Annotated in this window: 50 protein-coding genes; 20 read left to right on the top strand and 30 right to left on the bottom strand. The window is 69.1% G+C overall.

Annotated elements, in window-relative coordinates; translation table 11 throughout:
- The first annotated feature begins 78 nt into the window (after nucleotides 1-78).
- On the top strand, nucleotides 79-1,449 hold the full coding sequence (creD, locus tag LMJ29_RS14390) for a cell envelope integrity protein CreD (protein WP_229606204.1): 1,371 nt from the start codon (nucleotides 79-81) through the stop codon (nucleotides 1,447-1,449).
- A 45-nt stretch (nucleotides 1,450-1,494) separates the two neighbouring features.
- Entirely contained in the window at nucleotides 1,495-1,797 is a 303-nt protein-coding gene (locus LMJ29_RS14385; RefSeq protein WP_229606203.1) for a hypothetical protein, read from the top strand.
- A gap of 107 nt (nucleotides 1,798-1,904) precedes the next feature.
- On the opposite strand, the gene LMJ29_RS14380 is transcribed toward LMJ29_RS14385, so the two are convergent.
- The 3 genes from LMJ29_RS14380 to LMJ29_RS14370 form a co-directional block, all read right to left on the bottom strand.
- Nucleotides 1,905-2,165 (bottom strand): outer membrane protein assembly factor BamE, encoded by a 261-nt coding sequence (locus LMJ29_RS14380; protein ID WP_229606202.1) that lies wholly within the window; start codon nucleotides 2,163-2,165, stop codon nucleotides 1,905-1,907.
- Nucleotides 2,166-2,236: 71 nt separating this feature from the next.
- Nucleotides 2,237-2,839: a DUF924 family protein gene (locus LMJ29_RS14375; RefSeq protein ID WP_229606201.1), complete on the bottom strand. Its 603-nt coding sequence runs from the start codon at nucleotides 2,837-2,839 to the stop codon at nucleotides 2,237-2,239.
- A 2-nt stretch (nucleotides 2,840-2,841) separates the two neighbouring features.
- Nucleotides 2,842-3,849 (bottom strand): class 1 fructose-bisphosphatase, encoded by a 1,008-nt coding sequence (locus tag LMJ29_RS14370; RefSeq protein WP_229606200.1) that lies wholly within the window; start codon nucleotides 3,847-3,849, stop codon nucleotides 2,842-2,844.
- 193 nt (nucleotides 3,850-4,042) lie between these two features.
- Between LMJ29_RS14370 and LMJ29_RS14365 the strand changes: the two genes are divergently transcribed.
- Nucleotides 4,043-4,453, top strand: coding sequence for a YkgJ family cysteine cluster protein (locus tag LMJ29_RS14365; protein WP_229606199.1), 411 nt, complete (start codon nucleotides 4,043-4,045; stop codon nucleotides 4,451-4,453).
- Nucleotides 4,454-4,726: 273 nt separating this feature from the next.
- Here the strand turns inward: LMJ29_RS14365 and hpaD are convergent, their stop codons facing one another.
- From hpaD to thiI, 9 genes are all read right to left on the bottom strand, one after another.
- The gene (gene hpaD, locus LMJ29_RS14360) at nucleotides 4,727-5,578 is read right to left on the bottom strand and encodes a 3,4-dihydroxyphenylacetate 2,3-dioxygenase (RefSeq protein WP_229606198.1); all 852 of its coding nucleotides are present in this window, start codon (nucleotides 5,576-5,578) and stop codon (nucleotides 4,727-4,729) included.
- Between the two features lie 314 nt (nucleotides 5,579-5,892).
- A complete protein-coding gene (locus LMJ29_RS14355; protein ID WP_229606197.1) occupies nucleotides 5,893-6,936 on the bottom strand; it encodes an AraC family transcriptional regulator in 1,044 nt (347 codons plus the stop codon).
- A 68-nt stretch (nucleotides 6,937-7,004) separates the two neighbouring features.
- Complete coding sequence (locus tag LMJ29_RS14350) at nucleotides 7,005-7,829, bottom strand: DUF2182 domain-containing protein (RefSeq protein ID WP_229606196.1); 825 nt, start codon at nucleotides 7,827-7,829, stop codon at nucleotides 7,005-7,007.
- Nucleotides 7,826-8,473 (bottom strand): DUF1326 domain-containing protein, encoded by a 648-nt coding sequence (locus LMJ29_RS14345; RefSeq protein ID WP_229606195.1) that lies wholly within the window; start codon nucleotides 8,471-8,473, stop codon nucleotides 7,826-7,828. The genes LMJ29_RS14350 and LMJ29_RS14345 overlap by 4 nt, the downstream gene beginning before the upstream one ends.
- A gap of 105 nt (nucleotides 8,474-8,578) precedes the next feature.
- Nucleotides 8,579-9,931, bottom strand: coding sequence for a (Fe-S)-binding protein (locus tag LMJ29_RS14340; protein WP_229606194.1), 1,353 nt, complete (start codon nucleotides 9,929-9,931; stop codon nucleotides 8,579-8,581).
- Between the two features lie 240 nt (nucleotides 9,932-10,171).
- Nucleotides 10,172-11,116 carry a LysR family transcriptional regulator gene (locus LMJ29_RS14335; RefSeq protein ID WP_229606193.1) on the bottom strand — a complete coding sequence of 315 codons (945 nt, stop codon included), beginning with the start codon at nucleotides 11,114-11,116 and terminating at the stop codon, nucleotides 10,172-10,174.
- A gap of 236 nt (nucleotides 11,117-11,352) precedes the next feature.
- Nucleotides 11,353-11,610 carry a DUF2790 domain-containing protein gene (locus tag LMJ29_RS14330; protein ID WP_229606192.1) on the bottom strand — a complete coding sequence of 86 codons (258 nt, stop codon included), beginning with the start codon at nucleotides 11,608-11,610 and terminating at the stop codon, nucleotides 11,353-11,355.
- 215 nt (nucleotides 11,611-11,825) lie between these two features.
- On the bottom strand, nucleotides 11,826-13,646 hold the full coding sequence (typA, locus tag LMJ29_RS14325; RefSeq protein ID WP_229606191.1) for a translational GTPase TypA: 1,821 nt from the start codon (nucleotides 13,644-13,646) through the stop codon (nucleotides 11,826-11,828).
- A 134-nt stretch (nucleotides 13,647-13,780) separates the two neighbouring features.
- Nucleotides 13,781-15,238, bottom strand: a complete 1,458-nt coding sequence (gene thiI, locus LMJ29_RS14320) for a tRNA uracil 4-sulfurtransferase ThiI (protein WP_229606190.1) — start codon at nucleotides 15,236-15,238, stop codon at nucleotides 13,781-13,783.
- A gap of 326 nt (nucleotides 15,239-15,564) precedes the next feature.
- On the opposite strand from thiI, the gene glnA reads away from it, so the two are divergent.
- The 4 genes from glnA to ntrC all read left to right on the top strand — a co-directional run bounded on the left by glnA (nucleotide 15,565) and on the right by ntrC (nucleotide 20,484).
- Nucleotides 15,565-16,974 carry a type I glutamate--ammonia ligase gene (gene glnA, locus LMJ29_RS14315; RefSeq protein WP_229606189.1) on the top strand — a complete coding sequence of 470 codons (1,410 nt, stop codon included), beginning with the start codon at nucleotides 15,565-15,567 and terminating at the stop codon, nucleotides 16,972-16,974.
- 182 nt (nucleotides 16,975-17,156) lie between these two features.
- Nucleotides 17,157-17,648 carry a DUF4124 domain-containing protein gene (locus LMJ29_RS14310; protein WP_229606188.1) on the top strand — a complete coding sequence of 164 codons (492 nt, stop codon included), beginning with the start codon at nucleotides 17,157-17,159 and terminating at the stop codon, nucleotides 17,646-17,648.
- Between the two features lie 323 nt (nucleotides 17,649-17,971).
- The gene (gene glnL / locus LMJ29_RS14305) at nucleotides 17,972-19,057 is read left to right on the top strand and encodes a nitrogen regulation protein NR(II) (RefSeq protein ID WP_229606187.1); all 1,086 of its coding nucleotides are present in this window, start codon (nucleotides 17,972-17,974) and stop codon (nucleotides 19,055-19,057) included.
- A complete protein-coding gene (ntrC, locus tag LMJ29_RS14300; RefSeq protein WP_229606186.1) occupies nucleotides 19,054-20,484 on the top strand; it encodes a nitrogen regulation protein NR(I) in 1,431 nt (476 codons plus the stop codon). Before glnL ends, ntrC begins: the two co-directional genes overlap by 4 nt.
- Nucleotides 20,485-20,671: 187 nt before the next feature.
- Here the strand turns inward: ntrC and LMJ29_RS14295 are convergent, their stop codons facing one another.
- The 3 genes from LMJ29_RS14295 to hpaA all read right to left on the bottom strand — a co-directional run bounded on the left by LMJ29_RS14295 (nucleotide 20,672) and on the right by hpaA (nucleotide 23,606).
- Nucleotides 20,672-21,931 (bottom strand): MFS transporter, encoded by a 1,260-nt coding sequence (locus LMJ29_RS14295; RefSeq protein ID WP_229606185.1) that lies wholly within the window; start codon nucleotides 21,929-21,931, stop codon nucleotides 20,672-20,674.
- Nucleotides 21,932-22,091: 160 nt separating this feature from the next.
- Nucleotides 22,092-22,601, bottom strand: a complete 510-nt coding sequence (hpaC, locus tag LMJ29_RS14290; protein WP_229606184.1) for a 4-hydroxyphenylacetate 3-monooxygenase, reductase component — start codon at nucleotides 22,599-22,601, stop codon at nucleotides 22,092-22,094.
- A 90-nt stretch (nucleotides 22,602-22,691) separates the two neighbouring features.
- Nucleotides 22,692-23,606, bottom strand: a complete 915-nt coding sequence (gene hpaA, locus LMJ29_RS14285; protein ID WP_229606183.1) for a 4-hydroxyphenylacetate catabolism regulatory protein HpaA — start codon at nucleotides 23,604-23,606, stop codon at nucleotides 22,692-22,694.
- A gap of 158 nt (nucleotides 23,607-23,764) precedes the next feature.
- Here hpaA and LMJ29_RS14280 point away from each other — a divergent pair, with 158 nt between their 5' ends.
- Together LMJ29_RS14280 and LMJ29_RS14275 are read left to right on the top strand one after the other, a co-directional pair.
- Entirely contained in the window at nucleotides 23,765-24,517 is a 753-nt protein-coding gene (locus LMJ29_RS14280) for a helix-turn-helix transcriptional regulator (protein WP_229606182.1), read from the top strand.
- Between the two features lie 239 nt (nucleotides 24,518-24,756).
- Nucleotides 24,757-26,280, top strand: a complete 1,524-nt coding sequence (locus tag LMJ29_RS14275; protein WP_229606181.1) for a 4-hydroxyphenylacetate 3-hydroxylase N-terminal domain-containing protein — start codon at nucleotides 24,757-24,759, stop codon at nucleotides 26,278-26,280.
- A gap of 336 nt (nucleotides 26,281-26,616) precedes the next feature.
- On the opposite strand, the gene hpaC (LMJ29_RS14270) is transcribed toward LMJ29_RS14275, so the two are convergent.
- A complete protein-coding gene (hpaC, locus tag LMJ29_RS14270) occupies nucleotides 26,617-27,126 on the bottom strand; it encodes a 4-hydroxyphenylacetate 3-monooxygenase, reductase component (RefSeq protein WP_229606180.1) in 510 nt (169 codons plus the stop codon).
- A 550-nt stretch (nucleotides 27,127-27,676) separates the two neighbouring features.
- Here hpaC (LMJ29_RS14270) and tyrS point away from each other — a divergent pair.
- From tyrS to tatA, 7 genes are all read left to right on the top strand, one after another.
- Entirely contained in the window at nucleotides 27,677-28,915 is a 1,239-nt protein-coding gene (tyrS, locus tag LMJ29_RS14265; RefSeq protein WP_229606179.1) for a tyrosine--tRNA ligase, read from the top strand.
- Nucleotides 28,916-29,202: 287 nt separating this feature from the next.
- Nucleotides 29,203-30,174 (top strand): transcriptional regulator FeaR, encoded by a 972-nt coding sequence (gene feaR / locus LMJ29_RS14260; RefSeq protein WP_229606178.1) that lies wholly within the window; start codon nucleotides 29,203-29,205, stop codon nucleotides 30,172-30,174.
- Nucleotides 30,175-30,340: 166 nt separating this feature from the next.
- A complete protein-coding gene (locus tag LMJ29_RS14255) occupies nucleotides 30,341-31,801 on the top strand; it encodes a flavin monoamine oxidase family protein (RefSeq protein ID WP_229606177.1) in 1,461 nt (486 codons plus the stop codon).
- Entirely contained in the window at nucleotides 31,798-32,178 is a 381-nt protein-coding gene (locus LMJ29_RS14250; protein WP_229606176.1) for a c-type cytochrome, read from the top strand. Before LMJ29_RS14255 ends, LMJ29_RS14250 begins: the two co-directional genes overlap by 4 nt.
- 4 nt (nucleotides 32,179-32,182) lie before the next feature.
- A complete protein-coding gene (locus tag LMJ29_RS14245) occupies nucleotides 32,183-32,641 on the top strand; it encodes a Cif family virulence factor (protein ID WP_229606175.1) in 459 nt (152 codons plus the stop codon).
- 151 nt (nucleotides 32,642-32,792) lie between these two features.
- On the top strand, nucleotides 32,793-34,130 hold the full coding sequence (locus tag LMJ29_RS14240) for an alginate export family protein (protein ID WP_377657129.1): 1,338 nt from the start codon (nucleotides 32,793-32,795) through the stop codon (nucleotides 34,128-34,130).
- Between the two features lie 53 nt (nucleotides 34,131-34,183).
- A complete protein-coding gene (gene tatA / locus LMJ29_RS21035) occupies nucleotides 34,184-34,411 on the top strand; it encodes a twin-arginine translocase TatA/TatE family subunit (protein ID WP_319942227.1) in 228 nt (75 codons plus the stop codon).
- A gap of 57 nt (nucleotides 34,412-34,468) precedes the next feature.
- On the opposite strand, the gene LMJ29_RS14230 is transcribed toward tatA, so the two are convergent.
- Nucleotides 34,469-35,002: a hypothetical protein gene (locus LMJ29_RS14230; protein WP_229606174.1), complete on the bottom strand. Its 534-nt coding sequence runs from the start codon at nucleotides 35,000-35,002 to the stop codon at nucleotides 34,469-34,471.
- A gap of 243 nt (nucleotides 35,003-35,245) precedes the next feature.
- On the bottom strand, nucleotides 35,246-36,748 hold the full coding sequence (locus tag LMJ29_RS14225; protein ID WP_229606173.1) for an aldehyde dehydrogenase family protein: 1,503 nt from the start codon (nucleotides 36,746-36,748) through the stop codon (nucleotides 35,246-35,248).
- A gap of 324 nt (nucleotides 36,749-37,072) precedes the next feature.
- On the opposite strand from LMJ29_RS14225, the gene LMJ29_RS14220 reads away from it, so the two are divergent.
- Nucleotides 37,073-38,134 (top strand): extracellular solute-binding protein, encoded by a 1,062-nt coding sequence (locus tag LMJ29_RS14220; protein ID WP_229606172.1) that lies wholly within the window; start codon nucleotides 37,073-37,075, stop codon nucleotides 38,132-38,134.
- A 15-nt stretch (nucleotides 38,135-38,149) separates the two neighbouring features.
- Here LMJ29_RS14220 and LMJ29_RS14215 read toward each other — a convergent pair whose 3' ends face one another.
- The 8 genes from LMJ29_RS14215 to LMJ29_RS14180 all read right to left on the bottom strand — a co-directional run bounded on the left by LMJ29_RS14215 (nucleotide 38,150) and on the right by LMJ29_RS14180 (nucleotide 45,407).
- Nucleotides 38,150-38,842, bottom strand: a complete 693-nt coding sequence (locus tag LMJ29_RS14215) for an SDR family oxidoreductase (RefSeq protein ID WP_229606171.1) — start codon at nucleotides 38,840-38,842, stop codon at nucleotides 38,150-38,152.
- Nucleotides 38,843-39,022: 180 nt separating this feature from the next.
- The gene (locus LMJ29_RS14210) at nucleotides 39,023-40,384 is read right to left on the bottom strand and encodes an alginate export family protein (protein ID WP_229606170.1); all 1,362 of its coding nucleotides are present in this window, start codon (nucleotides 40,382-40,384) and stop codon (nucleotides 39,023-39,025) included.
- Nucleotides 40,385-40,552: 168 nt separating this feature from the next.
- Nucleotides 40,553-41,320 (bottom strand): SDR family oxidoreductase, encoded by a 768-nt coding sequence (locus LMJ29_RS14205; RefSeq protein ID WP_229606169.1) that lies wholly within the window; start codon nucleotides 41,318-41,320, stop codon nucleotides 40,553-40,555.
- Nucleotides 41,317-42,108, bottom strand: coding sequence for an SDR family NAD(P)-dependent oxidoreductase (locus tag LMJ29_RS14200; protein ID WP_229606168.1), 792 nt, complete (start codon nucleotides 42,106-42,108; stop codon nucleotides 41,317-41,319). The genes LMJ29_RS14205 and LMJ29_RS14200 overlap by 4 nt, the downstream gene beginning before the upstream one ends.
- Nucleotides 42,101-42,922: a molybdenum cofactor biosynthesis F family protein gene (locus LMJ29_RS14195; protein WP_229606167.1), complete on the bottom strand. Its 822-nt coding sequence runs from the start codon at nucleotides 42,920-42,922 to the stop codon at nucleotides 42,101-42,103. Before LMJ29_RS14195 ends, LMJ29_RS14200 begins: the two co-directional genes overlap by 8 nt.
- Before the next feature lie 85 nt (nucleotides 42,923-43,007).
- Nucleotides 43,008-43,658 (bottom strand): helix-turn-helix transcriptional regulator, encoded by a 651-nt coding sequence (locus LMJ29_RS14190; protein ID WP_229606166.1) that lies wholly within the window; start codon nucleotides 43,656-43,658, stop codon nucleotides 43,008-43,010.
- A gap of 55 nt (nucleotides 43,659-43,713) precedes the next feature.
- Nucleotides 43,714-44,073 carry a cupin domain-containing protein gene (locus tag LMJ29_RS14185; RefSeq protein WP_229606165.1) on the bottom strand — a complete coding sequence of 120 codons (360 nt, stop codon included), beginning with the start codon at nucleotides 44,071-44,073 and terminating at the stop codon, nucleotides 43,714-43,716.
- A 35-nt stretch (nucleotides 44,074-44,108) separates the two neighbouring features.
- Complete coding sequence (locus LMJ29_RS14180; RefSeq protein WP_229606164.1) at nucleotides 44,109-45,407, bottom strand: NAD(P)/FAD-dependent oxidoreductase; 1,299 nt, start codon at nucleotides 45,405-45,407, stop codon at nucleotides 44,109-44,111.
- Nucleotides 45,408-45,747: 340 nt separating this feature from the next.
- On the opposite strand from LMJ29_RS14180, the gene LMJ29_RS14175 reads away from it, so the two are divergent.
- Nucleotides 45,748-47,166: an APC family permease gene (locus LMJ29_RS14175; RefSeq protein ID WP_229606163.1), complete on the top strand. Its 1,419-nt coding sequence runs from the start codon at nucleotides 45,748-45,750 to the stop codon at nucleotides 47,164-47,166.
- A gap of 238 nt (nucleotides 47,167-47,404) precedes the next feature.
- Entirely contained in the window at nucleotides 47,405-48,337 is a 933-nt protein-coding gene (gene feaR / locus LMJ29_RS14170) for a transcriptional regulator FeaR (RefSeq protein WP_229606336.1), read from the top strand.
- A gap of 333 nt (nucleotides 48,338-48,670) precedes the next feature.
- Here feaR (LMJ29_RS14170) and LMJ29_RS14165 read toward each other — a convergent pair whose 3' ends face one another.
- Nucleotides 48,671-49,882, bottom strand: coding sequence for an aspartate aminotransferase family protein (locus LMJ29_RS14165; protein WP_229606162.1), 1,212 nt, complete (start codon nucleotides 49,880-49,882; stop codon nucleotides 48,671-48,673).
- Nucleotides 49,875-50,582, bottom strand: a complete 708-nt coding sequence (locus LMJ29_RS14160; RefSeq protein WP_229606161.1) for an MOSC domain-containing protein — start codon at nucleotides 50,580-50,582, stop codon at nucleotides 49,875-49,877. The genes LMJ29_RS14165 and LMJ29_RS14160 overlap by 8 nt, the downstream gene beginning before the upstream one ends.
- A 98-nt stretch (nucleotides 50,583-50,680) precedes the next feature.
- Between LMJ29_RS14160 and LMJ29_RS14155 the strand changes: the two genes are divergently transcribed.
- The gene (locus tag LMJ29_RS14155) at nucleotides 50,681-51,559 is read left to right on the top strand and encodes a LysR family transcriptional regulator (RefSeq protein ID WP_229606160.1); all 879 of its coding nucleotides are present in this window, start codon (nucleotides 50,681-50,683) and stop codon (nucleotides 51,557-51,559) included.
- Between the two features lie 437 nt (nucleotides 51,560-51,996).
- On the opposite strand, the gene LMJ29_RS14150 is transcribed toward LMJ29_RS14155, so the two are convergent.
- Entirely contained in the window at nucleotides 51,997-53,802 is a 1,806-nt protein-coding gene (locus LMJ29_RS14150) for an acyl-CoA dehydrogenase C-terminal domain-containing protein (protein ID WP_229606159.1), read from the bottom strand.
- 288 nt (nucleotides 53,803-54,090) lie between these two features.
- Nucleotides 54,091-54,786 carry a dethiobiotin synthase gene (gene bioD, locus LMJ29_RS14145; protein WP_229606158.1) on the bottom strand — a complete coding sequence of 232 codons (696 nt, stop codon included), beginning with the start codon at nucleotides 54,784-54,786 and terminating at the stop codon, nucleotides 54,091-54,093.
- Nucleotides 54,787-55,094: the final 308 nt, after the last annotated feature.

The following is a 55,094-nucleotide window of genomic DNA, read 5'->3' as shown; positions in this document are numbered from 1 at the left end:
CAGTCTCCACGTTTCGGACACGGCGTCCCCATCCTGGCCCGCCAGACTGGCTTCGTCCGAACCGACTGGAGACTGGTCATGATCCGATCCCTTGGCTTCAAACTCGGCGCCATCGCGCTGCTGATCCTGCTGCTGACGATTCCGCTGTTGATGATCGGCGGCCTGGTGGAGGAGCGCCAGGCGCTGCGCGACCGCGTGGTGGAAGACATCGCGCGCTCGTCCAGCCACAGCCAGCAGCTCACCGGCCCGCTGCTGGTGGTGCCCTACCGCAAGACCGTGCGCAGCTGGACCACCCACCCCACCAGCGGCGAGCGCTACCTGGAGGAGCGCGAGCAGCGCGGTCGCCTGTACTTCCTGCCCGAACGCTTCGCCCTGGACGGCGCCATCGGCACCGAGCTGCGCGCGCGCGGCATCTACCAGGCGCGCCTGTACCAGAGCAGCAATCGCATCAGCGGCCACTTCGCCCTGCCCGAGCAGCTCGGCATCGCCGAGGACTTCGCCGACTACCGCTTCGAGGCGCCCTTCCTGGCCGTCGGCATCAGCGACATCCGCGGCATCCGCAACGCCCTCGAGCTGCGCCTGGGCGAGCAGCGCATCGCCTTCCAACCGGGCTCGGCCGAGCCGCTGCTCGGCGCCGGCGTGCACGCGCCGCTGGCCGCGCTGGACGCCAGCCGCGCGCAGCGCCTGGAGTTCGCCTTCGATCTGGAGCTGCAGGGCACCGGCCAGTTCGCCGTCACGCCGGTCGGCCGCGAAAGCCGCGTCGAGCTGCGCGCCGACTGGCCGCACCCGAGCTTCATCGGCGACTACCTGCCGGTCGAGCGCGAGGTGAGCGCCGACGGCTTCCGCGCCCGCTGGCAGACCAGCTTCTTCGCCACCAACCTCGAGGAAGCGCTGCAGCGCTGCGCCAGCAGCCGCGAGTGCGCGAGCTTCAACGAGCGCCACTTCGGCGTCGGCTTCGTCGACCCGGTCGACCAGTACCTGAAGAGCGAGCGCGCCATCAAATACGCCCTGCTGTTCATCGTCCTCACCTTCGCCGGCTTCTTCCTGTTCGAGGTGCTCAAGCGCCTGGCCGTGCACCCGGTGCAGTACGGCCTGGTCGGCCTGGCCCTGGCGCTGTTCTACCTGCTGCTGCTGTCGCTCGCCGAGCACCTGGCCTTCGCCTTCGCCTACTTGCTGGCCGCGACCGCCTGCGTGCTGCTGATCGGTTTCTACGTCGGCCACGTGCTGCACAGCGCCTGGCGCGGCGCGGGCTTTGCCGGCGGGCTCGGCGTGCTCTACGCGATGCTCTACGCCCTGCTCAGCGCCGAGGACTACGCGCTGCTGATGGGCTCGCTGCTGGTCTTCGGCCTGCTCGCCTGCTTCATGCTGCTGACCCGCAAGCTGGACTGGTACGGCCTCGGCAAGCCGGCCGCCGCCAACCCCGTCGCCACCCCCACCGCCATCCTGTGATCGATACGGGCGCGGTGCCGCCGCGCCCGTTCGGGAGAATCCCCCATGCGCACGCTGCTGCGGTTTTCCGCCTGCTTCGCCTTCGGCCTGGTGCTCGCCGGGTTGCTGCTGGTCGTCCTGTTGATGCTCGGCCAGTTCGAGCTGATCAAGGCTCTGCTGCTCAGCGGCAAGCCGCTGGCCTGGCTGAGTCTGACGCTGGTGCCGGAAGCCTTCTGGAACGGTCTGACCGGAGCGGTCCACGCCGCCCGCAATCCCTCGGTGCGCAGCTTTCTGGAGCTGTGCGCGGCCCTGGCGCAGATCGGCCTGTTGCTGGCGGCGGGGCTGTTCCGCCTGTGGTATCGGCGATGAGCGCCTGGCGCGGTTTGCGCGAGGAAGCGGTCTGGGGCGCGCGGCTGGCGCGGCGCCTGGCCGGGTGGGCGCCGCGCCCGGACGGGCGGCGGCGCGGCGGGGAGACCTTACTTGAGCCCCTTGCCGGAGTAGATCAGCACCTTGTCGTCGCCGAACTGGATGCTGACGAAGGGGCCCTTGGCTTCCTCGCCCCAGGTGCAGCTGGCGAAGCCCAGGGCACCGGCGCACTCGGTGGGCTGGCCGAGCAGGCGCTCGACCTCGGCCTTGGGCATGCCGGCGCGGATCTTGGAGAAGTTTTCCTGATTGACCTTGTTGCAGGCAGCGAGCAGCAGGCAGACCCCGATCAGGGCGGCGGCGCGGAACGACATGAACGAACTCCTGGGGACGATTGACAGCGCAGCTTGCCACGACAGGTGGCCGGCGCACTGTCGATTGGACGTCAGAAGCGCGCGCCGGGTTCCGCGAGAAAGGCCAGCTCGGCGGCCGTCGAGGCGCGGCCGAGCACGGCGTTGCGATGCGGGAAGCGGCCGAAGCGGGCGATCACCGCGCGGTGGCGCTCGGCGTAGGCCAGAAAGCGGGCGAACAGCGCCTGCTCGGCGGGCGCCGCCTGCGCGTGCAGAACGCCGAAGCGGCGCACCACCTCGTCCTGCACGGCGAGTTCCTCGGCGTGTTCGAGGACCATGTAGACGAACACCTGGCGGATCGCCGGCAACCGCGCCTCGCGCCCCAGGGCCAGGCCGTCCAGCGCCAGTTCGCAGGCGCGGGTGTCGCCGGCGAACGCGCGCGGCGTGTCGCGGTGGATCATCCGCGGCAGCTGGTCGAGCAGCAGGAGCAGCGCCAGCCAGCCCTCGTCCTCACGGCACCAGTCGTCCAGGCCGCCGTCCAGCGCCGCGCAAACGAAAACGCCGAAGCGCTCGCGCGCTTCGGCGTCTTGCTGGGCCCGCTTGGCGAACCACAGGCCATGTTTCTGCGCCGCCACCTCGGCAGCCTCGTTCGACGGGCCGAACCACCAGTCGAGCAGAGGCTGCCAGGGGGCGGCCACGATCAGGCCTGGTGGTAGCCGGCGATGCGCTCGACCTCTTCCTTCGAGCCGAGGAACACCGGCACGCGCTGGTGCAGCGAGGTGGGCTGCACGTCGAGGATGCGCTGCTTGCCGTTGCTGGCGGCGCCGCCGGCCTGCTCGATGATGAAGGACATCGGGTTGGCCTCGTACATCAGGCGCAGCTTGCCGGCCTTCTCCGGCTCGCGGGCGTCCCACGGGTACATGAAGATGCCGCCGCGGGTCAGGATGCGGTGCACGTCGGCGACCATCGAGGCGATCCAGCGCATGTTGTAGTTCTTGCCCAGCGGGCCTTCCTTGCCGGCCAGCAGCTCGCCGACGTAGCGCTTGACCGGCTCTTCCCAGTGGCGCTGGTTGGACATGTTGATGGCGAACTCGGCGGTGCTCTCCGGCACGCGGATGTCGTCGTGGGTCAGCACGAAGCTGCCCAGCTCGCGGTCGAGGGTGAAGCCCTTGACGCCGTTGCCGAGGGTTAGCATCAGCATGGTCTGCGGGCCGTAGATGGCGTAGCCGGCGGCGACCTGCTTGGTGCCCGGCTGCAGGAAGGCTTCCTCGCCCAGGTCGCAGCCGCTGTCGCAGCCTTCCGGGCAGCGCAGCACGGAGAAGATGGTGCCGACCGAGACGTTGACGTCGATGTTGGAGGAACCGTCCAGCGGGTCGAACACCAGCAGGTAGGCACCCTTCGGGTACTGGCCGGGGATCTGGTAGGCGTTGTCCATTTCCTCGGAGGCCATTCCGGCCAGGTGGCCGCCCCACTCGTTGGCTTCGAGAAGGATCTCGTTGGACAGCACGTCGAGCTTCTTCTGCACCTCGCCCTGCACGTTCTCGCTGCCGGCGCTGCCCAGCACGCCGCCCAGCGCGCCCTTGGACACCGCGTGGCTGATTTCCTTGCAGGCGCGCGCCACCACTTCGATGAGGAAGCGCAGGTCGGCCGGGGTGTGGTTGCTGCGGGTCTCTTCGATCAGGTAGCGACTGAGAGTAACGCGGGACATGAAGGGCTCCAGGACTGGGGCAGGTGAAAAATGGCGGCATTTTAACCCGTCTCGACCGCCGCCGCCTCCTGCCATGCGTCATTCCGGCGACACGCCGGCGACCTGCCGGGAGGAAATCCGACAAAAACGGCTGCACGCCGCCCGGTGGGGCCTTATCATCGCGCCCCCGCTCCCTCATGCCAGCCTAGATCGAATGACCAAGCTTATACATGGCTACGGCGCCGACCCCGACCGCCTGGAAACCTGGCTCAGGTTCACCGGCAATCCGATGTGCCTGGACTGCAACGCCACCTGTTGCAGCCTGCCGGTGGAAGTGCGCCTCCCGGATCTGATCCGCCTCGGCGTGATCGACCAGTTCGAGGCCGGGGAGCCGGCCAAGCAGATCGCCAAGCGGCTGATGAAGGACGGCATCGTCGGTCGCTTCAACCAGAAGTCGGGAATCTTCACCCTGGAGCAGCACTCCAGCGGCGACTGCCTGTACCTGGACCAGAAGACCCGCCTGTGCACGGTGTACGCCAAGCGCCCGGACACCTGCCGCAACCACCCGCGCATCGGCCCCAAGCCGGGCTACTGCGCCTGGCGGCCCAAGCTGCAGAAACGCTGAAACGACCAAGGGCGCCATTCGGCGCCCTTCGTTTGTGCGGCCGGCCTCAGGCCAGCCCGCGTAGGGCGGGTTAGCCGCCCAGCGGCGTAACCCGCCAAGGATGCCGCCAGGCATCCCGTCGCAGCCTCGCGCCGACCGACAGCCCACGTAGGGTGGGTTAGCCGCCCCAGCGGCGTAACCCACCAAGGATGCCGCCAGGCATCCCATCGCCCTTCCGCGGCGGGTTACCGTCTGCGCCCTGACTCGCCCGACGTTCGGCGCTCCCCTTCCGCCTTAAGCCAGCGGGAACAGCACGTTGCACTGCCCGGTGCCCGAGCTCTCGAAGTACGGGGTGAGCACCTCGGCCTTCCCCTGGTAATTCTTCCAGCCGAGCAGGCCGTAGAGCATCGCGGTGTCGTGCATGCCGCCCTCGCCGTCGCAGTCGCGGGCGTACTGCGGCAGCATGTCGAGGAAGTCGGCGTGGTCGCCGCGCTGCCACATGTCCATCACCTTGAGGTCGACCTGCTTGTTGAACGGCCGGCTGATCTTCTGCAGGTGGTCGCTGACCTCGCGGTTGGGCGCGATGCGGTGCGACAGCGAACCGCTGGCAAGGAAGGCCACGCGGCGGTCGGAAGCCTCCACCGCCTGGCGGATCGACTCGCCCATGGTCTTCGAGTCCTCCAGGTGGGCGTCGTACAGCCAGGCGGCGATCGAGACGATCTTCACGCGCTTGTCGATGCCCATGTAGCGCAGCGGCACCAGGGTGCCGTACTGCAGGCCCAGGGAGGGCACGTCGGTATGGCAGCGGGTGAACACGTCGTTGCCGCTGGCGGCGGCGGCGATGGCGTTGCCCAGCTCGGCGTCGCCGACGTAGTCGTAGGGCAGATCGCGGATGAAGTGCGGGAATTCGGTGCTGGTGTACAGGCCCGAGCAGTCGGTGTTGGCGTTGATATGGTAGCCGGCGTTGACCAGCCAGTGGGTGTCGGCGACCACGATGGTGTCGACCGCCAGCTCGCGGACCAGCTCGCCGAGCCGGCGGTGGCCGGCGATCGCCGCGGCGCGGCAACCGTGGTGCGGGCCGGGCTGCTCGGAGATGAACATCGACGGGACGTGGGTGACCTTGGCGGCCAGAACGATCTCACCCATGGCGGTTTCCTCTTGTTGTGCGCTCGGGGCTGTGCCGGCCTCGCCGGCGGTTGGTGAGCCCAGTATCCGTACGCATCATGGGGAGAACATTGCCGCCAGGGGCAAAAGACTAGCCTTTGCGCGCAACAGGATGCACCTGAAGGCTATTAGTAGGGTGGGTAACTCGCGCAGCGATTACCCACCAGACAGGCACGAACGGCGAAGAGCGTTAGAAGATCGCTGCGCGAGTCTTCAACCCTGCGGCGCTTCCGCTACCGACCTGCAGGGGCGAATTCATTCGCCAGAAAGCCCCGTAACGGCGAATGAATTCGCCCCTACAACGAACCGCCACCCTCGCCCGCCGTAGGGCACAACCGCGCCCGGTAGCGGCTCGGCGTCTCGCCGGTCCAGCGCTTGAAGGCGCGGTTGAAGTGGCTGGGCTCGGAGAAGCCCAGCGCGTAGGCCAGCGCGCTGAACGGCTGCTGCGACTGCTGCACGTAGCGGCGCGCCAGGGTCGCGCGCACTTCGTCGAGGATCTCGCTGAACGAGGTGTCCTGCCGCGCCAGGCGGTACTGCAGGGTACGCGGGTTGCTGCCCAGCGCGGCGGCCACCGTCTCCAGGCTCGGTGTGCCGCCGGGCAGCAGCTCGAGCAGGCGCGCGCGTACCTGCAGCGCCGGATTGAGCAACTGGTGGCGGGCCAGGTACTCGGCCACCAGACGGTCGTTCTGCCGCGCCAGCTCGGGATTGCCGGTGGGCAACGGGCGGTGCAGCTCGGCGCCGTCGAGCAGCAGGCTGTTGTCAGCAGCATTGAACTGCACCGGCGCGGCGAAGTGCTCCAGCCAGGGCGCAGGATCGGCCGGTGCTGCGCGCATCAGATTGACCGCGCGCGGCGCGAAGCTCGGCCCGCGCATGTCGCGCAGCAGCTTGCTCACCGCGCCGAGGAAGTAGTCCACCCCCTCCGGGGCGATCTGCGCCTGGCCGTCGATCTCCTGCACCTGCATGCGGAAGCGGAAGGCGTCGCCCTCGGCCGCGAGGCTCAGGTCGGCGCCGTCGTTGAGCAGCGGCGCGAAGCGCACCATGCGCTCCAGCGCCTCGAACAGGCTGCTGCTGGCCCACAGCGAGAAGCCCAGGGCGTGGAAGGTGGTAGGGCAGACGAAGCGCGCGGCGTGCAGGCCGATGTCGGCGTGCCCGGTACGGGCGACTGCCAGCGGCCAGAAGCGCCGCGTCACCGCCGAGGAGAAGCGCGCCTCCTGGGCGTACTTGGCCGCCGGATCGGCGCCGGCCTCGGCCAGCAGCCGGTCGGCGTCCAGCCCCAGGGCCTCCAGGGTACGGGTCACCGCCGCCAGCCAGCCGGCCACCACCGAGGATGTCTGCGCCATGGGGAAGCCTCAGCCTGGGGAAAAGTCGCCATCTTGCCGGCGTCCGCGCCGGGACGCCCTGCGCTGGATCATGCCGCCGGCCAGGCCCAGCCCGCCAGTACCGCGCCGCCCCACGACAGCAGCACGACACCGCCCAGCCGCTCCAGCCAGGGGCTGGCCGGCAGCAGCTTCTCGGCCATCGCGTAGAGGCTGAGGCCGACGATCCAGTACAGGTTCATCAGTCCGCCGACGAACAGCAGCGCCATCAACAGCCAGCAGCAGCCCAGGCAATAACCGCCGTGGGCCATCCCCAGCCACACGCTGCCGCGCCGGCGCTGGCGCTGGCGGGTCAGCAGATCGAGCGGCGAGCGGCAGTGGCGCAGACAGGCGCGCTTCGCCGGCGCCAGCTGCCAGGCGCCGGCCGCCAGCAGCAGGCCCCCGGACAGCGCGGCCAGTTCGCTGCGCAGCAGTCCGTCGAGCAGCCCCTGCGTACCCAGCCACCACTGCGCGGCGGTGGCCAGCACGCTGAACGCGCCCCAGGCCAGCAGGTAGCCGGCGGCGAAGCCGGCCGCCGCGCCATAGGGCGGGCGCTGCGGGCGTACCCGGCGGTTGAGCGCGGCGACCAGCAGGATCACCGGCGCGGCGCTGGGCAGCATCATCGCCAGCATCATGCCCCACCACATGGCGAACATCAGCAGCGCGTAGCGCCAGCTCCACGCCGGCGCCGCCATGCCGGGCATGTCGCCCATTCCCTCCATCGCCTCCATTGCGGCCATACCCGGCATCGCCGCCGCGTCTGCCGGCATGTCCATCCCGGCGCCGGCGAGCAGCCAGCCCCAGGCCAGCGCCAGCACCACGCCCAGCGCCGCCAGCGACACCCGGCGGTCGCGGCGCAGCAGCGCCTCCAGGCTCATGGCTGGCGGCCGTGCACCACGCCGTCGCGCGAGTGGCGCAGCAGGTTGAACTGGCCGTAGGTATCGGCGAGGTCGAGACGGATGGCGCCGGTCGCCGTGGTGGTGGCGCTGCCGATCTCGGCCAGCTCGAATTCGATGCCGTTGGGAATGTCGATGCGCACGCGGTGCTCGTCGCCGGTGGCCGGACTGACGATCGGCCGGCCGACCGACTCGAGCACGCCGGGAATGCTGACCTGGGCGCGCCGCGCGTCGATGTCCACCGTACAGTCGATGGGCAGGAACAGCGGCTCGTGCACGCGGTCGCACATGGCGTGGAACACCCACCAGTGGGTGGCGCCCTCGCTAGTTTCCTCGCCGTGCAGGATCTTCACCAGCGCCTCGCGCTGGGCGGTATCGGCGGCCACATCGACGATAACCTGCATCTCGCCGCCACCCTCGAAGATCGCTCCCGGCCAGGCGTACAGCAACGCGGCCTTGAGTCCGCCCAGATCGACCGCGCCGAAATGGCCCTGATCGATGCGCACCACCTCGAAACCGCGGCAATCGCCGCGACTGGGCAGGCCCTCGAACTGACAGGGACAGGCATGGATGCAGCTGCAGCTGCCGAATTCCACCCCTTCCACGTACCAATCGATGGCGCTCATGGCAGACCTCCTCGCGGATCGCCGCCCCCGTGCCGGCGCATGGATGACCCCATGGTCAGTTTAATTGCCGCTCCGCCTGCTCGACCGACCGTTGGTCCCGGCTCCTCAGCCCTTGGCCAGCGCCTCGTGCAGCAGTTCGGCGAGATGGCGCGGGCGCTCGTCGCCGTGGGCGCGCATCTGCTGGCGACAGGAGAAGCCGTTGGCCACCACCCGCGCCGCCGGATTGGCGCGCAGCGCCGGCAGCAGGGCCTGCTCGGCCATCGCGCCGGCCAGTTGGGCGTGCTCGCGCTCGATGCCGAAGGTGCCGGCCATGCCGCAGCAGCCCGACTCGATCAGGCTGAAGTCGTGGTCGGGGATCAGCTTGAGCACCCGGCGCATCGACTTCATCGCGCCCACCGCCTTCTGGTGGCAGTGGCCGTGGACCAGGGTTTGCCTGCCGGCCAGCGCCGCCAGCGGCAGTTTCAGACGCCCCGCGCCGGCCTCGCGAGCGAGGAATTCCTCGAACAGCAGGGTGTGCCTGGCCACCTGCGCCACCGCCTCACCCAGGCCCAGCGCCTGGGCGTCGTCGCGCAGGCCGAGCACGCAGGAAGCCTCCAGGCCGACCACCATGCACCCGGCCTGCACCTGCGGCAGCAGCGCCTGCACCAGCCGCTGCGCCTCGCTGCGCGCCTCGGCGACCATGCCCTGGGCCAGGTAGGTGCGCCCGCAGCACAGCGGACGCCCCGGCTCGCCATCGCCGGCGGCGGGCTCGGCGACCCGCACCCGATAACCGCCGGCCCGCAGCACGGCCAGCGCCGCCTCGGCGACGGCCGGCTCGAAATGGCGGGAGAAGGTATCGACCAGCAGCACCACCTCCGGCAGCCCCTCGCCTCCTTCCGTCGTGGCCGGCACGGGCGCTGCGAACGGTCGCAACGCCGGCTCCGGCAGCGGCCGCCCGGCGGCCAGGCCCAGCAGCCAGGCCGACAGCCGCGCGAGCAGTGGGCTGGCGTTGCGCCGGCGCACCAGCGCGCGCAGCCAGGGCGCGGCGTGCAGCCAGCGCGGACTGTGGGCGAACAGCTGGCTGCGCCAGCTCACCCCCTCGCGCGCGGCGCGCTGGGCGAGGTATTCCGCCTTGATCAGCGGCATGTCGACGTTGGCTTCGCACTCGCGCTTGCAGCCCTTGCAGGCCACGCACAGGTCCATCGCTTCGGCCAGGGCGGGATCGGCCAGCGCCTGCTCGGCCAGCTCGCTGTTCAGCGCGGCCTTGAGCAGGCGCACACGGCCGCCGGTGGACAGGTTGGGGTTGTCGCTCACCCGAAAGCTCGGACACATCACCTGCTTGCCGGCCGCCTCGCACTGGCGACTGTCGATGCACACCGCCACCGCCTTGGCGAAGTCGCCGCCCTGCCTGGGAATGTCGGCGTAGGCGTCGCCCATGCCGGCGTCCCGGTAGGCGGACCAGTCGAGGAAGGTTTTCATCGGCGGGCGCCCTCCCGCAGGCGGAGGGGCAGGAACGAGGCGGGACTGGGGCTCATGGTGCGCTCTGGCCGGGCAAGGAAGGGGGTGGGCGTTCCCGCTCCTCTGCAATAAGCGCTCCGCGCCCGGCCGGCTCACCGTGCAGGAAGCGCGCAGCCCGCTGCGCACGCGGCCTGCCGCCGTTGCACGGGCAGGCCCGCGACCGCGCAGCGGCCCTCGGCCCTGCGCGCTTTGCGACAACCCTCAGGCCCAGTAGGCGGGATTGTCGAGATCCGCACTGTCGCGCTCGAGGATGCGCGGCAGCTCGCCCTGCATGAACTCGATCCAGGTGCGGATCTTGGCGTCGAGGAAGCGGCGGGAGGAGTACAGCGCGTAGATGTTGCGCTGGTGCAGCCGCCAGGTCGGCAGCACGCGCACCAGGCTGCCCTCGCGCAGCGCCTTGGCGGCGACGAAGTTGGGCAGCAGGCAGACGCCCATGCCGGCCACCGCGGCCTGCACCATGGCCTCGGAAACGTTGACCTGGAAGCCCTGGCCGGGATCGACGACCTGGCGTACGCCGTCGCGCTCGAATACCCAGTCGCCGGAATAGGCGGTGCTGACCGGATCGAGCAGGCGCAGGCAGCGGTGCCGACGCAGCTCCTCCGGCTCGCGCGGGATGCCGTACTGCTGCAGGTAGGCGGGCGCGGCGCAGAACACGCTGTGCATCTGGCCCAGGCGCTGGGCGACCATTTCCGAGTCGGGCAGCTCGACGGAGTGGACGATCACCACGTCGTAGCCCTCCTCCAGCAGATCCGGATTGCGCTGGGCCAGCGACAGATCCAGGCTGACTTCGGGATACAGGCCGGCGTAGCTGGCCGTCAGCGGCACCAGCACGTGGGTACCCATGGCGGTGAAGGAATGCAGGCGCAGGCGGCCGCGCGGGGTGACCAGGGCGCCGCTGGCCTCGGCGGCCGCTTCGTCGACCTCGCCGAGAATCTGCCGGCAACGCTCCAGATAGCGCTCGCCGACCTCGGTCAGGCGCAGGCGCCGGGTGGTGCGTTGCAAAAGGCGCGCGCTGAGGCTGCTCTCCAGGTCGGACACCTGGCGCGACACCTGGGCGGTGGACAGGCCGAGGGCCTGGGCGGCGGCGGTGAAGCTGCCACTGTCGATCACCCGCGCGAACACGCGCATCGCCTGCAGAACGTCCATCCCCTACTCCCGGAGGTGAGCGCGCGCCAACGACGGCGCGGCCAGTTGCCGGCAAAGATAGCGCACCGGCGGGGCGCGCCTGAACCCGGCAAGGCTCGGCAGCGGTGAAGGCAAAGGCGAACGGCGGGATACGGGCTTGGCAGAAGACAGGTAAAACGGAACCGGCCGGGCCGTCACGGCCCCATCACCGGCACCAGGCTGCCGCCCAAGGACGGCATGGCCTGGCGGCTGGCCGGTCACTCGCAGAAGGGGTCCTGCTTGACGTAGTCGACCACGTGCAGCTCGCCCTGCGAGTCGCGGTAGGTCATGCGGGTATCGACCGGCTCGCAGCGGCCGTGCGGGGCTTCCTGGATGCTCACCAGCTGGGCCACGTCGAGCTCCATGCCGTAGCTGTAGCGCACCGGCTGCACGCCGCTGTCGGCGTGGGCGGACTGCTCGGCCATGACGCCGGCCGAAGCCAGCAGGGCGACGATGAAAAAGGCGGATTTGCGCATCGCGGGAACCTCATGTGAACCAGGGGAGACGCCCGCGGAACGGGGCTTCCGGGGCGTGGTCACATTGTCCCGCAGCGCTAATGGCGGAAAAATCGCGGTTTCGGCAAGCGACTGTTACGTCAGAGGCAACAATATGCACTCGGTCCTTTAGCATTGCCTGAAAAAAAGCCCCCGCCGGCAGGACCGGCGGGGGCTCGTTCAGCTCAACAGAAGGCTCAGACCTTGCTGCGCTCGTAACGCTTGCGGTCGTTCTCGTTGAGGATCTTCTTGCGCAGACGGATCGACTTCGGAGTGACTTCCACCAGCTCGTCGTCGGCGATGAATTCCAGCGCCTGCTCGAGGGTGAACTTCAGCGCCGGGGTCAGCTGGATGGTCTCGTCCTTGCCGGAAGCGCGCATGTTGTCGAGCTTCTTGGCCTTGGTCGGGTTGATCACCAGGTCGTTGTCGCGGCTGTGGATGCCGGCCAGCTGGCCTTCGTAGACCTCGTCGCCCGGGGACAGGAACAGCTTGCCGCGGTCCTGCAGGGTTTCCAGCGAGTAGGTCAGCGCGGTGCCGGTGGCCATGGAGACCAGCACGCCGTTCAGGCGGTTGGTGACTTCGCCGGCCTTGATCGCGCCGTAGTGGCTGAAGGTCGAGGTCAGGATGCCGGTGCCCGAGGTCAGGGTCAGGAAGTTGTTACGGAAGCCGATCAGGCCGCGCGCCGGGATGGTGTATTCGAGGCGAATACGGCCCTTGCCGTCGGGGATCATGTTGGTCAGATCGCCCTTGCGCAGGCCCATCTGCTCCATGACCGAACCCTGGTGCTGCTCCTCGATGTCGATGGTGACGTTCTCGTACGGCTCCTGCTTCTCGCCGGCCTCGTTCTCGATGATCACCACTTCCGGACGGCCCACGGCCAGCTCGAAGCCTTCGCGGCGCATGGTTTCGATCAGCACGGAGAGGTGCAGCTCGCCACGGCCGGAAACCTTGAACTTCTCCGGGGAATCGCCCTGCTCGACGCGCAGCGCCACGTTGTGCAGCAGTTCCTTCTCCAGGCGGTCCTTGATGTTGCGGCTGGTGACGAACTTGCCTTCCTTGCCGGCGAACGGCGAGTCGTTGACCTGGAAGGTCATGCTCACGGTCGGCTGGTCGACGGTCAGCGGCGGCAGCGCCTCGACGTTCTGCTGGTCGCACAGGGTGTCGGAGATGAACAGCTCGTCCATGCCGGACACGCAGACGATGTCGCCGGCGGTGGCTTCTTCGACTTCCACGCGCTGCAGGCCGTGGTGGCCCATGATCTTCAGGATGCGGCCGTTGCGCTTCTTGCCGTCGGCGCCGACGGCGGTCACCGGGGTGTTGGAGCGCACCTTGCCACGGGCGATGCGGCCGATGCCGATGACGCCGAGGAAGCTGTTGTAGTCCAGCTGGGAGATCTGCATCTGGAACGAGCCTTCGACGTCCACCACCGGGGCCGGCACGTGGTCGATGATGGCCTGGAACAGGGCGTCCATGTTGTCGTCCATGGCCTCGTGGTCGAGACCGGCGATGCCGTTCAGGGCGCTGGCGTAGACGATCGGGAAGTCCAGCTGCTCGTCGGTGGCGCCGAGGTTGTCGAACAGGTCGAAGATCTGGTCGATGACCCAGTCAGGACGCGCGCCCGGACGGTCGATCTTGTTGACCACGACGATCGGACGCAGGCCGGCCTTGAACGCCTTCTGGGTCACGAAGCGGGTCTGCGGCATCGGGCCGTCCTGGGCGTCGACCACCAGCAGCACGGAGTCGACCATCGACATCACGCGCTCCACTTCACCGCCGAAGTCGGCGTGGCCGGGGGTGTCGACGATGTTGATGTTGTAGCCGTTCCACTTGATGGCGGTGTTCTTGGCCAGGATGGTGATGCCGCGTTCCTTTTCCTGGTCGTTGGAGTCCATCACGCGCTCGCTTTCGGCTTCCTTGCGGTCAAGGGTGCCGGACAGCTTGAGCAGCTTGTCGACGAGGGTGGTCTTGCCATGGTCGACGTGGGCGATGATGGCGATGTTGCGCAGATTTTCGATCACTGGAGTGTCTTCTCGGTAGATAACGCGGAAATTCGGATGCCGGGCGGATTTTCACCGCCTGCCGGCGACAGTCTGATTAACGACGGCAGTCGGGGGGGCGGTGGCGGATGCTGCCCCCGAGCAGGCCCGGCTGCCTAAGCCGGACGATAAACGCGCACATTGGCATGCCCCTCGCTGAGCAGGTGGTGGGCATGCAGGCGGCTCATCACGCCCCTGTCGCAATACAGCAGGTACTGGCGGTTGGCATCCAGTTCCTTGAAACGGTTGTTGATCGCGTAGAACGGCAGCGCCTGCACCTCGACGCCGGGCAGCGTCAGCGGCTCGTCCTCGGCGGCGTCGGGATGGCGGATGTCGAGGACGATCTGCCCGGGCAGCGCCTCGCGCACCTCCTCGACCTGGACGTCCTCGCCCAGCTCGTCGATCAGGCGGTCGACGGTGACCCGGCGCGCGCGCTCCAGGGCGCGCTCGAGGATCGCCATGTCGAACTGCGCCTCCTCGTGCTCGATGCGGTAGCGCTTGGCGCGGGTGGTCGGGTTGACCGAGATGACCCCGCAGTACTCGGGCATGTTCTTGGCGAACTCGGCGGTGCCGATGCGCGTGGCGGTGTCGATGATGTCCTGCTTGTGCGCGGCGATCAGCGGGCGCAGCACCAGGGTATCGGTGACCGAGTCGATCACCGACAGGTTGGGCAGCGTCTGGCTGGACACTTGGGAGATCGCCTCGCCGGTGACCAGCGCGTCGATATGCAGGTCTTCGGCGATTTTCGACGCGGCGCGCAGCATCATGCGCTTGAGCACCACGCCCATCTGGCTGTTGTCGACCTTGGCGAGGATCTCGCCGACCACTTCCTCGAACGGCACGCTGACGAACAGCACGCGGTGCGAACGGCCGAACTTCTCCCACAGGTAGTGGGCGACTTCCATCACCCCCAGCTCGTGGGCGCGGCCGCCGAGGTTGAAAAAGCAGAAGTGGGTGAGCAGGCCGCGGCGCATCATCTGGTAGGCGGCCACGGTGGAGTCGAAGCCGCCGGACATCAGCACCAGGGTTTGCTCGATGGAGCCGAGCGGGTAGCCGCCGAGGCCCTCGTGCTGGGCATGGATGATGTACAGGCGGTCGTAGCGCGCCTCGAAGCGCACCTCGACCTCGGGATGCTTCAGATCGATGCCGGCAGCCCCGCATTCGCGGCGCAGGCGGCTGCCGACGTGGGCGGCCAGTTCCACCGAGGAGAAGTCGTGGGTGTTGCCGGAGCGCTTGCAGCGCACCGCGAACACCTTGCCGGCCAGCTTCGCACCAAAATGGTGCTTACATTTTTCGGTGACGTCGTCGAAATCGCCCAGCGGGTACTCGTGCACCTCGAAGAAGTGGGCGATGCCCGGCGTGCAGCGCAGGCGGGCAAGCATCTCGCGCAGCTGCTGCGCATCGCTGACCTGGGTCTGCACCTCGAGATTGTCCCACTCGCCCTCGACCTGCAGGTCGGCGTCGAGATCCCTGAGCACTGTGCGGATGTTCTTGCCCAGCTGGCGGATGAACTGCTTGCGCACCGGCCGGCTCTTGATGGTGATCTCGGCGAAGGGTTTGACGATGAGTTTCATGATGGGCGACGGGTGCGGCGGCCGGGCGGAAAAATGGGCGCAGATTATAGCGGAATCGCTCAAGCCTTGAGCAGAAATCCGCGCAACGGCGTCAGCGCACCAAAATAGAGCCTCACATCACTTGAAAGCACCCGCTTGGTGCACAATATTGGTGAACCACGTGAGTGCTGCCCCGAAAAGCCCCATGCTTCGGGGGCTCGCGCCCATTAGCGGGCACTGGCACGCTACTTGCCTATGCAAACGGGCAAATTTTTCCGGCGGATTTCGGGTTCGGACCAAACATCCCGGACACCACCTTCCCCCGCCTGCACACCCTGGAGGACAGCATGTCGAAGGCGCTGCAACTGATCAAAGAACACGAAGCCAAGTGGATCGATCTCCGTTTCACCGATCCGAAGGGCCGTCAGCACCACATCACCATGCCGGCTCGTGACGCCGACGACGATTTCTTCGAGCATGGCAAGATGTTCGACGGCTCCTCCATCGAAGGTTGGAAGGGCATCGAAGCTTCCGACATGATCCTGCTGCCGGACGACGGCACCGCCGTGATGGATCCGTTCACCGAAGAGCCGACCCTGATCCTGGTCTGCGACGTGATCGAGCCGTCCACCGGCCAAGGCTACGAGCGCGACCCGCGCGCCATCGCCAAGCGCGCCGAGGAATACCTGAAGACCACCGGTATCGGTGACACCGTGTTCGCAGGTCCGGAGCCGGAGTTCTTCATCTTCGATTCCGTGAAGTTCAAGTCGGACATGTCCGGCTCGATGTTCAAGATCTTCTCCGAGCAGGCTGCCTGGAACAGCGACGCCGACAACAACGGCGGCCAGGGCAACAACGGTCACCGCATCTCCGTCAAGGGCGGCTACCTGCCGACCCCGCCGAGCGATCCGGACCACGAAATCCGTACCGCCATGTGCAACGCCCTGGAAGAAATGGGCCAGGTCGTCGAAGTTCACCACCACGAAGTGGCCACCGCCGGCCAGAACGAGATCGGTGTGCGCTTCAACACCCTCGTCGCCAAGGCCGACGAAGTGCAGACCCTGAAGTACTGCGTGCACAACGTCGCCGAAGCCTACGGCAAGACCGTGACCTTCATGCCGAAGCCGCTGTACGGCGACAACGGCTCGGGCATGCACGTGCACATGTCCATCGCCAAAGACGGCAAGAACACCTTCGCCGGCGAAGGCTATGCCGGCCTGTCCGATACCGCCCTGTACTTCATCGGCGGCATCATCAAGCACGGCAAGGCGCTGAACGCCCTGACCAACCCGGCCACCAACTCCTACAAGCGTCTGGTTCCGGGCTTCGAAGCTCCGGTGATGCTGGCCTACTCGGCTCGCAACCGCTCCGCTTCCATCCGTATCCCGTACGTCGCCAGCGCTCGCGGCCGTCGTATCGAGGCGCGCTTCCCGGATCCGTCGGCCAACCCGTACCTGGCCTTCGCCGCTCTGCTGATGGCCGGTCTGGACGGCATCCAGAACAAGATCCACCCGGGCGATGCCGCCGACAAGAACCTGTACGACCTGCCGCCGGAAGAAGCTGCCAACATCCCGCAGGTTTGCGGCAGCCTGAAGGAAGCCCTGGAAGCCCTGGAAGCCGACCACGAGTTCCTGCTCAAGGGCGGCGTGTTCACCAAGGACTTCCTGGACTCCTACATCGAGCTGAAGGCCGCCGAGGAAATCAAGGTGCGCACCTTCGTGCACCCGCTGGAGTACGACCTGTACTACAGCTGCTAAGCCAGCCGCCGGTTTCGCACCGGCACTGACTGCCAGAGAGGCCTCCTTCGGGAGGCCTTTCCGTTTTGTGGGCCCGCGAAAATCCCGCCTTTGCGCTTCGCCGCACAGCCCGTCGCCGCCGCCCTTGCCAGCTCGCGGCAAGGATGCAAGGCTGACCCCGCCATCCCACCGCAAGGACTCCCATGCGCCTGACCTGCGTCGCCTGCGCACTGCTGCTCGCCAGCCTGTCCGCCCATGCCGGCGTCTACACCTACCTGGATGCCGAGGGCAACCGGGTGTTCACCGACCAGCCGCGCCGCGCCAATGCCGAGCGCCTGGAACTGGCACCGCCGGCCGACGCTCCCGCGCCGCCGCCGGTGGCCCCCGAAGCGCCGCTGCCCGCCTATCTGCTGCTGCGCATCGGCCTGCCGGAGCCGGCCGCGGTGATCCGCAGCGCCAGCGGCGGCCTGCTGGTCAGTCTGGAAAGCGAACCGGGCCTGCAGGGCGACCACCACTACCGCCTGCTGCTGGACGGCCAGCCGCTCGGCGAGCCGAGCCGCAGCCCGGTGTTCGCCCTCGACGGTCTGGCCCACGGCGACCACCAGCTGGCCGCCGAGATCGTCGACGGCGCCGGACGCATCGTTGAGCGCACGCCCAGCCAGCCGCTGCGCCTGGAGGAGGCGCCGGCACCCTGAGCCGCCCTGCACCAGGAACGAACGCAGCCTGCGCCGCAAGTGGGCACTCAGCACCAGATTGGTGCACACAAATGCCCCACAACCTATACTGAATTGTCCTGGCGGCGCCGCCGCAAGGCGCCGCTGCCCCAGCAGGCGCGCCCGCCCCGCTCCCCGGAGACCCGACCGACGGCGCCCGGAGCCTTGTCCGCCGCGGCCCGCGCCGGCGGCCGCGCCACGCCGGGGCATGCACAAAAAAGCGGCAGGGCCGCGCTCCGCTCCGCTTCGCAGCCAATGGCGCATTTTTTGCAGTGCCGGTGCACCTACAGGAGCACATGCTTGCCATGGCCTACGACTCACTGCAGCGCCTGCTGCTCGACAACCTCACCACCGCAGTCATCCTGCTGAATGCGGAGCTGCGCCTGGAGTACATGAACCCGGCGGCGGAGATGCTGCTGGGCGTCAGCGGCCAGCGCAGCCACGGCCAGTTCATCAGCGAACTGTGCAGCGAGAGCCCGGACGGCCTGGCCGCCCTGCGCCAGGCGGTGGCCAGCGGCCAACCGTTCACCAAGCGCGAGGCGCAGCTGACGTCGTCCAGCGGCCAGCAGTTGACCGTCGACTACGCTGCCACGCCGATCAGCGGGCTGCGCGGCGCGCTGCTGGTGCTCGAACTGCTCCCGCGCGACCGCCTGCTGCGGATCACCAAGGAGGAGGCGCAGCTGGCCAAGCAGGAGACCACCCGCCTGCTGGTGCGCGGCCTGGCCCACGAGATCAAGAATCCGCTGGGCGGCATCCGCGGCGCGGCGCAACTGCTGGCCCGCGAGCTGCCCGAGGAAAGCCTCAAGGATTACACCAACGTGATCATCGAGGAGGCTGACCGCCTGCGTAATCTGGTCGACCGCATGCTCGGCTCCAACAAGCTGCCGCAGCTGACGCCGACCAACATCCACGAGGTGCTCGAACGCGTGTGCAGCCTGGTGTCGGCGGAGAGCCAGGGCCGGCTGCTGCTGGAGCGCGACTACGACCCCAGCATTCCCGAGCTGCTGGCCGACCGCGAGCAGCTGATCCAGGCGCTGCTCAACGTGGTGCGCAACGCCATGCAGGCGATCTTCGGCCAGAAGGCGCCGCACCCGTCGGGGCGCATCCTGCTGCGTACCCGCACCCTGCGCCAGTTCACCATCGGCCACCAGCGCCACCGCCTGGTGTGCCGCATCGAGGTGATCGACAACGGCCCGGGCATCGACCCGGCGCTGCAGGACACCCTGTTCTACCCCATGGTCAGCGGCCGCGCCGACGGCACCGGCCTGGGCCTGGCGATCGCCCAGAACATCCTCAACCAGCATCAGGGACTGATCGAATGCGAGAGCCAGCCTGGCCGCACGGTCTTCTCGCTGTTTCTGCCGCTTGAACAAGGAGCACCGACCCCATGAACCGACCGGATACCGTCTGGATCGTCGATGATGACCGCTCGATCCGCTGGGTCCTGGAGAAGGCCCTGCAGCAGGCCGGACTGCCCACCCAGAGCTTCGACACCGCCGACAGCGTGCTCAACCGCCTGAGCCTCGAGCAGCCGAGCGTGATCCTCTCCGACATCCGCATGCCGGGCACCAGCGGCCTCGATCTGCTCGCGCAGATCCGCGAGCTGTATCCGCGCCTGCCGGTGATCGTGATGACCGCCCACTCCGACCTGGAGAGCGCGGTGGCGGCCTACCAGGGCGGCGCCTTCGAGTACCTGCCCAAGCCGTTCGACGTCGACGAGGCGGTGTCGCTGGTCAAGCGCGCCACCCTGCACGCCCGCGAGCAGCTGGCGCTGGCCACCCCCGAGGAGATGGCCAGCACGCCGGAGATCATCGGCGAGGCGGCGGCGATGCAGGAGGTGTTCCGCGCCATCGGCCGCCTGTCGCACTCCAACATCACCGTGCTGATCAACGGCGAGTCGGGCACCGGCAAGGAGCTGGTCGCCCACGCCCTGCACCGCCACAGCCCGCGCGCCAACGCGCCGTTCATCGCGCTGAACATGGCGGCGATCCCCAAGGACCTGATGGAGTCCGAGCTGTTTGGCCACGAGAAGGGCGCCTTCACCGGCGCCGCCGCGCAGCGTCGCGGCCGCTTCGAGCAGGCCGACGGCGGCACCCTGTTCCTCGACGAGATCGGCGACATGCCGGCCGACACCCAGACCCGCCTGCTGCGCGTGCTGGCCGACGGCGAGTTCTACCGGGTCGGCGGCCACACGCCGGTCAAGGTCAACGTGCGGATCATCGCCGCCACCCACCAGAACCTCGAGAACCTGGTGCGCGCCGGCAAGTTCCGCGAGGACCTGTTCCACCGCCTCAACGTCATCCGCATCCACATCCCGCGCCTGGCCGACCGCCGCGAGGACATCCCGGCGCTGGCCCGCCACTTCCTCGGCCGCGCCGCCCAGGAACTGGCGGTCGAGCCCAAGGTGCTCAAGCCGCAGACCGAGGAATACCTGCAGAACCTGCCCTGGCCGGGCAACGTGCGCCAGCTGGAGAACACCTGCCGGTGGATCACCGTGATGGCCTCCGGGCGCGAGGTGCACATCGACGACCTGCCGCCGGAGCTGCTGCTGCAGCCGCAGGAAGTGCAGGCCGGCGGCAGCTGGGAGCAGTCGCTGCGCCTGTGGGCCGAGCAGTCGCTGACCCGCGGCCAGACCGACCTGCTCGGCAGCGCCTTGCCGGCCTTCGAGCGGGTGATGATCGAGAGCGCCCTCAAGCACACCGCCGGCCGCCGCCGCGACGCCGCCCAGCTGCTCGGCTGGGGCCGCAACACCCTGACCCGCAAGATCAAGGAACTGAACATGGCGGTGGAAGGCGGCGACGACGACGAGGGCGTCTAAGAGCCGCCGCGCGGGCAAAAAAAGCCCCGGCATGCACGCACATGCCGGGGCGAGTAGTGGCGGGATGTTCAGGCGGGGCAACCGACCCGAGATCCACACCGTTCGGGTCGCACCCCCGAGTCGTAGCAATCTCTTGCCGTCCGCGCAGCGCTGGCCGCAATCGCCAGCGCCCTGCCGGACAGCCCTCTCAAAGGCCGGCCTGCTCCTGCAGATCGGCATGCACCTGCCGGCGCAGCACGCGCCGCCGCCCCAGCAACCAGATACAGAACGCCAGCAGCACGCCGCCCTCCAGCGCCAGGGTCAGCGGGGCGCCGATGCGCGCGGCCAACAGGCCGGCGAGCAGGCCGCCGATGGCGTCGAAGCCGAAGCGCGTCGAGGTGAAGAACGACACCACCCGGCCGCGCAACTGCTCCGGTGCCAGGCTCTGCAGCAGCATGTTGATGCCGACGTTGCCCACCGAGATGGCGAAGCCGAGCACCGCCATGGCGAGCAGCGCCAGCGGCAGCGCCTGGCTGGCGGCGAAGGCCAGCAGCGCCGCGCCGCCGAGCACCGCGCCGAGCAGCACGACGCCCACCAGCCCCGGCAGGGCCTGGCGGGTGGCCAGGAACAGGGTGGACAGGAAGGCCCCGCAGCCGGCGGCGCCCCACAGCCAGCCGAGGGTCTGCGCATCGCCGCCGAACACGTCCTTGGCGAACACCGGCAGCAGCACCGCGTAGCTGGAGGCGGTGAGGTTGACCATCGCCAGGCTGAGGATCAGCAGGCGGATCGGCTGGTTGCCCCACACGTAGGCCAGGCCCTCGCGGAACACCGCGCCGGTCGAGCCCTTGGCGCGCGGCGGCGTGTCGATGCGGATCAGCAGCACGCCCAGCAGCAGGGCCAGGAACGACAGGCCGTTGAGGGCGAAGCACAGCGCCTCGCCGGTCAACGCCAGCAACAGGCCGGCCAAGGGCGGGCCGATGAAGCGGCCGATGTTGAACAGCATGGCGTTGAGCGCCAGGGCGTTGGGCAGGTCGTCGCGGTGACCGACGAAGCTGCCGATCAGCGACTGGCGCAGCGGCGTGTCGAAGGCGTTGAGCACGCCGAGCAGCAGCGACATGGCGACGATCAGGGTCGGGCCGATCCACTCCAGCGCGGTGAGCACGGCAAGCAGCAGGGCCTGCCCGGCGAGCAGCCCCTGCACCAGGATCAGCAGGCGGCGCTTGTCGTGGCGGTCGGTCCAGGCGCCGGCCAGCGGGCCGATCAACAATTGTGGCAGCAGCGCGACGAAGGTGGTCACGCCGAGCAGCGCCACCGAACCGGTGAGGCGATAGATCAGCCAGGACAGCGCGACCTGCTGGATCCAGCTGCCGAGGATCGACACCCCCTGGCCGGCGAAGTACAGGCGGAAGTTGGCGTGCTGCAGCGCCCTGACGGGAGCCGGCCACGGACGAACGGTGGATGGAGTCACGGCGCCTCCTGCGGCGGCAAAACCACCTCTGGCAGCATCGGCGAAGAAAACGCTGCCGCCCGGCAAGGCGCGGGACGCTCGGGAGCGCCGGGGCGGCAGCACATAATTAACATATTAACTTTGCCGCGAGAACTTGGCCAGCCCGCCGCGCGCGCCAGCGTCAGGCCACCCCTTCGCGGCTGACCACGCGGAACGCGCGGCTGAAGTACACCAGGCTGTCGCCCTCCTCGCGCACGCGGATGTCGTCCAGCTCGACCAGCAGCACCGAGTGGCTGCCGACCTCCTGCACCTCGACGATGCGCCCCTGCAGGTTGGCCAGCGCGCCATCGAGCAGCGGCAGGCCGCCCGGGGCCGCGCGCCAGGCATCGCGGGCGAAGCGCTCGTCCATCGCCACGCCGGTCATGCCGGCGAAATGGCGGGCGGTCTCCTCCTGGGCGGCGGACAGCAGGTTGACGCACAGCTGGCCGTTGGCCTTGAACACCGCGTTCAGGGCGCTGCCCCGGTTGATGCAGACCAGCAGGGTCGGCGGGCTGTCGGTCACCGAGCACACCGCGGTGGCGGTGATGCCGCAGCGCCCGGCGGCGCCGGCGCTGGTGACCACGCTGACCGCGGCGCTCATGTGCGCCATGGCGTCGCGGAAGGCTTGTTGCTTGGGATCGAGCTGGGACATGACGAATTCCGGGGCAAGACAGTGGCGGGCAGACTGCCGGCGAGGCGCGCGCAAGGCAAGCCCCGGTCCGCGAAGAGTTCGCCAGCGCCCTCAGCCGGTGCGGCTGCCGCGGGCCCGGTAGTCGCTCGGCGTGACGCCCAGCTGGCGGGTGAAGAAGCGCGTGAAGTAGCCGGGATCCTTGAAGCCCAGGCCATAGGCGATCTCGCCGATGCCCAGCCCGGTGTGCAGCAGCAGGCGCTTGGCCTCCTGCAACAGGCGCTCGAAGATCAGCCGCTTCGAGGACATCGCCGCCAGGTGCCGGCAGATGCGGTTGAGGCGCGCCTCGGCGACGCCCAGCGCCGCGGCGTACTGCGCCAGCGACCAGTGCTCGCGGTAGCGGGCCTCGATCAGCGCGGTGAAGCGGTGGAACACCAGCAGTTCGTCGCGCGGCACCGGCCAGTCCGCACAGGCCTGCTCGGCCAGGCGCAGCACGCAGGCGAAGATCAGCCGCACCAGCGCCTGCAGGTTCAGCTCGCGGCCGCCGCGCGCCTGCCCGGCCTCGCGGCGCAGCAGACCCAGCAGCAGTTCGAGGCTGGCCGCCTCCTCGGCCAATTCGCCTTCGAGGTCGCCCAGTTCGACGCACAGCGGCCGCGCGAGGCGCGGGTCCAGGCAGGCGGCGGGCATCCCCGCCTCGAACAGCCGCCAGACCAGCTGCTGGCGCACGGTCAGCACGTGGCCCTCGCAGTCGGCGTCGGTGACGAAGGCGTGCGGAACGCCCGGCGGCGTGAAGATCAGCAGCGGCCCCCGCACCCGGTACTGGCGGTCGTCGAGGTAGACGTGCGCCGCGCCGCTGTGCAGGTAGTGCAGCTGGTAGAGGCGGTCGTGACGATGCACCGCCACGCTGCGGCCGAAAACCGCAGACAGCCGGCTGTGCGCCGCGTACTGGACGTCGGCGTCCTGCTGGTGCTGGTCGAAACTCTGGCCAAGGTCGAGCAGCGGAATCGCGGCGAGGGGGGTGACGCTCAAGCGCGGCTCCTGGCTGGCGGGCTTTTTTTCAGACTGCCCGCGCCCGTGGCAAACGAAAAGAGCCTGGCCGCTGCCGCACTCCGGCTGGACGTCCGGCCCCGGACGGCGATTACACTGGCCCACCCCGACAACGCCGCCGGCGCACGAGAACGCACGACATGAGCGCATCCCCGACCGGCCAGCCCGCCAGCGGCTGGCTGCCCTCCCCCGCCCTGCTGGAGCTGGTGGACAGCCTCGGCGAGGAGCCGTTTCTCGACCGTTTCCTAGCCTGGGTCCACGCCGCGCTCGGCGCCGAGCAGTGCATGCTGTTCTTCTGCGCCGAGGACAAGCGCGTCACCACCCTGCTCTACAAGGACTTCGCCCAGGACGAGTCGGCCCGCGCCCTGGCCGAGTCCTACATCAGCGAACGCCGCTACATGCAGGACCCCAACTTCGCCCTGCTCAAGACCTGCGCGCCGGGGCAGCTGCACGTGCTGCACCTCGACCACCTCAGCCCGGAAATGCGCCCCGCCTATCGCCGGCGCTTCTTCGACGAGCCGGGCTTCAAGGACAAGCTGTCGATCATCCGCGGCCACGAATCGGGCAACTACTACCTCAACCTGTACCGGCGCAGCGGCCACTTCGCCGAGGTGCTGCGCCAGGCGGAGGACGAGGCCGGCGTCGCTCGACTGCTGAGCAGTCTGCTGGTCAAGCACTACCTGCTGAACAGGAAGATGCTCGCCCAAGGGCCGCTGGCCTTCCTCTCGCAGCGCGAGCAGCAGGTCTGCCAGGCGGTGCTGCAGGGCAAGAAGAACGAGCTGATCGCCGACGAACTGGGCGTGGCGCTGAACAGCGTGGTCACCTACCGCAAGCGCGCCTACGAGAAGCTCGGCATCTCGAGCCGCGCCCAGCTGTTCGCCCTGTGCCAGTAGCGCCCTGATCGGTCGGTCGATTTCGGCACCCATGGCGCCCTACGGCGTCGCCGCGCCATAACCCGGCCATGACTCGTCGCGGCGCCTGGTCTCGGAACCATGGTCATCCGAACTAGAGTCAACCAACCGCACAGGCCACTCGCTGTCCCCATTTTCGGGTGACAAGGCCCGCCGGCCGGGTCGCTTAACCTGAGCTCCTCAGCAGTGGTCCCCACTACAAGAATCGAGAGAGCCTGCCCATGAAACCCGAAAGCCACATCCAGCAAACCGGTCGCCCGTTCACCGGCGAGGAGTTCCTCGCCAGCCTGCGCGACGGTCGCGAGGTCTACTACGCCGGCGAGCGCGTCGCGGACGTCACCACCCACCCGGCGTTCCGCAACTCGGCGCAGACCGTGGCCTCTCTCTACGACGCCCTGCACGCCCCGGAAACCAAGGACAAGCTGTGCTGGGCGACCGACACCGGCAACGGCGGCTACACCCACAAGTTCTTCCGCTACGCACGCTCGCGCGAAGAAATGCTCGAACAGCGCGACGCCATCGCCGAGTGGGCGCGCATGAGCTACGGCTGGATGGGCCGCACCGCCGACTACAAGGCCGCCTTCGGCGACACCCTGGGCGCCAACCCGGAGTTCTACGGCCGCTTCGAAGGTAACGCGAAGACCTGGTACAAGCGCATCCAGGAAAACTGCCTGTACCTCAACCACGCCATCGTCAACCCGCCGATCGACCGCAACAAGTCCAGCGACTCGCTCAAGGACGTCTACGTCCACGTCACCCACGAGACCGCCGAGGGCATCTACGTCAACGGCGCCAAGGTGGTGGCCACCAACTCGGCGCTGACCCACTACAACTTCATCGGCCAGACCGCCGCCCAGGAAATCGGCGACGACCCGGACTTCGCGCTGCTGTTCATCACGCCGATGAACGCCAAGGGGGTCAAGCTGATCTCCCGCGTGTCCTACGAGAAGAACGCCACCGACACCGCCTCGCCGTTCGACTACCCGCTGTCCTCGCGCTTCGACGAGAACGACGCGATTCTGATCCTGGAAAACGTGTTCATCCCCTGGGAAGACGTGCTGATCTACAAGGACAAGCAGACGCTGGTGCAGTGGGGCTTCGCCGCCGGCTTCGGCCGCCTGTATCCGCTGCAGGCCTGCACCCGCTTCGCGGTCAAGCTGGACTTCCTCGCCGGCCTGCTCGAGCAGGTGCTGGAGTGCACCGGCGCCATCGATTTTCGCAGCGTGAGCGCCGAACTGGGCGAGGTAGTCGCCTGGCGCAACCTGTTCTGGTCGATCACCGACCACATGTGCCTGGCCGCCGAGGAGTGGAAGAACGGCGCCTACCTGCCGCCGACCGAATCGGCGTTCAACTACCGCACCTTCGCGCCGATGGCCTACGACAAGATCTTCCACATCGTGAAGACCACCGCGGCCAGCGGCCTGATCTACCTGCCGGGCAGCAACGTCGACCTGCAGAACCCCGAGCTCGACGCCGCCCTGGCCCGCTACTGCCGCGGCTCCGGCGACATCCCGCACACCGAGCGGATCAAGATCATGAAACTGATGTGGGACGCCATCGGTACCGAATTCGGCGGCCGCCACCACCTCTACGAGCTGAACTACGCCGGCACCGCCGACGCCATCCGCATCCAGTGCCTGGGCGCCGCCCGCGCCAGCGGCGAGATGCAGAAGATGCGCGCGCTGTCGCAGAAGTGCATGAGCGAGTACGACGTCGACGGCTGGAAGATTCCCGGGCTGAAGTAACCTCACTCCGTTCTACAAGAAGCCGGCCCCTGGGCCGGCTTCTTGCGTTTCGAGCCAAGCGAAATTGCTCGTGCAGCGGGGCGGGTCGCCGCGCGGTGGCACTTTTCACTCCGCTTGCGGAAGCTGAGCAACATCGCCCGAGCGCGCAGGACCAGACCCGTGCAGAATAATCGCCGCGCCCGGCGGGTCGTGTACCGGCGTGCCGGGCAACCGGCCGGATCGCCCAGACCTTCCGGGCCTGCAGAAACGAGTATCGTCGCGCTGGAACGCAAAAAGGCCGCTGTCACCAGCGGCCTTTCTATTGATCCTGTAGCTGCGCCGCACGCGGCGCGCGGCTCAGGCGGCGCGTTCGACGCGGCGGAACGCGCGGCTGAAGTACACCAGGCTGTCGCCCTCGGGGCGCACGTGGATGTCGTCCAGTTCGACCAGCAGCACCGAGTGGGTGCCGATTTCCTGGGCCTCGACGATGCGCCCCTGCAGGTTGGCCAGCGCGCCTTCCAGCACCGGCAGACCCTGGCTGCCGGTGGTCCACGGGTCGAGGGCGAAGCGCTCCTCCATGGCCACCCCGGTCATCCCGGCGAAGTGCTTGGCGGCCTCTTCCTGGGCGCCGGACAGCACGTTGACGCACAGCCGGCCGTTGGCCTTGAACACCGCGTTCATCGCGCTGTTGCGGTTGACGCAGACCATCACGGTCGGCGGCGTGTCGGTCACCGAACACACCGCGGTGGCGGTGATGCCGCAGCGGCCGGCCTCGCCGTCGCTGCTGACGATGTTCACCGCCGCGCTCATGTGCGCCATGGCGTTGCGGAAGGCGAGCTGATTCGGATCGAGCTGCTGCTGGGACATGATCGGTACTCCTGACGCAAGGGGTGAAGGCCCGCTACCGGCGGCCTGCGGCATCACTGCGGATGCTGTCGCCTGCATGCTCGCCGCCGTGGCGGTGCATGCCGATGGACGAATCATGAACATCACAACAAATTTGCAGAATGCCTTTTCCGCACTTTGCCTTGCACTTTTCGCAAAACGCCTTCGCCCATCCCCGGCGACCGGTATCCGCCCCCTCCCGCCGGCGAGCCGCCTGTTCCGCCGCCTGCCCGGCAGCGCCTGCCGACCACCGATGACTCCGATGCTAGGCGCTGGATTTTTGCCGGACTTGTCTGCCTGCGACCTGCAGTTGCCGTTCCCGGCATCGAAGGGCTTGCCTTGCCCCGCCGGCGGCGTGCTAGAGTGGAAAACATGAACTTGTTAACCAATTCCCGCGCCCGCTATTACGCCTATTACCGCACCTCACCGAGGCGGTAGGCGCGTGCACGCGACCCGATCCGCCTGAGGCGGACCGGATTGTTTTCCCCACAGTCTCCTCAGGCGTTTCGCCATTCCCCCCAAGGAGACTGCAATGCCCACGATCGACACCGACCTGCTCGCCCTGCTCGAAGAGCGCGGCTTCGTCCACCAGAGCACCGACGCCGACGGCCTGCGCGCCGCCCTGGCGCGCGGCCCGCTGACCGCCTACCTGGGCTTCGACGCCACCGCCGACAGCCTGCACGTCGGCCACCTGCAGGGCCTGATGCTGATGCGCTGGCTGCAGCAGGCCGGGCACAAGCCGCTGCTCTTGATCGGCGGCGCCACCACGCGGATCGGCGACCCGAGCTTTCGCGACAGCAGCCGGCCGATGCTGGACGAGGCGACCATCGCCGCCAACATGCGCGGGATCGCGAGCGCCTTCACCCGTTACCTGCGTCTGGGCGACGGTGCGCAGGACGCCACGGTAGTCGACAACGCCGACTGGCTGGACGGCCTCGGCTACCTGGAATTTCTCAACCGCGTCGGCCGCCACTTCAGCGTCAACCGCCTGCTGACCTTCGACGCGGTGCGCAGCCGCCTCGAGCACTCGCTGTCGTTCCAGGAGTTCGGCTACACCCTGCTGCAGGCCTACGACTTCACCGAGCTGGCGCGCCGCCACGGCTGCACCCTGCAGATCGGCGGCGCCGACCAGTGGGCCAACATCATCAACGGCGTCGAGCTGTCGCGCCGCCAGGACGGCCCGCAGCTGTACGGCCTGACCATGCCGCTGTTGACCACCAGCGACGGCCGCAAGATGGGCAAGTCGGCCCAAGGGGCGGTGTGGCTGAATGCCGAGCGCCTGGCGCCGTTCGACTTCTGGCAGTTCTGGCGCAACTGCGACGACCGCGACGTCGGCCGCTTCCTCGCCCTGTTCAGCGAACTGCCGATGGCCGAGGTGCGCCGCCTCGGCGCGCTGCAGGGCGCCGAACTGAACGAGGCGAAGATCGTGCTGGCCAACGAGGCCACCCGCCTGGCCCACGGCGCGCAAGCCGCCGCAGCGGCGGCCGACGCCGCGCGCGGGGTGTTCGACGGCGCCAGCGCCGCCGAGGGACTGCCGACCCTGTCGCTGACCGCCGAGCGCCTGGCCGCCGGGGTCAGCCTCGCCGAGCTGGCGGTGCAGGCCGGCCCGGCCGCATCGCGCATCGCCGCGCGGCGCCTGGCCGCCGACGGCGGCCTGCGTCTGGACGGCGCGGCGGTGAGCGACGCCGACCAGCTGCTGGCCGGCGATGGCACCGAATGGCGGCTGTCGGCCGGACGCAAGCAGCACGTGCGCATCGCCGTGGGCGACTGAGCAGGCCAGTCCCCGTGTGACACCCTGCGCAGCGCTCGCCGCGCAGGGTTGTCGTACCGCGCGCGGCGGGCGGAAAGATGCGCTCGCCCGGCAGTCCGCCATCGACGCCAGACGCTCACCTCGGCGCGCGCACGCCATGCCGCGACGGCCTGAACGAGGCTATGGAGTTCCCCGCTTGGAGGGTGCTACCTTGAAAAAAACGTCTTTCCGCACAGCACGGATGTCGGCCTGAGCCAAGGAATCCGGGGTATGGAGTTCCCGTTTTTCACCTTCCTCGGAGCAACACAATGCACACACAAGAGCTTGCTGCCGGCCCCCATCACGCCAAACCCGACGACTTCGACGCCTGGGCCGATGCCCTGACCACCTCGTGCGGCGCCTTCCACCCGGTGCGGTCGCGCGCCTTCGACCGCTACTCGTTCGTCGGCAAGGTGCTGCCGGTCACCGCTCCCGGCGCGCGCTCCACCTCCTACATCACCACCAATTGCGAGCACATCTACCGCCAGCGCAAGGACGTCAGCCGCGACGACCAGGACTTCTTCTACCTGGTCATGCAGCAGCGGGGCCGCGCGCGGATGTGCCAGAACGGCGAGGATGCCGACCTCGGCGTCGGCGACATGATCCTCCTGGACGTCAGCCAGCCCAGCGACTTCTACTACCAGGACCTCTCCCAGCAGCTGTCGATCATCCTGCCGCGCCATCTGCTCGACGACGTGTTCCGCCACAAGCCGGTCAGGAGCGGCCAGCGCATTCCCGGCGACCTCAAGGTCAGCCGGATGATCAGCCTGCTGGCCGCCTCCGCCCTGTCCCTCGAGGACCCCGAGCGCGAGGAGCAGCAGGCCTTTCTCGAGGCGCTCGCCGCCCTGCTCAAGCCGGTCGCCTGCGTCAGCGAGCTGGGCGACGCCCCGCAGCAGAACCACCATCTGCTACGCAAGGCGCTGGTCTTCATCGACGCCAGCCTCGCTCAGGGGCCCATCTCGGCGGCCGCGGTGGCCCGCGAGCTCTGCGTGTCCGAACGCACCCTGTACCGCCTGTTCGCCCAGGCCGGACTGAGCCTCAGCCGCCATATCCTCGACCGCCGCCTGGAGCGCTGCGCCATCAGCCTGGCGGAAAGCCGCGACGACCGGCCGATCGCGCTGATCGCCGACCGCGCCGGCTTCTCCGACCTGAGCCACTTCTCGCGCACCTTCAAGCAGAAGTACGGCGTCTCGCCGCGCCTCTACCGCCAGCGCAAGCTGGCCGACGATCGCGACGCCTGATCGGCGATTGCGCGCCCGCGCCGGCGCTCTGGCGGATCCGGTCAAGCAAATTGGCCGGATCGTGCAAAACATCCGCTGGCGTTTCTTCCATTCTTGTTCCCTACCAGCGGCCCGCTTTCGCGGCCGGCTGTACCCATGGTTTTGACGGGTCGCGAGGAGAACAACAATGACCAACGCAACCAACAACTCCCGTCGGCAGTTCATCAAGAACGCCGGCGTGCTCATGGCCACCAGCGCCCTGGCGGCCAATGCGATCGCCGCCGGCCAGGAGCGCGTCGAGAAGGGCCGCCAGGAACCACCCAAGCCGGGCGACCAGTTCGACGTGATCGTCATCGGCGGCGGCATGGCCGGCCTCACCGCGGCGCGCGACTGTGCCCTGCGCGGCATGAAGACCCTGGTGCTGGAGGCGCGCAACCGCATCGGCGGGCGCACCTTCACCAGCGAGTACGGCGGCAAGCACGTCGAACTGGGCGGCACCTGGATCCACTGGAGCCAGGGCTTCGTGTGGAACGAGGTGACCCGCTACGGCCTGGGCATCAAGGAGTCTCCGGGGGCGGCCGCCGACACCACCGCCTGGATCACCGAGGGCAAGCTGAAAAGCGCGCCGTCCATGGAGATCTGGCCGCAGATCGCCAAGGCCATGGCCGACTACTGCAACGTCGACCAGGCGGGCGGCCGCACGGTTTTCCCGCGCCCCTACGAGCCCTTCCTGGCCCGCGACAAGGCTCGCGAATGGGACAAGCTGTCGATGATCCAGCGTCTGGAGCAGATGAAGATCTCTCCGGAAATGCGCGACCTGCTCAATGCCAACTTCACCATCAACTGCCACAACGACCCCAGCCAGGGCGCGTTCATCGACATGCTGCGCTGGTGGTCGCTGGGCGACTACGACATGTTCCTGCTGTTCGACAAGCTCGCCCGCTACAAGATCGCCGAGGGCACCGGCGCGCTGGCCCACGCCATCATCGGCGACGGCGACGCGCAGCTGCTGCTGTCGACGCCGGTCAAGGCGGTCGCCAGCCAGGGTGGGCGCAACGTGGTCACCACCGCCAAGGGCGACAGCTACAGCGCCGGCGCGGTGATCTGCGCCGTACCGCTGAACGTGCTGTCGTCGATCGCCTTCACCCCCGGTCTGCCGGCGCAAAAGATGAAGGCGGCCGAGGCCGGCCATACCGGCAAGGGCGTCAAGTGCTACGTGCACATCAAGCAGAAGGTCGGCAAGTGGATCGGCATGGCGCCCTATCCGAACCCGATCACCATGATGTGGACCGAGCAGGAGCGCGACGACGGCACCCTGCTGGTGTGCTTCGGCCCGCCCGGCGGCCTCGACCAGAACAACGAGGAGCAGGTCCAGCAGGCGGTCCGCCAGCTGATCCCCGGCGCCGAGGTGGTCGCTGTGCTCGGCTACGAGTGGGCGGTCGACCCCTACTCCAATGGCACCTGGTGCTGGTACCGGCCGGGCATGCTCAGCGACAGCCTGGAAGCGTTGCGCGCCCCGCAGGGCTCGATCCACTTCGCCAGCGCCGACAGTTCCAACGGCTGGCGCGGCTTTATCGACGGCGCGATCCAGAGCGGCGTGGAAACCGCCCACAACGTGTTCAAGCAGCTCAACGGAGGCAAGGCATGATCCGCGCAGCTCTCCTCTTCGCCGCCCTGTGCGCCGCGACCTCGCACGCCCAGGCCGAAGCCAGCCTGGAACGCGGCCAGACGCTGTTCCAGACCAAGTGCGCGATCTGCCACAACAGCGAGGCGGCGGCCGGTCACGCGGTCGGCCCCAACCTGCACGGCGTGGTCGGCCGCAAGATCGGCTCGGCCGAGGGCTTCGGCTACTCCGCCGCGCTGGCCGGCTCGCCGGAAACCTGGACGCCCGAACGCCTCGACGCCTTCCTCGAGTCGCCAGCCGCCAACCGGCCCGGCACCGCCATGCCCTTCTCCGGCCTGAAGAAGGCCGAAGACCGCCAGGCGCTGATCCTCTTCCTGCAATCGCTGAGCACCAAGGAGTAAGCCGATGAACAAGTTCAACGCCGCCCTGGCGGGCCTGCTGCTGGCCGTCAGCAGCCAATGGGCGCTGGCCGATAGCCAGGCCGAGCTGACCCAGGCCCTGCGCGAGCGCCTCGACGTGGTGGAAACCAAGTGGGGCCAGAAGGATGCCGCCGGCATCGTCGCCGAGACCTACCTGCCGGAAACCGAGATCACCGGCGAGCAGAGCGCGCCGCTGTACACCGGGACGGCAAAACTCACCGAGCTGATCGAGACGCTGGTCAAGGACAGCAAGAGCGCCGACATCGCCCTCGACCGCGTCACCGCGCTGGGCAAGGATGCGGCCTACAGCTGGGTGACCTGGACGGTCGTGCCCAACCAGGGCGAGACCTTCAAGATGAAGAGCCTGTTCGTCTGGAAACAGACCCCGCAGGGCTGGCGCGTGGTGGCCGACATGTACGCCGCGGGCGAAATCCCGCCGCAGTAAGCCCGCCGCCCCACTCCTCCGACATTTCCCGCGCAGACCGCCGTCGGCAGGCCATGGCCTGGCGCGACGACGGCTGCGCGCGAATCGCGAATCGCTCCGCCAACCACAAGAAAGCGCCCGGCTACCGGACGCACACAAGGGGAAGCCTTTCATGCACAAACCGCACACCGGCCACTTGGCGCGGGCCATCCGCGCCGCCACCCTGCTGGGCCTGCTGGGCGGCAGCTCGGCAGGCTGGGCCGTCGAGCTGTACGCCCAGGGCGACAGCCAGCTCAACGCCGATCTCGAAGCCGCCTTCGGCCTGTTCCACAGCGCCGAGAGCTACGCGCAGTCCGGCACCCTGGATGAAGGCTCGGCCGACTGGCAGGAGGCTTACTTCAAGTACGGGGTAAGCGGCAGCCAGGGCCTGTCCGCCGCCGGCGACCAGCTCTACGGCAAGTTCAACTGGGTCAGCTCGGCCACCTTCGGCGACGGCGACGCCGCCGGCTGGAGCAACGGCAGCGAGCGCACCACCAAGATCGAGGACGCCTACCTGGGCTGGCGCTCCGGCCAGCGCTTCGCGGCCCTTGGCGAGAACGGCGTCGACCTGTCCTTCGGCCGGCAGAACATCGTGATCGGCGACGGCTTCCTGGTCTCCGGCGATGCCTTGAACCTCGGCGACGAAATCGCCGACGGCGTGCTCGATCGCGGCGGCGCCTACTACCTGACCGCGCGCAAGGCCTTCGACCGCACCGCCGTGCTGCGCCTGGGCGGCGAGCAGGGCCTGCGCGGCGACCTGATGTGGCTCAAATCCGACAACCGCGCCCAGGGCAAGGCCGAGCTGGCGGTCGCCACCCTGGAAAACGTGAGCGACAAGGGCACCGTGGGCCTGACCTACCTCGACGTGCTGGATACCGACGAGGAGTTCGACTTCGTCGGCCGCAAGGGCATCAGGACCTACAGCCTGCGCGGCCAGGGCAATGCCGGGGTCGACCAGCTGTTCCTCGCCGGCGAATACGCCCAGCAGGACAAGAACGGCGACGACGAGAACGCCTGGTATCTGGAGGCCGGCTGGACCTTCGCCGAGCTGCCCTGGTCGCCGACCGTCAACTACCGCTACAGCCGCTTTTCGGCGAGCTACGACCCGCTGTTCTACGGCAACGGCCGCGCGCTGGGCACCTGGTTCCAGGGCGAGGTGGCGTCCAACTACGCCGGGCCGTTCAACAACAACACGCAGGTCCACCACGTCGGCATCAAGGCCGCCCCGCTGGAGAACCTCAGCGTCGGCGCGCTGTTCTACGACTTCGCCACCCTGGAGACCGACAACCGCCTGAACCTGGACGGCCGCGAGCTGAACCTGTACGCCGAATGGGCGGTCGGCGAGCACCTGTTCGTGATGCCGCTGCTCGGCTTCTACAAGCCGGAGACGGACGCTGCCCATGGCGGCACCCAGCTCGGCAACGACGACAGCAACGTCTACGCCCAGCTGATCATGGCCACCACATTCTGAAGCCACCTGCCGCCGCCCCGCCGCGGGCGGCAGCACCTGCGGAGAAGACGGAAATGGGCATCTTCGACTGGAAACACTGGCTGGTGATCCTGCTGGTCGTCGGCCTGCTGTTCGGCGGCAAGCGCTTGAGGCACCTCGGCAGCGACCTGGGCGAGGCCGTCAAGGGCTTTCGCAAGTCGGTGGCGGACGCGGACGGCGCCGCCGCCGACAGCCAGGCGGAGGTGGCGGGCGAGGACACGCCGTCCCGTCTGCCGAACGGCGTGCGCCACCCCGTCAGCTGATCGCCTCCCTCCCCCGACCTGCGCCGCCGCCCTGGCGGCGCGGGCATTGCCGCGCCTTCACTGCCTCCCTCGCCTAACGAAGTCCTCCAGCTCGCCGGCCGCCGCTTCGTAGCGCTGCGCGGCGGCCTGCGCCAGCGCGCTGGCCTGCACGCTTTCCTGCTCGATCATATAGGCGAGGAAGGCGGCGTCTCCGCCATCCGCCGGCGCCGCGACCGCGCGCATGTCCGCCAGGTACTTGCCGGTGGCGCCGGCCAGCATGGCCAGGAAGCGCTCGGGGAACAGCCGGGCGAACAGGATCGAACCCCAGGCCTTGAGATCGACCAGCAGGCCGCCGCCGGCGAGACCATGACGCGCGGCGACCGGCGCATAGCGGGGCGCGTTGTAGCGCTCGAGGGCCACGTAGGCGGCCCAGAAGCGGCCCTGCGGGGTGCCGCGGTGGTGCTCGGCCAGGGCGCCGACCACCTGGCCGGCCAGCGCGCGGTTGTCCAGTTCGTGGGCCAGCGCGGCGCGGAACGCCGCGTCGCCGCCCTTCGCGGCCAGTGCGCCGCCGGCCAGGCCCAGCAGGGCGCACAGGGTGAGGATTCTCTTCATCGCAACTCCAGCGCGCCGCGCGCGCAAAAAAAAGCCCGCAACACCGCTGCCGGGGTGTTGCGGGCCAACCTCGTGTCTGTACACAAGAACCTCAAACGACCCGCCATCCATGGCGGTCCGGGCGGCGAGCGCGCAGGTGCCTAGCACGAAACCCGCGCACTCCAACCAGCCCGTACCTACAGCTCCCAAGTCACCGCGGCCCCTGGAGCCGCGTTGTCCGTACCTCCGCCCGCGGGCGAAATCTCAATAGGCGATGCACACCGACTTGAGCTCGGTGAACGCCTCCACCGCGCCGCGGCCGAACTCGCGGCCGATGCCCGACTGCTTGACCCCGCCGAACGGCAGGTTGGGGTCGAGCGGCACGTGGCTGTTGACCCAGACGATGCCCGACTCGATGCGCGGTACCAGGTCCATGGTCCGCCCCAGGTCGTTGGTCCACAGGCTGGCCGCCAGGCCGTACTGGCTGTCGTTGACCAGCGCCAGGGCGTCCTCGACGCTGTCGTAGGCCAGCACCGCCAGCACCGGGCCGAAGATTTCCTCGCGCGCCGCGGCCATGCCGTGGTCGACGCCGGCGAGCACCGTCGGCTCGACGAAGTAGCCCGGCAGCTGCGGGGCGGCGCCGCCGGTCACCACCTGGGCGCCCTGCGCGCGGGCCTTGTCCAGGTGGCCGAGCACGCTGGTCTGCTGCTTGCGCGAAACCAGCGGGTTGATCTGCGCGTTCGGGTCCATGCCCGGGCCGATACGCATGCCCTTGACCGCCGCGGCGAGCGCGTCGACGTAGTCCTGGTAGCGGGCGCGCGGCACGTAGATGCGCGAGGCGCCGGCGCACACCTGGCCCTGGTTGAGCAGGCCGCCGAGCAGCGCGCCGCTCACCACCTTGTCCAGGTCGGCGTCCTCGAGCACCAGCATCGGGTTCTTGCCGCCCAGTTCCAGGGAGAAGCGCGTCATGTTCTGCAGGGCGGCGGTGCCGATCTGCTTGCCGACCGCGGTGGAGCCGGTGAACGACACCTTGCTGACCAGCGGATGGGCGACCAGCGCAGCGCCGGCGATGGCGCCGCGGCCGAGCAGCACGTTGAACACCCCGGCCGGCACGCCCGCCTCGATGGCCAGCTCGGCCAGACGCAGGGCGGTCAGCGGGGTCTCGTCGGCCGGCTTGATGACGATGGTGCAGCCGGCGGCCAGCGCCGGGATCACCTTCCACAGGGCGATCATCAGCGGGAAGTTCCACGGCACGATGCCGGCCACCACGCCCACCGGCTCGCGGCGGGTGTAGGCGTTGTAGCGGGTGCCCGGCGGCACCGGGATCGACACGTCGAGGGTCTGCCCCTCGATCTTGGTCGCCCAGCCGGCCATGTAGCGCATGAACTCGACGGTGGCGCCGACCTCGATGGCCCGCGAGATGTGGATCGACTTGCCCTGGTTGAGGGTTTCCAGCTGGGCCAGTTCCTCGGCGTGCGCCTCCACCACGTCGGCGAAGCGCAGCAGGATGCGCTCGCGGTCGGCCGGGCGCAGGCCGCTCCACACCCTGGAGCGGAAGGCGCGGTGCGCCGAGGCGACGGCCTGCTCGACCTGCGCCTGGCCGCCCATCACCAGCTGGCTGAGCGGCTCGCCGCTGGCCGGGTTGAACGCCTCGATCACCTCGCCGGGGTGCTCGTCGATGCTGCAGCCGTCGATGAAGGACACATGCCGGCGGCGCAGGAAGGCGCTGACCTGCTCCAGGGGTTCGACCACGGTGGGGTTAGGCATGACGGTAACTCCGAATGAATGCACGTATCTGCGGCCCGCCCCGCGCATCGTGCGCCGGTGTCCGGGCGGAACGCCGCAAGGCGGCAGGCGCACGCTTCTCAAGGGGAGCGGCAAGGCCTGCGAGTTTCAATGGATAGTAGACCGCCCGCCCCCGGCTGCCTTGCCCGAGGCTGCCAACCTGTTGACCGTGCATGCCGGTCGCCGCGCGGGCGGGAAAAACTGGCACGCACAGGCAAGCGTCCGGCAGCAGCGTGCAAGACCGCCGCCGCGCCTTGCGCCACTAATGGCCGCCCATCCATCTGTCGTCCACTTCCGGAGGGATCCATGAAGCGTCTGCCGTTGCTGCTGTCGTTCGCCCTGACCACCTGCGCCGCCCAGGCCGAGGAGGTCCTGCGCGTCTCCAACTGGCCCGACTACATCGCCACCGCGGTGCTCGAGGACTTCCAGCGCGAGAGCGGCGTGCGCGTCGACTACCACGTGCACACCAGCGCCGACGAGCTGGACGCCGCCCTGCGCCGCGGCGAGCGCTACGACGTGATAGTGCCCTCGCACTTCCAGCTGCCCGCACTGATCCGCGAAAAACGCCTCACCGAGCTGGAGCCCGCGCGGCTCAGCCAGCTCGGCACGGTCGACCCTCAATTGCAGGCCACCCTCGCCGGCCTCGAATCGGCCAACCGCTACGCGGTGCCCTACCTGTGGGGCATGCTTGGTCTGGCGGTGAACCGGCCGCAGGCCGAAGCGGCGCTGGGCGGGCCGCTGCCCTCGAGCTGGAGCCTGCTGTTCGACCCGCAGCAGAGCGCGCGCCTGGCCGGCTGCGGGATCGGCCTGCAGGACGCGCCCGAGGAGACCTTCTCGGTGCTGTTCACCTACCAGGGACGCAGCCTGGCGCGCAGCGGCCCGCGCCAGGTCGGCCGCGCCGGCGAGCAGCTGCTGACGTTGCGCCGTGCGGCCAAAGTGCTCGACAACACCCGCCACGTCGAGGCGTTGCAGGCCGGCGAGCTGTGCGTGGCCAGCGCCTGGGCGGGCCTGGCGCTGGGCGCGGCCGCCAGGAGCAACCAGCCGCTGGAGTTCCTGGTCCCCGCCGAGGGCGCGCCGCTGGCCATGGAGGGCCTGGCGATCCCCAGCAACGCCGCGCGCCCCGACCTCGCCTATCGCTTCATCGACTTCCTGCTGCGCCCCGACAACGCGGTACGCAACTCGCAGGCCACCTGGTTCTACAGCAGCCTCAAGCCCGACACCCCCGAGCTGCAGGCGCTCGCCAAGCGCCAGCCGCAGCTGCTGCCCAACCCGGCGCAGCGCAGCCACCTGTACTTCGCGGAAAGCCCCTCGCCCAAGCTCAAGGCCGAGCTGGACCAGCGCTGGCAGGCACTGCGCCAGGCCCGGTAAACCCGCTCCTCGGTGCTACCAGGGCAGCGTCTCGCCCTGGTAGTCGACGAAGCGGCAGTCGAGCGAGCCGGCGGCCGCCTCGACCACCGCGACCAGCCCCGCCACGCTCTCGGTCACCGTCACGGGCGCGGTGCTGCCGCCCATGTCGGTCTGCACCCAGCCCGGATGCAGGGCGAGCAGGGCGAAGTCGCGGCTCTCGGCCAGTTGCGCGGCCCAGGTGAGCAGCAGGCTGTTGAGCGCCGCCTTGCTCGCCGCGTACAGCGGCATGCCGGCGCCGAGGCTGAGCTGCAGGCTGCCCATCACCGAGCTGGTCACCGCCAGCACACTATTGGGTTTCAGCAGCGGACGCAGGGCGTGCGCCAGGCGCAGCGGGGCGACCGCGTTGCTGAGGAACAGGTGGCCGATCTCGGCCTCGCCGACCACCACCACGTCCTGCGCCTCCGGGCCGTAGATGCCGGCATTGAGCAGCACGCGATCCAGGCGCGTCTCGCCCAGCGCGGCGAGAATCCGCTCGCCGGCCGCCGGATCGTTGAGATCGCAGGCGATCGGCTGCAGGCGATCGCCATGCAGCGCCGCCAGTTCGATCAGTCCCGCCGACGCATCCGGCCGACGCGCCACGGCGTGTACCCGCGCGCCCAGCTCCAGCCAGGCGCGCACCAGACCCAGACCGATGCCGCGCGAGGCACCGGCGATCAGAACATCGAGCATGGCAATCTCCTCGAAGGAAAGACACAGAGGTTAGCACCGCCTCCGTTCGACCATAAAAAAGGCCGGTCCGCCCGTTGCCGCGGGTCGGACCAGCCTGAGGGTGACACGGGGAACGGCGAGCCGCAGGACGACTCGCCGGGTGGGCGGCAACCGCCTTGCCGCCGCCCAGCCACGGGTGAATCAGAAGAAGGTGACCACCATCAGCTGGCTGTAGACATTGGTGTCGTCGCCGCCGAGCTGGGTACCGCCCTCGGCGGCGCTGCGCTCGGGCTGGTAGAAGCCGACCAGCGGGCTGATCATCAGGTGCTCGCCGACCATCCACTCGGCGTACAGGTCCAGCTCGCGGCCGCTGAGATCGCCCAGATCGGTGTCGAGGGTGTCGAAGTCGAAGTACAGCGCGCCGACGGTGAGGTTCTCCATCGGCGTGGCCTTGAGGCCGACATGGTGGACCTGGGTGTTGCTGTTGAACGGCCCGGCGTAGTTGGCCGCCACCTCGCCCTGGAACCAGGTGCCGTAGCCGCGGCTGAAGCCGTAGAACAGCGGGTCGAAGGCCTCGGAGAAGCGGCTGTAGCGGTAGGTGGCGGTCGGCGACCAGGGCAGCCCGGCGAAGGTCCAGCTGCCTTCCAGGTACCAGGCGTTCTCGGTGTCGGCGTCCTTGTCCTGGTTGGCGTACTCGAAGGCCAGGTTGAGGTTCTCCACGCCCAGGCCACCTGCGCCGCGCAGGCTGACGGTGTCCATGTCGTCGCGCTCGAGCTGCGCCGGGCTGGCGTAGCGCTCGTTGACGTCCAGGGTGCGGATCCAGGTCAGGCCCAGGGTGCCCGGCTCGCCGACGTGCTCGAGGGTGGCGACGCCCAGCTCGGTCTCGGCCTGCGCGCGGTTGTCGGATTTGAGCCACATCAGGTCGCTGCGCAGGCCCTTGTCGCCGCCCAGGCGCAGCACGGCGGTCTGGTCGAAGGCCTTGCGCGCGGCGATGTAGTAGGCGCCGCCGCGGTCGAAGTCGGCGCCGACGTCGACGTCGCCGAAGTTCAGCGAGTCGCCGTTGATCAGGAAGCCGTCGCCGACCACCACCTTCTGGCGGCCGCCGGAGATGTCCACGCCGTTCTCGCCGAGGGCCGGGAACAAGTCCCCGGAGCGCCAGCCCAGGTAGGCGTCCTCGATGTCGGTTTCGCGCTCGCTGCCCAGGGTGAAGCCGGCGGCGTCGCCGTCGCCCCAGGTGCCGGAGCTGAGCAGGTTGACCGCGCCGTACAGGCTGCCGGCGCCGCCCAGGCCCTGGCTGCCGCTCAGGCCGTACTTGATGTAGCCCTCGCGCCAGCTGGAACTGCCCGGGCTGCGGTTGCCGAAGCCGAGCTCGTAGCTTTCCTCGCTGTGCATCACGCCGAACACCGCCTCGAGGTCGGCGTTCAGTACCGTGTCGCCCTGCTTGTACAGCTCGTAGGCGTGGGCCGGGGCGGCGGCCAGACCGGCGCCGATGGTGCCGAACAGCGCGGCGGCGAGCGCCACGGCGAGGGGGGCACGGCGCGATCCGTGGTTGGAAAAAATCATCTGGGGGCAGACTCCGCTGGTTCTTCTTGTCGTTGCCGGCCAGCTGCGGCCAGCGTCGGGGGCATTAATCCCATGCCCGCCGGCCGGCGGTCTTGTGCCTGACTGCCAAGCGGTTGCCCCTGACTGCCAGGCTCGCCACCGCGCCGGCGGCCGTCACGCAACCGGCGCTCAGAGCGCCGCCAGGGTTTCCGGCAGGGTCGCGCCGCCGTCGACCACCAGGGTCTGTCCGGTGATGTAGCTCGCCGCCTCCGAGGCGAGGAACAGCATGGCCGCGGCGATCTCCTCCGGCAGGCCGAGGCGCCCCAGCGGCACCGCGGCGGCGATCCGCGCGGCGTGCGCGGCGTCGCCTAGATTGGCCATCGCCGGGGTGCCGATCATCCCCGGCTCGACGCCGTTGACCCGCACGCCCCGGCGCGCCAGCTCCAGCGCGGCGTTGCGGATGAAGCCGTTCACCCCGGCCTTGGCGGCCGCGTAGTGGGTCAGTCCCGGATAGGCCACGCGCGGCCCGGTGACCGACGAGGTCACCAGCACACTGCCGCCGCCGGCAGCGGCGAACAGCGGCAGGGCGCCCTGGGTCAGCCAGAACAGCGCCGCCAGGTTCACCGCCAGGGTGCGCTCCAGCACCGCCGCGTCGATCCGCTCCAGCGGCGTCAGCGGGAAGTAGCCGGCGTTGTGCACCAGCACGTCGAGCTGCTGCAGATCCTCGAACAGGGCGAAGATCGCCGTGCGGTCGGCCAGATCCACCGCCTGCGCCTGCACCGCCCGTCCCTGCCCGGTCAGTTCGGCGGCCAGCGCCTGTGCCCGCGCGCCATCGAGATCGGCGATCAGTACCCGCGCGCCGCTGGCGGCGAAGCCCTCGACGATGGCCCGGCCGATGCCCTGCGCGCCGCCAGTGACCAGCACCTGGCGGCCGCGATAGTCGTAGCGCGGATTCATGCCGCACCGCCGAGCCGCGCGTAGGCCAGGGTCGGCACGTCGACAATGCTCGAGCCGCCGTCGGCGACCAGGGTCGCGCCGGTGACGATGGCCGCCTCGTCGCTGATCAGGAAGCGGCACACGGCGGCGATCTCCTCAGGCGTAGCCGGGCGGCGCAGCGGCACCTCGGCGGTGACCCGCGCATAGGCGGCGTCGAGGCTCTCGCCGTGGTGCGCCATCAGCGCACGCATCTCCTCGTCGGCCATCGGCGTGCGCACCCAGCCGGGGCACACGCAGTTCACCCGCACGCCGAGCGGGCCGTAGTCGCGCGCCAGCGAGCGGTTGAGACCGAGCAGCGCGTGCTTGGCGGTGGTGTAGCCGCACACCTCGGGCCCGGCGGCCAGCGAGGCGATGGAGCCGAGCAGGACGATGCTGCCGCGCCGTTCGACCAGCAGCGGCAGGCAGGCGCGGGCGCTGTGGAACGCGCTGTCGAGGTTGCCGTGCAGCGCCGCGCGCCAGGCCTCGTCGGTGGTGTCGGTGGCCCGGCCCAAGCCGTGCCCGCCGGCGCAGGCGAGCAGCGCGTCGAGGCCGCCGAAGCGCGCGCGGATCCGCTCGACGAAGCCGGCCCAGGTGGCGCCGTCGGCGGCGTCGCCGACCAGCACCAGGCCGCCGGTTTCGGCGGCGAGCCGCTCAAGCGGCGCGGCGCGGCGCCCGACCAGCACCAGTTGCGCGCCCTCGCCGGCCAGCCGGCGCGCGCACGCCTCGCCGATGCCGCTGCCGGCACCGGTGATCAGCACGGTCTTATTCATGGTCGTAGCCGGTGCGGTTGAGGATGCTGCAGTGCGAGGCGACCGGGAAGTTGGCCAGTTCGTCGAAGCTGCCGCCGGCGTAGCCGAAGATCTTGCCGTCGCTGCGGTGGGCCTTGAGGTCGATCATCACCAGGCCGAGGGTGGGCACGATCTTCTCGCGCCAGACGAACAGGTACAGCTCGTCGGCGACCTTGTAGTAGTGGCAGCGGTCGGTGTCGCACAGGCCCTGCTCGACGCCCTTCAGGCATTGCCAGGTGTAGAAGTTGTCGTTGAGGTAGATGTGCTCGTAGACCTCGGTGGGGCTGTAGCGGTACAGGTTGCGCAGACCGACCAGCTCGCGCGTCGGCGCGTGCGGGCAGGCGCCGTCCTGCCAGGGACGGTCGAGGGTGCCGTGCAGGAACTCGACCTGCACGCCGGTCAGCTCCCGGCCGGCCAGCGCGCGGCCGTAGAGCCCTTCGCAGGTGGCGGCCTGGTCCGGCAGGCGGCCGATCACCGCGGTGAAGCTCTGGCTGTGGCTGTCGAGCACCAGGCTGATCGACCAGTCCTGGCCGTGCTCGCGCTTGATGAAGTCGACCAGATGGATGCCGGGGCGGATCGAGGTGGCGCGATAGTCCGCGCTGCCGCTGGAGTGGCCGTCGGCGGCGTGCCAGTGCAGGCGCTCGGCCTCGAAACGGTGTTCGATCGCCCAGCCGTTGGCGAAGTTCAGGGTGAGGCGCCGGCCGGCCAGGTCGGCCAGGGCGGGGAGGATGAAGGCCTCGGGGGCGAAGCCCTCGGCCAGGGCGCCTACGGTGATCCAGTCGGTGTTGCTGCTCATGGGACGATTCCTGCGTGGGTTAGGGACGTCGCCATGCTGGCGGAGCGCGCACCCGCGCGGTATCGACCGGATGGTTGAGGCGCGCCTAGAGGAACAGCCGGGCGACCAGCTCGGTGCGGTTGCGCGCGCCGACCTTGCGGAACAGGTTGAGCAGGTGGGTCTTCACCGTCGGCAGGCCGATGCCCAGCTGCCGCGCCAGCAGCTTGTTGCTGGCGCCGTCGCGCAGCAGCAGGGCGATCTGCCGCTCGCGGGCGGTGAGCGGGGGCGGTTCGTCCGCCGGCGCGCCGGGCAGGCTCGCGGCGGCCATCTGCATCAGCGCGTGCAGCGGCGCCAGGCGCTCCAGTTCGGCGCTCTCGAAACGCCCCTGGGCGGCGTCGCGCAGCAGCGAGACGCCGGCGGCCGGGCGGCCGTCGACGCGGGCGATCACCTCGACCACGTCGACCACCGCGTGGCGGTGCAGGAAGCTTTGGTAGAGGCGGTTGTCCACCTCGTCCTGGCGCGCCATGCCCTCGTGCAGGGGCACCACGGCGCCGCCGGCGCTGCAGTGGCTGGGGCGCAGGGGGTCGAGGTGACGGTAGTGTTCGAGGTAGGCGGCGTGCATCGGCGCGTGCATGCCCTGCAACAGGAAGTCGCGGGCTTCGAGCGTGGCGTCGATGCGGTAGAACACGGCGCAGCGCGCCGGCACGGCCTGGGTGAAGGCCTGCAGGCAGTGCAGGCCGAAGCTGCTGGAGGTCATGGCGTCCTCCCCGGCGAACAGGAAACGGGCCGCCTCAGCGGCGGCCCGGGGCGGCTCAGACCACCGCGAAGTAGTGCTTGACGAAGGCCTCGCTGGTCACGTCCCAGAGCACCGGCGTGCCCTTCTCGACGAACCAGCTGTCGCCGGCCTTGTAGGTGGTGGTCTGGCCGCTGGCCTCGTCGGTCAGGGTCACTTCGCCGCTGACCACGGTGGCCTGCTCGTTGAACGGGTAGACCATGCGGAACTTGCTCTTGGTCACACCGAAATAGGCAGAGCTGACCGGGTCGGTCGGCGCGCCGAAGGTCATCTTGCCGAAGGCCTTGCCCTCGCCCTCGAGAATCTCCGAGCCGAGGTCGGCCACGGTGCCCCAGGCGTCCAGGTCGGCGATGGTGGTGCCTTGCTTGATCGGATACATCAGTCAGTCCTCACACGAATGGGTGGTTCAACGATTCAGCGGCGGCCGGTCCAGTAGCCGGACGCCTGGTGCCAGCACTTGCCGCCAGTCAGCAGCAGGGCGCGGAAGCGGTCCTTGCCGTGGATGGTCGCGCGGCGTACCGAGCTGATCAGGTCGTAGCGCGCCGAGCCTTCGCTCATGCCCTCGGCCAGCACCTTGCAGACGATGTGGCTGGGGGTGACGCCGAAGCCCGAGTAGCCCTGCACGAAGAAGGCGTTGGGCCGCCCCGGCAGCGCGCCGATCTGCGGGAACAGGTTGGCGCTGCAGGCCATCGGCCCGCCCCAGGCCAGGTCGATCTTCACGTCCTTGAGGTAGGGGAAGATCTTCAGCATCAGGTTGCGGTTCCAGGCCTTCAGGTCGCCCGGGATGTGCTCGATCAGCGGGGTGGCCGAGCCGAACAGCAGGCGGTTCTCGTTGGTCACCCGGTAGTAGTCGATCACCGGGCGGATGTCGCTGTAGGCGCCGCGGATCGGGCTGATGCGCTGGATCAGCTCGTCGGACAGCGGCTCGGTCATGATCTGGAAGGCGTAGGTGTTGATGGTGCTCTGGTGCAGCGCGGGCTCGAGCTTGTTGAGGAAGCTGTCGCAGGCCCACAGCAGCTTGCTGGCGCGCACCGTGCCCTTGGCGGTGCGCACGCGGATGCGCTCACCGTAGTTCACCTCCAGCACCGGGCTGTATTCGAAGATCTTCACCCCGTGGCTGGCCAGCGCCTGGGCCTCGCCCAGCAGCAGGTTGAGCGAGTGCACGTGGCCGCCGCCCATGTGCAGCAGGCCGCAGCTGTAGGCGTCGGAGCCGACCAGGCGCTTGACCTCGGCGCCGGTGACCAGGCCGATCTCCTGATGCGGGGCGAGCTTTTTGAACTCGCTCTCCCAGGCGCGCAGGGTCTTCTCCTGACGGGCGTTGAAGCCCATGTAGCCGTAGCCGTGGCGGAAGTCGGCGTCGATGCCGTACTTGTCGATGCGCGCCTTGATGATCTGCGCGCCCTGGTCGCTGATCTCGAAGATGCGGCGCAGGCCGTCCTCGCCGACGTCCGCCTTGATCGCCTCCAGATCGTGGCCGATGCCGGCCATCACCTGGCCGCCGTTGCGCCCCGAACCGCCGAAACCGATGTAGCGGCCTTCCAGCACGACGATGTTGGTGATGCCCTTCTCCGCCAGCTCCAGCGCGGTATTGATGCCCGAGAAGCCGCCGCCGATCACCACGACGTCCGCTTCGAGATCGGCCTCCAGCGACGGGAAGCTCAGCTCGTACTTCTTGGTGGCCGTGTAGTAGGTGGGCGTTTCGATGTTGATCATGGCGCAGTACCAGGGGGCGTTGGGATTGCCGGCCCGGAGCGCTGGGAGCGCGCATCCGGATTGCCGCCGCGTTTCGTGAGCCTATTAGGCCGCCCACCCGGCGGGGCGTCTTGCCCGGCGCTGCCAGATTTCTTGCCCGAGACTGCCAGTGCGGCGGCGCGGCAAGCACAGTCAAGAAGCTCGGCAGGCAGGAGCAAGACGGCCCCGCCGGGCATCGCCAATGATCGGCTCGACTTCGTTCGACCCCACCGTCTGCAGGCCTTTGCAGCAACGCGGCCGACGGGGCATCTCCGGCACGCCAGGCGCGCCGCCCCCTCACCCGGAACGAGATACGCACAGCATGAACAAGAGCACCGCGAGTGCCGCTCCCGACACTCTTCTCCAGGATGTATCCAGCAATTCGGCCGTGAAGCGCGGCATCGGCTTCGCCACCATGATCGCCATCTGCATCGGCGTGGTGGTGGTGCAGGGCAGCATGGTCAGCGCCCTGCAGGGCATCGGCTTCGGCGGCGCCGGCTTTCTCGCCGCCGCGCTGGTGGCCTTCCTGCTCGCCCAGTGCAACGCGCTGACCTTCGCCGAGCTGTCGCTGATGTTCCCGCGCGCCGGCGGCACCCTGGGCAGCTACACCGAGGCGGCGCTCGGCCACTTCCCGGCCATCGTCGCGGTGTACGCCGGCTACGTGGTGGTGGCGATGTTCGGCCTGTCGGCCGAGCTGATGCTGGTCGACGCGGTGATCGACCACCTGTTCCCCGGCATGCTGCCGCACACCGTGGTGCCGCTGGCCATCCTCGCCGTGCTGACGGTGCTCAACATCCTCGGCACCGACGTGTTCGCCCGCCTGCAGAACCTCTTGACCTTCGCCATGGTCACCGCCCTGCTGGTGGTCGGCCTCACCGCGGTCACCGGCAGCGCCAACCCGGCCCCGGCCGAGCTGGCCGGCGCGGTGCAGTGGAACTGGGACGGCATCCTCGACGGCAGCTTCCTCGGCCTGGTGGCGCTGGCCATGTGGCTGCTGGTCGGCGTCGAGTTCATCTGCCCGCTGATCCAGGAGGTGCGCGACCCCGAGCGCAACGTGCCGCGCGCGATGATGCTGTCGCTGTGCCTGGTGTTCGGCATCTTCCTGCTGTTCTGCTGGGGCGCCAGCCGCTACCTGGCGCTGGACACCCTGACCGGCTCGCCGCTGCCCTACCTCGACTACGTCGACGCGGTATTCGGCAAGGCCGGCCTGATCGTCGCCATCGTCATGGCGGTGACCGCCACCTGCAGCACCGTCAACACCGTGCTCGCCTCGGTGCCGCGCATGCTCCACGGCATGGCGGTCAACGGCCAGTCGTTCCCGCAGCTCAAGCGCCTGCACCCGCGCTTCGGCACGCCGTGGGTGGCGATCCTGTTCATGGCCGCCATCATCGCCCTGCCCTTCCTGCTGCTCGGCCAGGACTCGATCGTCACCCTCTTGATCGCCGCCTCGACCAGCTGGCTGCTGGCCTACATGGTCGCCCACCTCGACGTGATCGTCCTGCGCCGCCGCCACCCGCAGCTGGCCCGGCCGTTCCGCACGCCGTTCTACCCGCTGCCGCAGCTGGCCGGCCTCCTCGGCATGGGCTACGTGGCGCTCAACAACTCGCCGTCGCCGGAAATGACCCAGACCGTCTACACCCTGACCGGCGCGGTGCTGCTGGTGATCGGCGTGATCGCCGCGCTGTGGGTCAAGCTGGTGATGAAGCGCGGCCTGTTCCAGCCGGAAACGCCCAAGGGCTGAGCACGGGATCACAAAAGTGTTACCGAAGGGCGCCTGCGGGCGCCTTTCGCGTTCTTGCCCAAGCGCTTGGAAAAGCCATCGGCAGGCTCTGCAACGGGGATTTGCGTCGGTAGCACAAGAGCATGACGGGACGTTGGCACGAAAATAGCTAACATGTTAACAATGTTACCGCCAGCCGATCCCGCGTGGCGGCACCGGCATAGTCCCCATGAGGTGCAGCGTGACCGCCTTCCACAGCATGACGCAGACGTTCGACCACTGGCTTAAGGACCTGCAGCGCGTGTGCGGCCACTTCGAGGTGACCCCCGCCAGCAGCGGCGAGCGCTTCATCGGCGAGCTCGCCCTGCACGATCACGGCGGCCTGGAGCTCGCGCACATCCGCACCAACGCGGGGCGCATCGCCCGCCAGCAGTGCCGCAGCGACCGCGGCGACGACCGCCACTGCTTCCTGGTGGTCAACCGCAGCGGTCACTCCGAGGTGCGCCAGGACAACGGCAGCATCCAGCTCGCCCCCGGCGACATGGCGCTGTTCGACTCGACGCGGGCCAGCGAGATCACCAGCGGCGACCTGATCGACCACGTGTCCTTCCACCTGTCGCGCGACACCGTGTGTCGCCACTTCGCGCCCAACCAACGGCTGTTCGGCAAGCTCGACTTGGGCTCAACCAGCGGCCGCCTGCTGGCCAGCCTGGCCGGGCAGATCCTCGCCGACGACAGCGCGCAGACCGCCGCCGACGAGGGCAACGCCCTGCAGGAGGCGCTGATCGCCCTGCTGCTGCCGACCCTGCGCGGCGGCGCGCTGGCGCGCAGCGAGCTGGGCGAGACCCCGCACGCCGCGCTGCTGCGCGACCAGGCGCAGCGCCTGATCGGCCAGCTGCTGCAGGAGGCGCACCTCACCCCGCAGTACCTGGCCGAGCGCCTGCACATTTCCATCCGCCAGCTGTACCGGCTGTTCGAGGAGCAGGGCGACAGCGTCTGCCGCTACATCCAGCGCCAGCGCCTGCAACACAGCGCCGACGACCTGGGCAACCCGCAGCTGCGCCACGAGTCGATCACCCAGATCGCCTTCAAGTGGGGCTTCGCCGACTCGGCGCACTTCAGCCGGGCGTTCAAGAAGCAGTTCGAGTTGTCGCCCAAGGACTATCGCCTGCAGCGCCAGAGCGCGCACTGAGAGCCCGTCCACGATCTGCTGCGCGTCGGCCATGTTGCGTTGAAATTGGCTTCGGACAGTGGCTTGCCACTGAACGCCCGACAGGGCGGCCCCGGAGGGGCGAGCGAAGCGAGTCATACTCATTTACGACCAGTAAACTCCGCTTCCTCAGCCAATTGACTCGCTGCGCTCGCCCTGCGGGCCAGCCTTCGGCTGTTACTCCGCTTCCCTGCGTTTCGCCTTGCCTGGCTCTAGCTCGCGAGATCGTGAACAGGCTCTGAAATAAAAAACGCCCGGCACAGAGCGGGTGCCGGGCGAAAAAGGCTCACGGGGAGCCCCTCCATCGAAAGCGGTTCAGGCGCTCGCCAGCGCCTCGCGCTGGCGGGTCAGACTGACGCGCAGCAGCGCGCGCTCCAGGCGGCGCAGCATCTCGTCGATATTGGCGTGGCTGACCGTCAGCGCCGGCGAGAAGCGCAGCACGTGCGGCTGCGGCGCGTTGACCAGCAGGCCCTCCTCCAGCGCCGCGCGGGCCACCGCCGGCGCGGACAGGCGCTGCAGCGGCAGGCCGCAGAGCAGACCGTGGCCACGCAGCGGACCCTGGCCGTGGCGGCGCGCCAGTAGCGCCAGGCCATCGCGCAGGTGCTCGCCCAGCTCGCGTACCTGTTCGAGGAAGCCCGGCTCCAGCACCGTCTTCAATACCGCGAGGCCGGCGGCCAGCATCAGCGCGTTGCCGTGGTGGGTGCCGCCCTGCTCGCCCGGTTCCTGGCAGCAGGCGTTGCCGCGCGCCAGCACGGCGGCCAGCGGCACGCCGCCGCCCAGACCCTTGCCGAGGGTGACGATGTCGGCGCGCACGCCGTACAGCTCCTCGGCGAGCAGCGCGCCGCAGCGGCCAATGCCGGTCTGCACCTCGTCGAGGATCAACAGCACGCCGCGCGAGCGGCACAAGCGCTCGACGCCCTGCAGGTAGTCGAGGGTCGCCGGGATCACTCCCGCCTCGCCCTGCACCGGCTCGAGCATTACCGCCACGGTGTGCGCGTCGATCGCCTGGGCTAGCGCCTCCAGGTCGTTGTACGGCACCTTCTCGAAACCCGGCAGCTTGGGCTCGAACAGTTGCTGGAAGGCCGGCTTGCCGGAGGCGGACATGGCGCCCAGGGTGCGGCCGTGGAAACTGTGCCGCGCGGTGACGATGGTGAAGGCGCCCTCGCGATGGCGCTGGCCCCACTTGCGCGCCAGCTTGATCGCCCCCTCGCAGGCCTCGGCGCCGCTGCTCACGAAGTAGGCCTGGTCGCTGCCGGTCGCCTCGCACAGGCGGCCGGCCAGCTTGAGCAGGCCGGGGTGGTAGTAGGCCGCGCCGGGGTTGAGCAGGCGCTCGGCCTGGCGCTGCAGCGCCTCGACCACCACCCGCGGGCTGTGGCCGAGGCTGTTGACCGCCCAGCCCTGAGTGAAGTCGAGATAGGCGCGGCCCTCGCTGTCCCACAGCCAGGAGCCCTGGCCGCGCACGAAGACCTGCTCGGGACGCGCGACGCTGGGCATCAGGCGCAGGCTGGCCAGGCTGTCGTCACGCATGACCAATCTCCTCGCCGGCCGGCGCCGGCAGCGCTTCGCGGCCATACAGGCGGGCCTGCCAGTCCTCCAGCTCGCCGCTGTCCAGGCGCCGCGCGGCGATGCGCCGCCAGCTGGCGGACAGCGCCGCGCAGGCCAGCATGCGGCGCAGCCCGGCGCGCTCCAGCGGCGCGTGCACGAACCAGTCGAGCAGCTGCGCCACGCTGAGGTCGGGATAGTGGCGTTGCACCAGCTGCAGGGGCGCCCGGCTGTCCACCGCGCCGGCACGCAGCACCCGGTAGTGCCAGCCGCAGCGGCCGCTGTCCTGCAGCAGCGCCGGCAGCTCGGCGAGATTCCAGCGCCGCGCCAGGCGGTAGTCGGGCAGGCACGGCTGGCTGACCTCGAGCAGCGCCTCGCCCCAGCGCAGCAGGTCGCCGACGCAGACGTCGGCCTCGGTCAGGCCGAAGGTGGAGAGATTCTCGCCGCAGGCCGCCGGCCGCCACTTGTGGAGCGGGAAGCGCTTGCGCCAGTGGCGGTAGTGCTCGGCCGGATAGTGGCGCAGCGCGCAGTCGGCGTCGCCAGGGTGCTGCCGGCGGGCCAGGCTGTCGCCGGCCAGGCCGTCGCTGCCCAGCCAGAGTTCGCCGTCGAGGCGGACGAGCTCGCCGCCGCCGGACGACTCTTCGACTTTGCCTATGAAAACCTCATGGAGCGGCGTGCTGTGCATGGACCGGATCACCTGTCTGCGCCTGATGAGCGCTAGACTAGGGCGCGCCGGAAGCACCGGCCATTTCGATTTTCCAGCATTTCTAATAAGTTCTGCTTATGGATTTCCGCCAGCTCCGCTACTTCGTCGCGCTCTACGAGGAAGGCCACGTCGGTCGCGCCGCCGAGCGCCTGAGCATTTCCCAGCCGGCGCTGTCGCAGCAGATCCGCCAGCTGGAAGGCGAGCTGGAGGTGGCGCTGTTCCAGCGCAGCGGCAAGCGCCTGCTGCCGGCGCCGGCCGCGCACACCCTCTACCACCACGCCGTGCCGCTGCTCGACGGTCTGGAGCGCAGCCGCGAGGCCATGCGTGCGTTCCGCGGCCAGGCGCCGCGCAGCCTGGCGATCGGCGTGCTGCAGACGGTCAACGCCAGCCTGGTGCCGCTGTTGCTCGAACGCCTGCGCGCCCTGCAGCCGCAGCTGGTGGTGCAGATCTACGAGCTGTCGGGGATCGATATCGAGCGGCGCCTGCTGACCGGCAGCCTGGACGTCGGCATCGGCTTCCTGCCGCCGCGCCAGCCCGGCCTGCACAGCCTGCTGCTCTACGAGGACGAACTGCAGCTGGTGATTCCCGCCGATCATCCGCTGCGCGAGTTCAGGAAGGTGTCGCTGGCGCAGGCCGCCGAGCTGCCGATGTTGCTGCTCGGCGAGGAGTTCCGCATCCGCCAGATCTGGCAGGAGCAGCTGGCCGCCATCGGCCGCCGCCCGCGGGTGCAGGCCGAGCTGAACCAGATGAACGGCATCCTCGACAGCCTGCCGCACAGCCAGCTGGCGTCGGTGCTGCCCGGACGCGCGCGCCAGGCGCAGGGCCACGGGCAGCTGCTGTGGAAACCGCTCAGCGAACCGCGCGTGCCGCTGCAGGTGGGCCTGGTGTACCGCGACGCCCAGCGCCAGCAGGCGACGCTGGAATTGCTGCGCTCGGTGCTGGAGGGCGGGGTCTGAGCACGGGCGACCGGCAGCGGCCACGGCCTAAAAAACGCGGACAAAAAAAACCCCGCCGAAGCGGGGTTCTTGCAGACCGAGTCCTGACATCCGTAATCGCCCCACCATCCTGATGGGATCCCTGTGATCCGTTTTCTGATTCGCGCTTCCTGCGCCAAGTCCAGATGTGCTTAGGTTAGTCAGCCGCCCGTGGGCTTCCTAGGGCGTTTAGCCATCACGCTATGTAAGTCAATGCTTACACAACCTTTACATTCAATGTTTCAAAACTGGAACAACGCCCCGCCGTAGGGCGGAGCGCCCCTTGCTGGGCGCTTCGGGTACTTGCAACGCCCGTCGGCCAGGGGATTGGCAGGCGCGAACGGGCTGCGCTCGCCTGCAGCGCTACTGGCCTCTGCGGCGGGGCAAAGGGGAGGCCCGCCGCCGCGGCGCAGAACCACTCAGTGGCCGAGCGCGAAGTCGTCCTCGGCCATCGCCATCAGGCTCGTCGCGCCGGCCTGGATGCAGGCGACGTGGCTGCGCGTGCGCGGCAGGATGCGCTGGTAGTAGAAGCGCGCGGTCTGCAGCTTGGCGCGGTAGAAGGCGTCCTCCGCGCTGCCGGCGGCCAGTTTCTCCTGGGCCAGACGGGCGATGTCGGCCCAGAAATACGCCAGGCAGGCGTAGCCCGAGTACATCAGGTAGTCGACCGCCGCGGCGCCGACCTCCTCGCGGTCCTGCATCGCCTTCATACCGATCTGCAGGGTCAGCTCGCCCCACTCCTGGTTGAGCTGCGCCAGTGGCCCGACGAACTCGGCCAGCTTCGCGTCGCCCTCGTGGGCCTTGCAGAAGCGGTGCACCACCCTGGTGAAGGCCTTGAGCGACTCGCCCTGGGTGAGCAGCACCTTGCGGCCGAGCAGGTCGAGGGCCTGGATGCCGGTGGTGCCCTCGTAGAGCAGCGCGATGCGGCTATCGCGGGCGTTCTGCTCCATGCCCCACTCGGCGATGTAGCCGTGGCCACCGAACACCTGCATGCCGAGGTTGGCGCTCTCGAAACCGGTCTCGGTGACGAAGGCCTTGGCGATCGGGGTGAGGAAGGCCAGCAGGGTGTCGGCCTCTTTCTTCGCCGCCTCGTCGCTGCCGTAGCGCAGCACGTCGACCAGCTTGGCCGCGTAGTAGATCAGCGCCCGGTTGCCCTCGGTGAAGGCCTTGATGGTCAGCAGCATGCGCCGCACGTCGGGGTGGACGATGATCGGGTCGGCCGGCTTGTCGGGGGCCTTCGGCCCGCTCAGGGCGCGCATCTGCAGACGCTCGCGGGCGTACCTGAGCGCGCCCTGGAAAGCCACCTCGCCATGCGCCAGGCCCTGCAGCGCGGTGCCGATGCGCGCGGTGTTCATGAAGGTGAACATGCACTTGAGGCCTTCGTTGGCCGGGCCGATCAGGTAGCCGGTGGCGCCGTCGAAGTTCATCACGCAGGTGGCGTTGCCGTGGATGCCCATCTTGTGCTCGAGCGAACCGCAGGACAGCGCGTTGCGCCGTCCCGGGCCGCCGCCTTCGGCGGGCAGGAACTTGGGCACGATAAACAGCGAGATGCCCTTGGTGCCGGGCGGCGCGTCGGGCAGGCGGGCGAGCACGATGTGCACGATATTGTCGGCGAAGTCATGCTCGCCGGCGGAAATGAAGATCTTGGTGCCGGTGATCTTGTAGCTGCCGTCGGCCTGGGGCTCGGCGCGGGTGCGCAGCAGGCCCAGGTCGGAGCCGCACTGCGGCTCGGTCAGGCACATGGTGCCGGTCCACTCGCCGGACACCAGCTTGGGCAGATAGGTGGCCTGCTGCTCGGCGCTGCCGTGGGCAGACAGGGTGTTCATCGCGCCGTGGGCCAGCCCCGGATACATGCCCCAGGCCCAGTTGGCCTCACCGACCAGTTCGCTGACCACCAGGCCCAGCGACTCCGGCAAACCCTGGCCGCCGAACTCCGGCTCGTGGGCCAGGCTCGGCATGCCCAGTTCGACGTACTGGCGATAGGCCTCCTTGAAACCGCTGGGCGTCTTCACCCCCGCGGCCGTCCAGGTGCAGCCCTCGATGTCGCCGACGCGGTTGAGCGGCGCCAGCACCTCTTCGCAGAACTGGGCGGTCTGTTCGAGGATGGCGTCCACCACGTCGGGGGTGGCGTCCTGGCAGGCGGGCAGACTCTGGTAGTGCTGCGGATAGCCGAGCAGCTCGTCGCGGACGAAACGCAGGTCGCGCAGGGGGGCATGGTACTCGGGCATGGTCATCGTCCTCTGAAACCGTCTTGTTGTTCCGAGCCAGCATACGATCTGCTGCGCGTCGGCCATGCTGCGTTGAAACGGAGCAAAGCGAAGTAACAGCCGCAGGCTGGCCCGCAGGGCGAGCGGAGCAAGTCAATCGGTTCGGAATGCTCATTTACCACTCGTAAACTCCGCTTCCTCAACCGATTTCGCGGGGCCGCCTAGGCCTTGCCTGGCCTTAGCTCGCGAGATCGTATGCAGGCTCTCAGACAGTATGACCGATCGACCCCGCCGGCAACCCGGCCGGGCTCAGGCTGTGCGCCGAGCCAGCAACGCTGAAAGATCGAGATGCGCGGCCACCGCCGCCGGGCTCGCCTCGGCCAGGCGTGGCACGCGGCCCAGGCAGGGCGCCGGCAGGCGCTCGGCCAGCGTCGCCAGGTTGTCGTCCAGGCGCGAGGTGGCCGGATCGACCACGTTGGCCACCCAGCCGGCCAGGGGCAGGCCGTCGCGGACGATGGCCTCGGCGCTGAGCACCGCGTGGTTGATGCAGCCCAGGCGCACGCCGACCACCAGGATCACCGGCAACTGCAGGGCCACGGCCAGATCGGAGAGGCTCTCGCTGCCGGCCAGCGGCACCCGCCAGCCGCCGGCGCCTTCGACCAGAGTGAAGTCGGCCCCGCGCGCCAGCACCCGCCGCACCGGCGCCAGCAGGGCGGCGACATTTAGCTCGACACCGACCTCGCGCGCCGCCAGGTGCGGGGCGATGGCCGGCTCGAAGGCGAACGGGTTGACCTCGGCGTAGTCGAGCGCCAGCGAACATTCGCCGAGCAGGGCCAGGGCATCGCCGTTGCGCAGCCCCGCGGGCGTGCGTTCGCAGCCGGAGGCCACCGGCTTGGCCGCCGCGGTGGACAACCCGCGTCCGCGCGCGGCGTGCAGCAGGCCGGCGGCGATGGTGGTCTTGCCGATCTCTGTGTCGGTGCCGGCGATAAAGAAGGCGGCGCTCATGGTGGGGTCCTCGCGGTACGAATTCGGGGCATGCCGCCGACGGTTCGGTGGAAAATCGCTGCGCGCGTTTTCCACCCTGCCCAGGGCTGGCACGCCGTAGGGTGGAAAACGACCGCAGGTCTTTTCCACCGGCCTGCTGCGCAGGAGTTCTTGATCGTGCCCACGCTCCCGCGTGGGCACGCAGCCAGGGACGCTCCCGCGTCCCGGATGCAGAAGCGTCCGTAGAGTCTGGCTCCCACGCCGGAGCGCTCGGCGTTATACACAACCGCCATCCAGCGCTGATCGAGCTGCCAGAGCTGTCACAAATT

The sequence above is a fragment of the Pseudomonas oryzagri genome (assembly GCF_020831405.1).
Lineage (GTDB): Bacteria > Pseudomonadota > Gammaproteobacteria > Pseudomonadales > Pseudomonadaceae > Geopseudomonas > Geopseudomonas oryzagri.
This window is presented reverse-complemented; position numbering and strand designations above follow the sequence as displayed.

What these genes read in the sequence shown, in the direction of transcription:
- creD (WP_229606204.1), top strand. Translation starts at nt 79, where the DNA reads ATGATCCGATCCCTTGGCTTCAAACTCGGCGCCATCGCGCTGCTGATC.
- LMJ29_RS14385 (WP_229606203.1), top strand. Translation starts at nt 1,495, where the DNA reads ATGCGCACGCTGCTGCGGTTTTCCGCCTGCTTCGCCTTCGGCCTGGTG.
- LMJ29_RS14380 (WP_229606202.1), bottom strand. Translation starts at nt 2,165, where the DNA reads ATGTCGTTCCGCGCCGCCGCCCTGATCGGGGTCTGCCTGCTGCTCGCT.
- LMJ29_RS14370 (WP_229606200.1), bottom strand. Translation starts at nt 3,849, where the DNA reads ATGTCCCGCGTTACTCTCAGTCGCTACCTGATCGAAGAGACCCGCAGC.
- LMJ29_RS14365 (WP_229606199.1), top strand. Translation starts at nt 4,043, where the DNA reads ATGACCAAGCTTATACATGGCTACGGCGCCGACCCCGACCGCCTGGAA.
- hpaD (WP_229606198.1), bottom strand. Translation starts at nt 5,578, where the DNA reads ATGGGTGAGATCGTTCTGGCCGCCAAGGTCACCCACGTCCCGTCGATG.
- LMJ29_RS14355 (WP_229606197.1), bottom strand. Translation starts at nt 6,936, where the DNA reads ATGGCGCAGACATCCTCGGTGGTGGCCGGCTGGCTGGCGGCGGTGACC.
- LMJ29_RS14350 (WP_229606196.1), bottom strand. Translation starts at nt 7,829, where the DNA reads ATGAGCCTGGAGGCGCTGCTGCGCCGCGACCGCCGGGTGTCGCTGGCG.
- LMJ29_RS14345 (WP_229606195.1), bottom strand. Translation starts at nt 8,473, where the DNA reads ATGAGCGCCATCGATTGGTACGTGGAAGGGGTGGAATTCGGCAGCTGC.
- LMJ29_RS14340 (WP_229606194.1), bottom strand. Translation starts at nt 9,931, where the DNA reads ATGAAAACCTTCCTCGACTGGTCCGCCTACCGGGACGCCGGCATGGGC.
- LMJ29_RS14335 (WP_229606193.1), bottom strand. Translation starts at nt 11,116, where the DNA reads ATGGACGTTCTGCAGGCGATGCGCGTGTTCGCGCGGGTGATCGACAGT.
- LMJ29_RS14330 (WP_229606192.1), bottom strand. Translation starts at nt 11,610, where the DNA reads ATGCGCAAATCCGCCTTTTTCATCGTCGCCCTGCTGGCTTCGGCCGGC.
- thiI (WP_229606190.1), bottom strand. Translation starts at nt 15,238, where the DNA reads ATGAAACTCATCGTCAAACCCTTCGCCGAGATCACCATCAAGAGCCGG.
- glnA (WP_229606189.1), top strand. Translation starts at nt 15,565, where the DNA reads ATGTCGAAGGCGCTGCAACTGATCAAAGAACACGAAGCCAAGTGGATC.
- LMJ29_RS14310 (WP_229606188.1), top strand. Translation starts at nt 17,157, where the DNA reads ATGCGCCTGACCTGCGTCGCCTGCGCACTGCTGCTCGCCAGCCTGTCC.
- glnL (WP_229606187.1), top strand. Translation starts at nt 17,972, where the DNA reads ATGGCCTACGACTCACTGCAGCGCCTGCTGCTCGACAACCTCACCACC.
- ntrC (WP_229606186.1), top strand. Translation starts at nt 19,054, where the DNA reads ATGAACCGACCGGATACCGTCTGGATCGTCGATGATGACCGCTCGATC.
- hpaC (WP_229606184.1), bottom strand. Translation starts at nt 22,601, where the DNA reads ATGTCCCAGCTCGATCCCAAGCAACAAGCCTTCCGCGACGCCATGGCG.
- LMJ29_RS14280 (WP_229606182.1), top strand. Translation starts at nt 23,765, where the DNA reads ATGAGCGCATCCCCGACCGGCCAGCCCGCCAGCGGCTGGCTGCCCTCC.
- LMJ29_RS14275 (WP_229606181.1), top strand. Translation starts at nt 24,757, where the DNA reads ATGAAACCCGAAAGCCACATCCAGCAAACCGGTCGCCCGTTCACCGGC.
- hpaC (WP_229606180.1), bottom strand. Translation starts at nt 27,126, where the DNA reads ATGTCCCAGCAGCAGCTCGATCCGAATCAGCTCGCCTTCCGCAACGCC.
- tyrS (WP_229606179.1), top strand. Translation starts at nt 27,677, where the DNA reads ATGCCCACGATCGACACCGACCTGCTCGCCCTGCTCGAAGAGCGCGGC.
- feaR (WP_229606178.1), top strand. Translation starts at nt 29,203, where the DNA reads ATGCACACACAAGAGCTTGCTGCCGGCCCCCATCACGCCAAACCCGAC.
- LMJ29_RS14255 (WP_229606177.1), top strand. Translation starts at nt 30,341, where the DNA reads ATGACCAACGCAACCAACAACTCCCGTCGGCAGTTCATCAAGAACGCC.
- LMJ29_RS14250 (WP_229606176.1), top strand. Translation starts at nt 31,798, where the DNA reads ATGATCCGCGCAGCTCTCCTCTTCGCCGCCCTGTGCGCCGCGACCTCG.
- LMJ29_RS14245 (WP_229606175.1), top strand. Translation starts at nt 32,183, where the DNA reads ATGAACAAGTTCAACGCCGCCCTGGCGGGCCTGCTGCTGGCCGTCAGC.
- LMJ29_RS14240 (WP_377657129.1), top strand. Translation starts at nt 32,793, where the DNA reads ATGCACAAACCGCACACCGGCCACTTGGCGCGGGCCATCCGCGCCGCC.
- tatA (WP_319942227.1), top strand. Translation starts at nt 34,184, where the DNA reads ATGGGCATCTTCGACTGGAAACACTGGCTGGTGATCCTGCTGGTCGTC.
- LMJ29_RS14230 (WP_229606174.1), bottom strand. Translation starts at nt 35,002, where the DNA reads ATGAAGAGAATCCTCACCCTGTGCGCCCTGCTGGGCCTGGCCGGCGGC.
- LMJ29_RS14225 (WP_229606173.1), bottom strand. Translation starts at nt 36,748, where the DNA reads ATGCCTAACCCCACCGTGGTCGAACCCCTGGAGCAGGTCAGCGCCTTC.
- LMJ29_RS14220 (WP_229606172.1), top strand. Translation starts at nt 37,073, where the DNA reads ATGAAGCGTCTGCCGTTGCTGCTGTCGTTCGCCCTGACCACCTGCGCC.
- LMJ29_RS14215 (WP_229606171.1), bottom strand. Translation starts at nt 38,842, where the DNA reads ATGCTCGATGTTCTGATCGCCGGTGCCTCGCGCGGCATCGGTCTGGGT.
- LMJ29_RS14210 (WP_229606170.1), bottom strand. Translation starts at nt 40,384, where the DNA reads ATGATTTTTTCCAACCACGGATCGCGCCGTGCCCCCCTCGCCGTGGCG.
- LMJ29_RS14205 (WP_229606169.1), bottom strand. Translation starts at nt 41,320, where the DNA reads ATGAATCCGCGCTACGACTATCGCGGCCGCCAGGTGCTGGTCACTGGC.
- LMJ29_RS14200 (WP_229606168.1), bottom strand. Translation starts at nt 42,108, where the DNA reads ATGAATAAGACCGTGCTGATCACCGGTGCCGGCAGCGGCATCGGCGAG.
- LMJ29_RS14195 (WP_229606167.1), bottom strand. Translation starts at nt 42,922, where the DNA reads ATGAGCAGCAACACCGACTGGATCACCGTAGGCGCCCTGGCCGAGGGC.
- LMJ29_RS14190 (WP_229606166.1), bottom strand. Translation starts at nt 43,658, where the DNA reads ATGACCTCCAGCAGCTTCGGCCTGCACTGCCTGCAGGCCTTCACCCAG.
- LMJ29_RS14185 (WP_229606165.1), bottom strand. Translation starts at nt 44,073, where the DNA reads ATGTATCCGATCAAGCAAGGCACCACCATCGCCGACCTGGACGCCTGG.
- LMJ29_RS14180 (WP_229606164.1), bottom strand. Translation starts at nt 45,407, where the DNA reads ATGATCAACATCGAAACGCCCACCTACTACACGGCCACCAAGAAGTAC.
- LMJ29_RS14175 (WP_229606163.1), top strand. Translation starts at nt 45,748, where the DNA reads ATGAACAAGAGCACCGCGAGTGCCGCTCCCGACACTCTTCTCCAGGAT.
- feaR (WP_229606336.1), top strand. Translation starts at nt 47,405, where the DNA reads ATGACGCAGACGTTCGACCACTGGCTTAAGGACCTGCAGCGCGTGTGC.
- LMJ29_RS14165 (WP_229606162.1), bottom strand. Translation starts at nt 49,882, where the DNA reads ATGCGTGACGACAGCCTGGCCAGCCTGCGCCTGATGCCCAGCGTCGCG.
- LMJ29_RS14160 (WP_229606161.1), bottom strand. Translation starts at nt 50,582, where the DNA reads ATGCACAGCACGCCGCTCCATGAGGTTTTCATAGGCAAAGTCGAAGAG.
- LMJ29_RS14155 (WP_229606160.1), top strand. Translation starts at nt 50,681, where the DNA reads ATGGATTTCCGCCAGCTCCGCTACTTCGTCGCGCTCTACGAGGAAGGC.
- LMJ29_RS14150 (WP_229606159.1), bottom strand. Translation starts at nt 53,802, where the DNA reads ATGCCCGAGTACCATGCCCCCCTGCGCGACCTGCGTTTCGTCCGCGAC.
- bioD (WP_229606158.1), bottom strand. Translation starts at nt 54,786, where the DNA reads ATGAGCGCCGCCTTCTTTATCGCCGGCACCGACACAGAGATCGGCAAG.